The sequence below is a fragment of the Streptomyces sp. NPDC007863 genome (assembly GCF_040633895.1).
Lineage (GTDB): Bacteria > Actinomycetota > Actinomycetes > Streptomycetales > Streptomycetaceae > Streptomyces.
The window spans coordinates 1-57671 of sequence record NZ_JBEYEI010000004.1 but is presented as its reverse complement, the minus strand read 5'-3'; the positions used below and the strand labels follow the sequence as shown (position 1 = coordinate 57671).

Annotated in this window: 49 protein-coding genes (1 of these 49 running past the window's edge); 34 read left to right on the top strand and 15 right to left on the bottom strand. The window is 72.9% G+C overall.

Annotated elements, in window-relative coordinates:
- The 4 genes from ABZ621_RS07525 to ABZ621_RS07510 form a co-directional block, all read right to left on the bottom strand.
- On the bottom strand, positions 1-889 hold the 5' portion of the coding sequence (locus tag ABZ621_RS07525) for a hypothetical protein (RefSeq protein ID WP_360601703.1). It extends 260 nt beyond the left edge of the window; only the first 889 of its 1149 coding nucleotides appear in the window; the start codon lies at positions 887-889; its stop codon lies off the left edge, out of view.
- Positions 871-1599, bottom strand: a complete 729-nt coding sequence (locus ABZ621_RS07520; protein WP_360601701.1) for an ATP-binding cassette domain-containing protein — start codon at positions 1597-1599, stop codon at positions 871-873. Before ABZ621_RS07520 ends, ABZ621_RS07525 begins: the two co-directional genes overlap by 19 nt.
- 202 nt (positions 1600-1801) lie before the next feature.
- Positions 1802-3190: an aspartate aminotransferase family protein gene (locus tag ABZ621_RS07515; protein WP_360601699.1), complete on the bottom strand. Its 1389-nt coding sequence runs from the start codon at positions 3188-3190 to the stop codon at positions 1802-1804.
- Positions 3175-3666 carry an Lrp/AsnC family transcriptional regulator gene (locus ABZ621_RS07510; RefSeq protein WP_229851417.1) on the bottom strand — a complete coding sequence of 164 codons (492 nt, stop codon included), beginning with the start codon at positions 3664-3666 and terminating at the stop codon, positions 3175-3177. Before ABZ621_RS07510 ends, ABZ621_RS07515 begins: the two co-directional genes overlap by 16 nt.
- A gap of 204 nt (positions 3667-3870) precedes the next feature.
- Here ABZ621_RS07510 and ABZ621_RS07505 point away from each other — a divergent pair, with 204 nt between their 5' ends.
- The 3 genes from ABZ621_RS07505 to ABZ621_RS07495 all read left to right on the top strand — a co-directional run bounded on the left by ABZ621_RS07505 (position 3871) and on the right by ABZ621_RS07495 (position 7250).
- On the top strand, positions 3871-5307 hold the full coding sequence (locus tag ABZ621_RS07505; RefSeq protein ID WP_360601696.1) for a gamma-aminobutyraldehyde dehydrogenase: 1437 nt from the start codon (positions 3871-3873) through the stop codon (positions 5305-5307).
- Between the two features lie 154 nt (positions 5308-5461).
- Positions 5462-6625: a spermidine/putrescine ABC transporter substrate-binding protein gene (locus ABZ621_RS07500; RefSeq protein ID WP_360601694.1), complete on the top strand. Its 1164-nt coding sequence runs from the start codon at positions 5462-5464 to the stop codon at positions 6623-6625.
- Positions 6626-6704: 79 nt separating this feature from the next.
- Positions 6705-7250, top strand: a complete 546-nt coding sequence (locus ABZ621_RS07495) for a hypothetical protein (protein ID WP_360601692.1) — start codon at positions 6705-6707, stop codon at positions 7248-7250.
- Here ABZ621_RS07495 and ABZ621_RS07490 read toward each other — a convergent pair whose 3' ends face one another.
- Genes ABZ621_RS07490 through ABZ621_RS07480 form a run of 3 tightly spaced genes read right to left on the bottom strand, consistent with a single transcriptional unit; the run spans position 7251 to position 9766 of the window.
- Positions 7251-8027 carry an SAM-dependent methyltransferase gene (locus tag ABZ621_RS07490; RefSeq protein WP_360601690.1) on the bottom strand — a complete coding sequence of 259 codons (777 nt, stop codon included), beginning with the start codon at positions 8025-8027 and terminating at the stop codon, positions 7251-7253. It lies immediately after the preceding gene.
- Positions 8027-8713 carry a glycerophosphodiester phosphodiesterase gene (locus ABZ621_RS07485; protein ID WP_360601688.1) on the bottom strand — a complete coding sequence of 229 codons (687 nt, stop codon included), beginning with the start codon at positions 8711-8713 and terminating at the stop codon, positions 8027-8029. The genes ABZ621_RS07490 and ABZ621_RS07485 overlap by 1 nt, the downstream gene beginning before the upstream one ends.
- A 21-nt stretch (positions 8714-8734) precedes the next feature.
- Positions 8735-9766, bottom strand: a complete 1032-nt coding sequence (locus ABZ621_RS07480) for an adenosine deaminase (protein WP_360601686.1) — start codon at positions 9764-9766, stop codon at positions 8735-8737.
- Between the two features lie 74 nt (positions 9767-9840).
- On the opposite strand from ABZ621_RS07480, the gene ABZ621_RS07475 reads away from it, so the two are divergent.
- Positions 9841-10515, top strand: coding sequence for a DUF4190 domain-containing protein (locus tag ABZ621_RS07475; RefSeq protein ID WP_360601684.1), 675 nt, complete (start codon positions 9841-9843; stop codon positions 10513-10515).
- Positions 10516-10524: 9 nt separating this feature from the next.
- On the opposite strand, the gene ABZ621_RS07470 is transcribed toward ABZ621_RS07475, so the two are convergent.
- On the bottom strand, positions 10525-11073 hold the full coding sequence (locus ABZ621_RS07470; RefSeq protein WP_360601682.1) for an NADAR family protein: 549 nt from the start codon (positions 11071-11073) through the stop codon (positions 10525-10527).
- A 175-nt stretch (positions 11074-11248) separates the two neighbouring features.
- Between ABZ621_RS07470 and ABZ621_RS07465 the strand changes: the two genes are divergently transcribed.
- The 8 genes from ABZ621_RS07465 to ABZ621_RS07430 all read left to right on the top strand — a co-directional run bounded on the left by ABZ621_RS07465 (position 11249) and on the right by ABZ621_RS07430 (position 20976).
- Positions 11249-12763 (top strand): gamma-aminobutyraldehyde dehydrogenase, encoded by a 1515-nt coding sequence (locus ABZ621_RS07465; RefSeq protein ID WP_360601680.1) that lies wholly within the window; start codon positions 11249-11251, stop codon positions 12761-12763.
- 49 nt (positions 12764-12812) lie between these two features.
- On the top strand, positions 12813-14060 hold the full coding sequence (locus ABZ621_RS07460; RefSeq protein WP_360601678.1) for a spermidine/putrescine ABC transporter substrate-binding protein: 1248 nt from the start codon (positions 12813-12815) through the stop codon (positions 14058-14060).
- Positions 14061-14116: 56 nt separating this feature from the next.
- The gene (locus tag ABZ621_RS07455) at positions 14117-15265 is read left to right on the top strand and encodes an ABC transporter ATP-binding protein (RefSeq protein WP_360601676.1); all 1149 of its coding nucleotides are present in this window, start codon (positions 14117-14119) and stop codon (positions 15263-15265) included.
- Positions 15262-16191, top strand: a complete 930-nt coding sequence (locus ABZ621_RS07450; protein WP_360601674.1) for an ABC transporter permease — start codon at positions 15262-15264, stop codon at positions 16189-16191. The genes ABZ621_RS07455 and ABZ621_RS07450 overlap by 4 nt, the downstream gene beginning before the upstream one ends.
- Positions 16191-16985: an ABC transporter permease gene (locus tag ABZ621_RS07445; RefSeq protein WP_360601672.1), complete on the top strand. Its 795-nt coding sequence runs from the start codon at positions 16191-16193 to the stop codon at positions 16983-16985. The genes ABZ621_RS07450 and ABZ621_RS07445 overlap by 1 nt, the downstream gene beginning before the upstream one ends.
- A 38-nt stretch (positions 16986-17023) precedes the next feature.
- Positions 17024-18442, top strand: coding sequence for an FAD-binding oxidoreductase (locus ABZ621_RS07440; RefSeq protein WP_360601670.1), 1419 nt, complete (start codon positions 17024-17026; stop codon positions 18440-18442).
- 131 nt (positions 18443-18573) lie between these two features.
- The gene (locus ABZ621_RS07435) at positions 18574-19056 is read left to right on the top strand and encodes a hypothetical protein (protein WP_360601668.1); all 483 of its coding nucleotides are present in this window, start codon (positions 18574-18576) and stop codon (positions 19054-19056) included.
- Between the two features lie 168 nt (positions 19057-19224).
- Entirely contained in the window at positions 19225-20976 is a 1752-nt protein-coding gene (locus ABZ621_RS07430) for a glycosyl hydrolase family 18 protein (RefSeq protein WP_360602261.1), read from the top strand.
- Here ABZ621_RS07430 and ABZ621_RS07425 read toward each other — a convergent pair.
- Positions 20945-21475: a phosphatase PAP2 family protein gene (locus tag ABZ621_RS07425; protein WP_360601666.1), complete on the bottom strand. Its 531-nt coding sequence runs from the start codon at positions 21473-21475 to the stop codon at positions 20945-20947. The two genes, ABZ621_RS07430 and ABZ621_RS07425, sit on opposite strands and share 32 nt — an antisense overlap.
- Positions 21476-21810: 335 nt before the next feature.
- Positions 21811-23145, bottom strand: coding sequence for a 4-aminobutyrate--2-oxoglutarate transaminase (gabT, locus tag ABZ621_RS07420; protein WP_360601664.1), 1335 nt, complete (start codon positions 23143-23145; stop codon positions 21811-21813).
- 247 nt (positions 23146-23392) lie between these two features.
- Between gabT and ABZ621_RS07415 the strand changes: the two genes are divergently transcribed.
- The 12 genes from ABZ621_RS07415 (at position 23393) to ABZ621_RS07360 (ending at position 40390) form a co-directional block, all read left to right on the top strand.
- Positions 23393-25786 (top strand): ATP/GTP-binding protein, encoded by a 2394-nt coding sequence (locus ABZ621_RS07415; RefSeq protein ID WP_360601662.1) that lies wholly within the window; start codon positions 23393-23395, stop codon positions 25784-25786.
- A 126-nt stretch (positions 25787-25912) separates the two neighbouring features.
- On the top strand, positions 25913-27466 hold the full coding sequence (locus ABZ621_RS07410) for a PucR family transcriptional regulator (protein ID WP_360601660.1): 1554 nt from the start codon (positions 25913-25915) through the stop codon (positions 27464-27466).
- Between the two features lie 149 nt (positions 27467-27615).
- Positions 27616-28587, top strand: coding sequence for an EamA family transporter (locus ABZ621_RS07405; protein WP_360601658.1), 972 nt, complete (start codon positions 27616-27618; stop codon positions 28585-28587).
- Between the two features lie 78 nt (positions 28588-28665).
- The gene (locus tag ABZ621_RS07400; protein ID WP_360601656.1) at positions 28666-30165 is read left to right on the top strand and encodes a PQQ-binding-like beta-propeller repeat protein; all 1500 of its coding nucleotides are present in this window, start codon (positions 28666-28668) and stop codon (positions 30163-30165) included.
- A gap of 184 nt (positions 30166-30349) precedes the next feature.
- Complete coding sequence (locus ABZ621_RS07395; RefSeq protein WP_360601654.1) at positions 30350-31795, top strand: aldehyde dehydrogenase family protein; 1446 nt, start codon at positions 30350-30352, stop codon at positions 31793-31795.
- A 168-nt stretch (positions 31796-31963) separates the two neighbouring features.
- Positions 31964-33211: a 3-phosphoshikimate 1-carboxyvinyltransferase gene (aroA, locus tag ABZ621_RS07390; RefSeq protein WP_360601652.1), complete on the top strand. Its 1248-nt coding sequence runs from the start codon at positions 31964-31966 to the stop codon at positions 33209-33211.
- 34 nt (positions 33212-33245) lie between these two features.
- Positions 33246-34496 (top strand): 1-deoxy-D-xylulose-5-phosphate reductoisomerase, encoded by a 1251-nt coding sequence (gene dxr / locus ABZ621_RS07385; RefSeq protein ID WP_360601650.1) that lies wholly within the window; start codon positions 33246-33248, stop codon positions 34494-34496.
- Positions 34493-35800 (top strand): site-2 protease family protein, encoded by a 1308-nt coding sequence (locus tag ABZ621_RS07380; RefSeq protein WP_360601648.1) that lies wholly within the window; start codon positions 34493-34495, stop codon positions 35798-35800. Before dxr ends, ABZ621_RS07380 begins: the two co-directional genes overlap by 4 nt.
- Before the next feature lie 104 nt (positions 35801-35904).
- Complete coding sequence (gene ispG / locus ABZ621_RS07375) at positions 35905-37062, top strand: flavodoxin-dependent (E)-4-hydroxy-3-methylbut-2-enyl-diphosphate synthase (RefSeq protein ID WP_360601646.1); 1158 nt, start codon at positions 35905-35907, stop codon at positions 37060-37062.
- A 133-nt stretch (positions 37063-37195) separates the two neighbouring features.
- Entirely contained in the window at positions 37196-38041 is an 846-nt protein-coding gene (locus tag ABZ621_RS07370) for a GNAT family N-acetyltransferase (RefSeq protein ID WP_360601644.1), read from the top strand.
- A gap of 28 nt (positions 38042-38069) precedes the next feature.
- Positions 38070-38615: a GNAT family N-acetyltransferase gene (locus ABZ621_RS07365; protein ID WP_360601642.1), complete on the top strand. Its 546-nt coding sequence runs from the start codon at positions 38070-38072 to the stop codon at positions 38613-38615.
- 71 nt (positions 38616-38686) lie between these two features.
- On the top strand, positions 38687-40390 hold the full coding sequence (locus ABZ621_RS07360; RefSeq protein WP_360601640.1) for a proline--tRNA ligase: 1704 nt from the start codon (positions 38687-38689) through the stop codon (positions 40388-40390).
- 27 nt (positions 40391-40417) lie between these two features.
- Here ABZ621_RS07360 and ABZ621_RS07355 read toward each other — a convergent pair whose 3' ends face one another.
- The 4 genes from ABZ621_RS07355 to ABZ621_RS07340 all read right to left on the bottom strand — a co-directional run bounded on the left by ABZ621_RS07355 (position 40418) and on the right by ABZ621_RS07340 (position 43344).
- Complete coding sequence (locus ABZ621_RS07355; protein WP_360601638.1) at positions 40418-41305, bottom strand: slipin family protein; 888 nt, start codon at positions 41303-41305, stop codon at positions 40418-40420.
- 78 nt (positions 41306-41383) lie between these two features.
- Entirely contained in the window at positions 41384-42283 is a 900-nt protein-coding gene (locus tag ABZ621_RS07350) for an aminoglycoside phosphotransferase family protein (RefSeq protein WP_360601636.1), read from the bottom strand.
- A gap of 57 nt (positions 42284-42340) precedes the next feature.
- Positions 42341-42760, bottom strand: a complete 420-nt coding sequence (locus ABZ621_RS07345; RefSeq protein ID WP_360601634.1) for a ferritin-like domain-containing protein — start codon at positions 42758-42760, stop codon at positions 42341-42343.
- Complete coding sequence (locus ABZ621_RS07340; RefSeq protein ID WP_360601632.1) at positions 42757-43344, bottom strand: hypothetical protein; 588 nt, start codon at positions 43342-43344, stop codon at positions 42757-42759. Before ABZ621_RS07340 ends, ABZ621_RS07345 begins: the two co-directional genes overlap by 4 nt.
- 191 nt (positions 43345-43535) lie before the next feature.
- On the opposite strand from ABZ621_RS07340, the gene rimP reads away from it, so the two are divergent.
- From rimP to ABZ621_RS07295, 9 genes are all read left to right on the top strand, one after another.
- Entirely contained in the window at positions 43536-44033 is a 498-nt protein-coding gene (gene rimP / locus ABZ621_RS07335) for a ribosome maturation factor RimP (RefSeq protein ID WP_360601630.1), read from the top strand.
- Between the two features lie 2 nt (positions 44034-44035).
- A complete protein-coding gene (gene nusA / locus ABZ621_RS07330; protein ID WP_360601628.1) occupies positions 44036-45031 on the top strand; it encodes a transcription termination factor NusA in 996 nt (331 codons plus the stop codon).
- Positions 45032-45125: 94 nt separating this feature from the next.
- On the top strand, positions 45126-45416 hold the full coding sequence (locus tag ABZ621_RS07325; RefSeq protein ID WP_360601626.1) for a YlxR family protein: 291 nt from the start codon (positions 45126-45128) through the stop codon (positions 45414-45416).
- Between the two features lie 149 nt (positions 45417-45565).
- A complete protein-coding gene (gene infB / locus ABZ621_RS07320; protein WP_360601624.1) occupies positions 45566-48661 on the top strand; it encodes a translation initiation factor IF-2 in 3096 nt (1031 codons plus the stop codon).
- A gap of 138 nt (positions 48662-48799) precedes the next feature.
- On the top strand, positions 48800-49093 hold the full coding sequence (locus ABZ621_RS07315; RefSeq protein WP_031008504.1) for a DUF503 domain-containing protein: 294 nt from the start codon (positions 48800-48802) through the stop codon (positions 49091-49093).
- 29 nt (positions 49094-49122) lie between these two features.
- The gene (rbfA, locus tag ABZ621_RS07310; RefSeq protein WP_043230195.1) at positions 49123-49563 is read left to right on the top strand and encodes a 30S ribosome-binding factor RbfA; all 441 of its coding nucleotides are present in this window, start codon (positions 49123-49125) and stop codon (positions 49561-49563) included.
- Positions 49560-50459, top strand: a complete 900-nt coding sequence (gene truB, locus ABZ621_RS07305) for a tRNA pseudouridine(55) synthase TruB (protein ID WP_360601622.1) — start codon at positions 49560-49562, stop codon at positions 50457-50459. The genes rbfA and truB overlap by 4 nt, the downstream gene beginning before the upstream one ends.
- 155 nt (positions 50460-50614) lie before the next feature.
- Entirely contained in the window at positions 50615-53977 is a 3363-nt protein-coding gene (locus ABZ621_RS07300) for a serine protease (RefSeq protein ID WP_360601620.1), read from the top strand.
- A 40-nt stretch (positions 53978-54017) separates the two neighbouring features.
- Positions 54018-54977, top strand: coding sequence for a bifunctional riboflavin kinase/FAD synthetase (locus tag ABZ621_RS07295; protein ID WP_360601618.1), 960 nt, complete (start codon positions 54018-54020; stop codon positions 54975-54977).
- A gap of 36 nt (positions 54978-55013) precedes the next feature.
- On the opposite strand, the gene ABZ621_RS07290 is transcribed toward ABZ621_RS07295, so the two are convergent.
- The gene (locus ABZ621_RS07290; RefSeq protein ID WP_360601616.1) at positions 55014-56183 is read right to left on the bottom strand and encodes a cytochrome P450; all 1170 of its coding nucleotides are present in this window, start codon (positions 56181-56183) and stop codon (positions 55014-55016) included.
- A gap of 302 nt (positions 56184-56485) precedes the next feature.
- Here ABZ621_RS07290 and ABZ621_RS07285 point away from each other — a divergent pair.
- A partial coding sequence (locus ABZ621_RS07285; RefSeq protein WP_360601614.1) for a type III polyketide synthase occupies positions 56486-57671 on the top strand: 1186 nt, incomplete at its 3' end.

Sequence of the window (57671 nt, the reverse complement as noted above, 5' to 3'; positions counted from 1 at the left end):
CGGCGGCGTACACGGTGGCGGCGGCGAGGGTGCCGGAGAGGACCGCGCAGACCACGCCGAGGGGGCGGCCGATGCGGGTGGCCTCGTCCATGAGGACCCGTCCGGCGAGGAGGCGTACGGCTCCGGGGCGGGCGGTCTGCAGGAGCCGGCCGCACAGGTGGGTGAGGCCGGGCCCGGCGAGCGCGAGCCCGGCGGCGGTGAGGATCCAGCCGGCGAGGACACCGGTGGGGGAGCCGTCGAAGCGGCCGGGCAGGGCGACGCCGCTGTCGCCGCCGCGGCCCGCGTACGTCTCCACGGCGAGGCCGACGGCGACGAGCGCGACGCCCCACGGCAGGCCGTTCGGCACCGGCCGGGCGGCGCCCTCCGGTGCGGGGGTACCGGTGCGGGGGCGCAGGGCGAGGCCGGCGGCGACGGCGCCGGCGACCGGGACGATCGCGAGCAGGGTGAGGGCGGCGGCCAGCGGCAGCGGCTGGTCGGCGGCGAGCAGTCCGGCCGCGGCGCCGTCGAAGGGGAGGCCGGTGATGTCGCCGCGCAGGTGGAGGTAGACGAGGAGGGCGACCATCGAGCCGAGGGTGCAGGCGACGGCGGTCGAGGTGGCGGCGATGGCGGTGAGCCGGGCCGGGCCGAGACCGATGGAGGAGAGTCCGGGGCGGGGCCGGGTGGCGGGGTCGGTGCGGGCGACGGCGACGGCGAACTGGACGGTGGCGGCGATCGGCAGCGCGCACCAGAGCAGCCGGAGCGCGGAGGCGGCGGAGTGTTCGGGGTGGCCGACGGCGTAGCCGAGGGTGCAGAGCAGCAGGAAGCCCACGCCCGCGGCGGCCGCGGCGACGAGGAGCCGCCGCAGCTGGACCAGCGGGTGGGAGCCGCGGACTAGACGGAGAGCGAGCACGCGGCGACGCCCTCCGCCCCCGTGGCGGGCGGCACGCTGCCGGCCCGGCGTCCGTCGAGGAGGGTGACCGTGCGGTCGGCGAGCGCCGCGACCTCCGGGTCGTGGGTGGCGAGGAGCACGGTGATGCCGTGCGAGCGGGCGGCGGCGGTGAGGGTGCGGAGCACCTGCGCGCCGTCGGCCCGGTGCAGGGCGGCGGTGGGTTCGTCGGCGAAGAGGACCGAGGGGGCGGCGGCGAGCGCGCGGGCGATGGCGGTGCGCTGGCGCTGGGAGCGGGTGAGCGCGTGCGGGCGGACGCGGGCGCAGGCGCCGGCGTCGAGGCGGTCGAGCCATTCGCAGGCGGCGGTCCGGGCGGCCCGGTGGGGGACCCCGCGCAGCAGCAGCGGCAGGGCGGTGTTCTCCCAGGCGGTGAGTTCGGGGACGAGGCCGTCGTCGGGGCCGATCCAGCCGAAGCGTTCGCGGCGGAGCCGTTCGCGGCCGGCCGGGGGGAGGGTGTGGACGGGGGAGCTGTTGAACCAGACCTCGCCCTTCTGGGCGGCGAGCTCGCCGGAGAGGCAGCGCAGGAGGGTGGTCTTGCCGCTGCCGCGGGGGCCGGTCACGGCGAGGATCTCGCCCTCGCGGACGCCGACGGAGACGCCGCTGAGGGCCTCCGTGCCGCCCAGGGAGCAGTGCAGGGAACGCGCCCAGAGCACGTCGTTGTCCGGTGGGGCCATCGCGTACACCTCGATGTCGGATCCGATTCTTGCCGTTCCCCCGTCCGGGGGAACGAGGACCGGGCCTGTCGGTCACTGGGCACCGTAAGTATTCGGATCCGTTTGTACGGACAGCACGCGGCCCGGGCCGCCGCCATCCACTCGGATGGCGGCATGCCCGGGCCGGGAGGTCACGCCGTGAGGGCGGCGTGGCGCAGGGGGCCTACAGCTTGGTCCACGCCTCGGTGAGCACGCTCCGCAGGATGCCCTCGATCTCGTCGAAGGTGCCCTGGTCGGCGATGAGCGGCGGGGCCAGCTGGATGACCGGGTCGCCGCGGTCGTCGGCGCGGCAGTACAGGCCGGCGTCGTACAGCGCCTTGGAGAGGAAGCCGTACAGGACGCGCTCCACCTCCTCGTCGTTGAAGGACTCCTTGGTGGCCTTGTCCTTGACGAGCTCGATGCCGTAGAAGTACCCGTTGCCGCGGACGTCGCCGACGATCGGGAGGTCGTGCAGCTTCGACAGCGTCGAGTAGAAGGCGCCCTCGTTGTCCAGCACGTGCTGGTTGAGGCCTTCCTTGTCGAAGATGTCGAGGTTGGCGATGGCGACCGCCGAGGACACCGGGTGGCCACCGAAGGTGTAGCCGTGCAGGAAGGTGTTGTCGCCCTTGTAGAACGGCTCGGCGATGCGGTCCGAGACGATGCAGGCGCCGATCGGGGAGTAGCCCGAGGTCATGCCCTTGGCGCAGGTGATCATGTCCGGCACGTAGCCGAACTTGTCACAGGCGAACATCGTGCCGAGGCGGCCGAAGGCGCAGATCGTCTCGTCGGAGACGAGCAGCACGTCGTACTGGTCGCAGATCTCGCGGACGCGCTGGAAGTAGCCGGGCGGCGGCGGGAAGCAGCCGCCGGCGTTCTGTACCGGCTCCAGGAAGACGGCCGCGACGGTGTCGGGGCCCTCGAAGAGGATCTGCTGCTCGATCTGGTCGGCGGCCCAGCGGCCGAAGGCCTCGGGGTCGTCGCCGTGGATCGGGGCGCGGTAGATGTTGGTGTTCGGCACCTTGTGCGCGCCGGGGACCAGCGGCTCGAAGGGGGCCTTCAGGGCCGGCAGGCCGGTGATCGACAGGGCGCCCTGCGGGGTGCCGTGGTAGGCGACCGCACGCGAGATGACCTTGTACTTGGTGTGCTTGCCCTGGAGCTTGAAGTACTGCTTGGCGAGCTTCCACGCGGTCTCGACGGCCTCGCCGCCACCGGTGGTGAAGAAGACCTTGTTGAGGTCGCCCGGGGCGTAGTCGGCGAGGCGCTCGGCGAGCTCGACGGCCTTGGGGTGGGCGTACGACCACACCGGGAAGAAGGCGAGCTCCTGGGCCTGCTTGTATGCGACCTCGGCCAGCTCCTGGCGGCCGTGACCGGCGTTGACCACGAAGAGGCCCGCGAGACCGTCGAGGTAGCGCTTGCCCTTGTCGTCGAAGATGTAGGTGCCCTCACCTCGGACGATGGTGGGGACGGGGCTGTTCTCGTACGACGACATGCGGGTGAAGTGCATCCACAGGTGGTCGTAGGCGGACTTGCTCAGGTCGCTGCGGGACTGGGTCACGGTTATCGGGTTCCCCACATATAGGTCTGCTTCTTGAGCTTCAGGTAAACGAAGCTCTCGGTGGAGCGCACGCCGGGGAGCGTGCGGATCCTTTTGTTGATCACGTCCAGAAGGTGGTCGTCGTCCTCGCAGACGATCTCCACCATCAGGTCGAACGAGCCCGCGGTCATCACCACGTACTCGCACTCGGGCATGTCGGTCAGCGCCTCCGCTACCGGATCCAGGTCGCCCTCGACGTGGATGCCGACCATCGCCTGGCGCCGGAGGCCCACGGTGAGCGGGTCGGTGACGGCGACGATCTGCATGACGCCCTGGTCGAGGAGCTTCTGGACGCGCTGCCGCACGGCCGCTTCGGAGAGGCCGACGGCCTTGCCGATGGCGGCGTAGGGGCGGCGGCCGTCCTCCTGGAGCTGCTCGATGATCGCCAGGGAGACGGCATCGACCGTAGGGGACGAACCGGTTCCGGTTCTGGAGTCTGTGCTTCGACTGGCCACGCCTTCACTGTGCACCGAGATGCGCAGTCGCGCAACCCCGAAGCGATGAAATTCGTTGCGAAGGGCCCTCGAAGTCACTGAATCCGAAGTCGAGGGGGCTCGGGGCTGTTGAAAGCGTCAGCCGAACCAGTAGGCTGAGGTGTCTCACCCATCGGGACGCCCGCACAAGGCCGTGCGGAACAAACGTGACAGGAGGGGTGGCAAGTGACCACCGAGCTGCGCCGGCTGCGCAACTACATCGACGGGGAGTTCCGCGACGCGGCCGACGGCCGCACCATCGAGGTGATCAACCCGGCCACCGGCGAGGTGTACGCGACCTCCCCGCTCTCCGGCCAGGCCGACGTCGACGCCGCCATGGAGGCCGCCGCGGCCGCCTTCCCCGCCTGGCGCGACACCACGCCGTCCGAGCGCCAGAAGGTGCTCCTCAAGATCGCGGACGCGTTCGAGGAGCGCGCCGAGGAGCTCATCGCCGCCGAGGTCCTGAACACCGGCAAGCCGACCGCCCTCGTCGCGAGCGAGGAGGTCCCGCCGATGGTGGACCAGATCCGCTTCTTCGCGGGTGCCGCCCGACTCCTCGAAGGCCGCTCGGCCGGCGAGTACATGGAGGGCATGACCTCGATCATCCGCCGCGAGCCGGTCGGCGTCTGCGCGCAGGTCGCGCCGTGGAACTACCCGATGATGATGGCCGTGTGGAAGTTCGCCCCGGCCCTCGCCGCGGGCAACACGGTCGTCCTCAAGCCCTCGGACACCACCCCCGCGTCCACGGTCCTGATCGCCGAGATCATCGGTTCGATCGTCCCCAAGGGCGTCTTCAACGTCATCTGCGGCGACCGCGAGACCGGCCGCGCGATGGTCGAGCACCCGACCCCGGCGATGGCCTCCATCACCGGCTCCGTCCGGGCCGGCATGCAGGTCGCCGAGTCGGCGTCCAAGGACGTCAAGCGCGTCCACCTGGAGCTGGGCGGCAAGGCCCCGGTCGTCGTCTTCGAGGACACCGACATCGAGAAGGCCGTCGAGGACATCTCCGTCGCCGGCTTCTTCAACGCCGGCCAGGACTGCACCGCCGCCACCCGCGTGCTCGTCCACGAGTCCATCCACGACGAGTTCGTCGCCGCCCTCGCCAAGGCCGCCGCCGAGACGAAGACCGGTCAGCCGGACGACGAGGACGTGCTCTACGGCCCGCTCAACAACGCCAACCAGCTGAAGCAGGTCGCCGGCTTCATCGACCGCCTCCCGGCCCACGCCAAGGTCGAGGCCGGCGGCCACCGCGTCGGCGACAAGGGCTACTTCTACGCCCCGACCGTCGTCTCCGGCCTCCGGCAGGACGACGAGATCATCCAGAACGAGGTCTTCGGCCCGGTCATCACCGTCCAGTCCTTCACGGACGAGGCGCAGGCCCTGGAGTTCGCCAACGGCGTCGAGTTCGCCCTGGCCTCCTCCGTCTGGACCAAGGACCACCAGCGCGCCATGCGCATGTCCCGCTCGCTCGACTTCGGCTGTGTGTGGATCAACACCCACATCCCGCTGGTCGCCGAGATGCCGCACGGCGGCTTCAAGAAGTCCGGCTACGGCAAGGACCTCTCCGCGTACGGCTTCGAGGACTACACGCGCATCAAGCACGTGATGACCTCGCTGGGCTGAACCGCCCGGTAGTACCGCGTACGGCCCCGGCACCGGTCGATCCGATGATCGACAAGGTGTCGGGGCCGTGCCGTGCCGCTCGACGGACCGTCCATTGCGACGGCTCGGAGCCCGGCGGGATGCTCGGCGGGTGAGAGCGACAGCCAGGAAACCCATGACCCGCCGGTCCGTCCTGACGGGCCTCGGCGCCGCCGGAGCCGGCGGCCTCCTCGCCGCGTGCGGCGTGAAGCCCGCGTACGTCCCCGAGGGCCGGCGCGCCGCACGGGACCTGTCGGGCCGCGAGCGGAGCCTCACCTTCGCCAACTGGCCGCTCTACATCGACACCGACGACGACGATCCGCGCAAGCGGCCCAGTCTCGACGCCTTCCGGGAGCGGACCGGGATCTCCGTCCACTACACGGAGGAGATCAACGACAACGACGAGTTCTTCGGGAAGATCGGCCCGGCCCTGATGAACGGGCAGCCCGTCGACCGCGACCTCGTCGTCGTCAGCGACTGGATGGCGGCCCGCTTCGTCCGCCTCGGCTGGGTCCAGAAGATGGACCGCGCCGCCCAGACGAACGTCGCCGGCCACCTCGACCCCCAGCTCCTCCGCCCCGCCTTCGACCCCGGCCGGCTCCACTCCGTGCCCTGGCAGTCCGGCATCACCGGCATCGCCTACAACCGCCGCAGGCTCGGCCGAGAACTGCGCTCCACCCGCCAGCTCTGGGACGCCGACCTGCGCGGCAAGGTCACCCTCCTCTCCGGCCTGGACGAGGCGATCCCGCTGCTCATGCAGGGCGACGGCGCGGACGTCACCCGCTGGACCCAGGACGACTTCCACGCCGTCTGCGACCGGATCGAGGGCCTGGTCCGCACGAAGCACATCCGCCGCTTCACCGGCAACGACTACATCAAGGACCTGGCCGCCGGCGACGTCCTGGCCTGCCAGGCGTACTCCGGCGACGTCATCCAGCTCCAGGCCGACGACCCCGACATCGAGTTCGTCGTCCCCGAGGAGGGCGGCGAACTGTGGGCCGAGTCGCTCCTGATCCCCAACCTCGCGCGCCACAAGACCAACGCCGAGAAGCTGGTGGACTACTACTACGAGCCCGAGGTCGCCGCCGAGCTGGCCGCCTGGGTCAACTACGTCTGCCCCGTCCCGGCCGCCCGGACCGTCCTCGCCGACTCCGGAGACGAGGAACTGGCCGCCCTCGCCGAGGACCCGCTCGTCTTCCCGGACAAGGAGATGCGCGCCCGCCTCGCCACCGCCCGCGACATCACCTCCGCCGAACGCAAGGCCATGGCCAAGCGCTGGAACGGGATCGTCGGCCTGTGAGTCGATCAGGTCATGACCGCGACGACCGCGCCTCGCCCCCGAATCTGAACATGTTCAAGTGGGGGCGTACGCTACCCCCATGAGCGACTCGAACGGGCCGAGAGCCCTTCTCGCGCGCATTCGCGCCTGGCTGATCCTCTTCGTCGTCTGCCTCGTCCTGAGCGGGGCCACCGCCTTCCCGCTCGTCACCGAACTCCGCTGGCTCGACTCCTCGTTGACCGGCTGGGCCGCGCCCGTCGCCGAGGCCCTGCCCGGGCTCGCCGAATGGATCCACAAGGTGGCCGGCGGCGTCGAGGCGGCCGGAGCCGACGCCCCGTACCTCCTCTACGGCACCGACTGGCTCGCCTTCGCCCACCTCGTCATCGCCGTCGCCTTCTACGGGCCCTACCGCGACCCGGTCCGCAACATCTGGGTCGTCGAGTTCGGCATGATCGCCTGCGTCGGCATCATCCCCCTCGCCCTGATCTGCGGACCGATCCGCGACATCCCCTTCTGGTGGTCGGTGATCGACATGTCCTTCGGCGTCTTCGGCATCCTGCCGCTGCTCCACGTCCGCCGGCTCATCAAGCGGCTGGAGGCCGCCCAGGGCGTCACTCCGACGGCGGTCCGCACGGCCTCGGCCTGATCACGGCTTGCGGCCCACCGCGCCGAACTGGGCCACCGCGGCGGCGTCCGGCGCGCCCCAGCGGGAGCAGGAGACGATGCCCGGCGCGAGGAGGTCCAGGCCGTCGAAGAAGGACGTGAACTCCTCGCGGGTGCGGGCGGTGATGGGCGGGGTGGCGTTCTCGTTCCAGAAGGCCATCGCCGCCTTGTTGCCCTCGCCGCCCAGCTCCGGTTCGAGGGTCGGGTGGGTGAGGACGAGGTGGCTGCCGGACGGCACGGCCGCCATCAGGGTGCGGACGATCTCGCGGGCCTCGCCGGTGTCCAGGACGAAGTTGAGGATGCCGAGCATCAGGACCGCCACCGGGCGCTCCAGGTCGAGCACCTCGCCGGCCGCCGCCAGGATCTTCTCCGGGTCGTGGGCGTCCGCGTCGACGTACTCGGTGACGCCCTCGGGGGAGCTGGTCAGCAGGGCGCGGGCGTGGGTGAGGACGATCGGGTCGTTGTCGACGTAGACGATCCTGGCGTCCGGCGCGACCCGCTGCGCCACCTCGTGGGTGTTGTCGGCGGTCGGCAGCCCGGTCCCGATGTCGAGGAACTGGCGCGTCCCCTCCCCGGCCAGCCGGGTCACCACCCGGCCGAGGAACGCCCGGTCGGCGCGGGCGACTTCGCCGATGCCCGGGTGGAAGCCGGTGACCTGGTCGCCGACGGCGCGGTCCACCGGGTAGTTGTCCTTGCCGCCCAGCCAGTAGTTCCACACCCGGGCGTTGTGGGCGATGTCGGTCCGGATCCGGTCGTTCATCAGGGAGCCTTTCGCAGGACGGCGGCGAGGACGTCGACCCGGTTCGTGGTGATCGAGTCGACCCCGTTCGCGATCAGCCTACGCATGCTCCTGCGGGTGTCCGGCGTCCAGGTCGACACCAGCAGGCCGTCCCGGTGCACCCGTTCGGCCAGTTCCCGACCGACCAGGCCCCAGCGGTAGTTGAGCCACTTCGGGCGGACCCGGTCGAGCAGCACCGGGCGCGGCGGGGCGAGCGAGGTCCAGGTGAGGGCGATCTCCGCGTGCGGGTCGGCGGCGCGGACCCGGAGCATCGCGACCGCGCCGGCGCAGTAGTAGACCCGCTCGCCCGCGCCCGCCTCGCGGACCGTGCCGACGATCCGCCGCACCGACTCCTCGTTCCCGCCGGGCAGGTCGAGCATCAGCCGGTGCGTCCCGGCCGCGAGCAGCGCCTCGCGGAGCGTCGGCACCCCGCCGGAGGTCAGCTCGCGCAGCTGCTCGTGGGTGAGCGAGGAGAGCGGGCGGTCGTGGCCCCAGAGCCGTTTCAGGGTGTCGTCGTGGAGGAGGACGGGCACGCCGTCCTTGGTGAGGCGGACGTCGACCTCGACCGCGTCCGCCCCCCGCTCGAAGGCGGAGCCGATCGAGGGGAGGGTGTTCTCACGGGCGCGGTACGGGTCGCCGCGGTGGCCTACGACAGTGACGGATCGCATGGGGCCATTCTTCGCCGCGGCTCAGCGCGCCAGCCACTCCTCGGTGTACGTGTCGATCTCGGCGGCGAGCCGCCGCTTGCCGTCCGCGTCGAGGAAGGACGCCTCCACGGCGTTCTTCGCCAGGGCGGCCAGACCGCGCTCGTCGAGGCCGAGGAGCCGGGCGGCGACCGCGTACTCGTTGTTGAGGTCGCTGCCGAACATCGGCGGGTCGTCGCTGTTGACGGTGACGAGGACCCCGGCGTCGGCCATGGCCCGGATCGGGTGCTCGTCGAGGGTGGCCACCGCGCGGGTCGCGATGTTGGAGGTCGGGCAGACCTCCAGGGCGATCCGGTGCTCCGCCAGGTACGCGAGCAGCTCCGGGTCGCGGACCGAGCTGGTGCCGTGGCCGATGCGCTCGGCGCCCAGGTCGCGGATCGCGTCCCAGACGGTCTCGGGTCCGGTGGTCTCGCCGGCGTGCGGCACCGAGTGGAGCCCGGCCGCCCTGGCCCGGTCGAAGTACGGCTTGAACTGCGGGCGCGGCACCCCGATCTCCGGGCCGCCGAGACCGAAGGAGACCAGGCCCTCGGGACGGATGCCGTCGGTGGTGGCGAGCCGCGCGGTCTCCGCGGCGGACTCCAGGCCGGCCTCGCCGGGGATGTCGAAGCACCAGCGCAGCACGGTGCCGAACTCGGCCTCCGCCGCCTTGCGGGCGTCCTCGATCGCCGCCATGAAGGCGCGCTCGTCGATGCCGCGGCGGGTCGAGGAGTACGGGGTGATGGTCAGCTCGGCGTAGCGGATGTTCTGCCGGGCCATGTCACGGGCGACCTCGAAGGTCAGCAGCCGGACGTCCTCCGGGGTGCGGACCAGGTCCACGACCGAGAGGTACACCTCGATGAAGTGCGCGAAGTCGGTGAACGTGAAGTAGTCGGCGAGCGCCTCCGGGTCCGTGGGGACCTTGGAGTCCGGGTGCCGGGCGGCCAGCTCGGAGACGATCCGCGGGGAGGCGGAGCCCACGTGGTGGACGTGCAGCTCGGCCTTGGGAAGGCCCGCGATGAAGGGGTGGAGGTCGGTCATCGGATCATCGTAGGCCGGTCGGGGTCGGGCGTCCGTGACGCCGTAGCATGACGGGACCACGAGGGGAGCCCAGATTGTCCGAGAACGCAGAGCCGCGCCCGGGGGACCGGGAGACCACCGATCCGTGGGCCCCGCCGGAGCGGCCGGCCGAACCGGCCGGGCCGGTGGACCTCGGCAAGCGGCCGGCCGCCGGCACCCCGGTCCACGAGCAGCTGACGGTCACCTCGATACCCACCGGCCCGGCCGACGGAGAGCTGCCGCCGCCGCCCGTCGCCCCCGGCGGCCCGGCCGCCTACGGCGCGCCGGCGTCCCCGACCGCCTACGGCCACCCGGCCGCCCCGCCGGCCGGTTACGGCTATCCGCCGCCCGGCCCGACCGCGTACGGCTATCCGCCGGTCCACCCGGCGGCGTACGGGCCGATGCCCGGCCAGTACAACGGCATGGGCACGGCCGGCATGGTGCTCGGCATCATCGGCACCTGCCTCTTCTGGTTCTACGGCGTCCCGTCGATCATCCTCGGGATCCTCGCGCTGATCTTCGGCATCGTCGGCCGCAAGCGCGCCCACCGCGGCGAGGCGACCAACGGCGGCGCCGCCACCGCGGGCATCGTCCTCGGCATCGTCTCCATGGTCCTCGGCGCGGCGCTGATCGCCTTCATCGTCTGGGCCGTCACCAGCGTCGACGAGTACGAGGACGGCGACGTGCAGGAGTCGACCCCGGCGGTCCTCGTGGTCGACGACCGCCGCTGACCGGCGGGGTCAGGACGTACGGAGCCGCTCCCGGGCCTCCATCAGCGCGAAGCCCAGGAGGTTGAGCCCGCGCCAGCGGGCCGGGTCGTGGGCGCCGGGGTCACCGGCGGCCAGGCCGATGCCCCAGACCCGGTCCAGCGGGCTCGCCTCCACGAGCACCCGGGAGCCGGTCCCGAGCAGGAAGCCCCGCAGGCCCTCGTCCGAGGCGAACTTGTGGACGCTGCCGGCCACCACGATCGCGGCGCGCTCCCGCGCCCACACGGTCTCGTCGAAGCCGCGGACCAGCCGGCCGGCGTTCTTCGCCTCCGCCGGGGTCCGGGCGGCGAGCGCCGTCCGCTCCGCCTCTGCGTCACCGAAGAGGCGCGCCTTCCCGGCCATCATCCAGTGCTCGGCCGTCGCGTACCGCACGCCGTCGACCTCGAAGGGCGACGGCCACCACTGGCTCAGACAGCTCTGCGTGAGCCGTCCGTCCGGGGCCGGCCGGTGGCCCCAGAAGTGCAGCCACTTCACCTTCTCACCCCTGCTGACCTGCTGTGTCAGCGCTTCGACGGTCATCATGCACGCGAGTCTGGCATCCGCGAGCGACAGACCGTACGAAGATTTTCCCGCGACCTCGACACTTGGTCGACCGATTCCGTCGAGTAACCAAAAGGCAACAACGGAATCACTTGTTCGGGCCGTATCCCTCTGTCAGGATCGGCACTCAATTCGAGCTGGGACAACGGAGAGCGTCATGGGCAACCGCTTCCAGGTGACGGACCGCTTCGCGGACGGCGCGCAGTACATCGGCGGAAAGCTCCGCGCCGGAACCTCGGGACGGACGCACAGCGTCGTCGACCCGGCCACCGGCGAGAGCGTGTACACCTACGAACTCGCCTCCACCGCGGACGTCGACGAGGCGGTGGCCGCCGCCAAGGCGGCCTTCCCCGGCTGGGCGGGCGCCACCCCCGGCGAGCGCTCCGACGCCCTGCACCGCCTGGCGGGGATCCTCGCCGAGCGGGCCGAGGACTTCGCCCGGGCCGAGTCCCTCCAGTGCGGCAAGCCGATCCGGCTCACCACCGAGTTCGACGTGCCCGGCACGATCGACAACACCGCCTTCTTCGCCGGCGCGGCCCGCCACCTCCAGGGCCAGTCCGCCGCCGAGTACTCCGGCAACCACACCTCGTACGTCCGGCGCGAGCCGATCGGCGTGGTCGGCTCCATCGCCCCCTGGAACTACCCCCTCCAGATGGCCGCCTGGAAGATCCTCCCGGCGATCGCCGCCGGCAACACCATCGTCCTGAAGCCGGCCGAGCTGACCCCGCTCACCTCGCTGATGTTCGCCCAGGCGGCCAAGGACGCCGGCATCCCCGACGGCGTGATCAACGTCGTCACCGGCAGCGGGCGCGAGGCCGGCGAGCACCTGGTCGGCCACCCCGACGTCGTCATGACCTCCTTCACCGGCTCCACCGCGGTCGGCAAGCGGGTCGCCGAGGTCGCCACCGCCACCGTGAAGCGGCTCCACCTGGAGCTCGGCGGCAAGGCCCCCTTCGTCGTCTTCGACGACGCCGACCTGGAGGCCGCCGCCCACGGCGCCGTCGCCGCCTCGCTCATCAACACCGGCCAGGACTGCACCGCCGCCACCCGCGCCTACGTCCAGCGGCCCCTCTTCGACGCCTTCGTCGCCCGGGTCGCGGAGCTCATGGAGACGGTCCGGCTCGGCGACCCGGCCGACCCGGCCACCGACCTCGGCCCGCTGGTCTCCCACGTCCACCGCGACCGGATCGCCGGCTTCGTCGAGCGGGCCCGCGGCTACGCGACCGTCGTCACCGGAGGCGAAGCCCCTGGTGGAGAGCTCGGGAACGGCGCATACTATCGGCCCACCCTGATCACCGGCGCCGCGCAGGACAGCGAGGTCGTGCAGTCGGAGATCTTCGGACCCGTCCTGGTGGCCCTGCCCTTCGACTCCGACGACGAGGGCATCCGGCTCGCCAACGACACCCCGTACGGCCTCGCCGCCTCCGCCTGGAGCCGTGACGTCTACCGGGCGAACCGGGCCACCCGCGAGATCAAGGCCGGCTGCGTCTGGGTGAACGACCACATCCCGATCATCAGCGAGATGCCGCACGGCGGCTCCAAGGCCTCCGGCTACGGAAAGGACATGTCGGCCTACTCCTTCGAGGAGTACACGCAGGTCAAGCACGTGATGTTCGACAACACGGCGGTGGCGGCCAAGGACTGGCACCGCACGATCTTCGGGGACCGATAGCCAACAGCCGCCCGACCAGCGGCGCAACCATCCCGAAAGGGCACAGCGCATGGAGCAGTACGAGCCCGACCGCCTCTCCGCCGCCCAGCTCGCGGCGATCCGGCGCAGCATGACGAGCGGCCGTGGCGCCCTCAGCCGCCGCTCGCTGCTGCGGGCCGGTGGCGTGGGCGCGCTGACGGTCGGCGGTCTCGCCGGCCTCACGGCCTGCGGCATCCCGCCGGCCAAGCGGGAGGGACAGGGCCCCGCGTCCACCGACCGGTCCGCCAAGGAGAAGACCGTCAGCTTCTCCAACTGGACCGAGTACATGGACGTCAGCGAGGACGAGAAGTCCCGCCCCACCCTGGAGGCGTTCACCCAGCGCACCGGGATCAAGGTCAAGTACACCGAGGACATCAACGACAACGTCGAGTTCTTCGGCAAGATCAAACCGCAGCTCGCGGCCGGCCAGGACACCGGCCGCGACCTGATCTGCGTCACCGACTGGCTGGCCGCCCGCATCATCCGCCTGGGCTGGGCCCAGAAGCTCGACCCGGCGAACCTCCCCAACGCGTACGCCAACCTCTCCGCGCAGTTCCGCCGCCCCGACTGGGACCCGGGCCGCTCCTACTCGTACCCCTGGACCGGCATCTCCACCGTCATCGCCTACAACGTGAAGGCGACCGGCGGGAAGAAGGTCGACTCGGTCAGCCAGCTCCTCGACGACCCCGCGCTCAAGGGCCGGGTCGGCTTCCTCACCGAGATGCGCGACACCGTCGGCATGACCCTGCTCGACATGGGCAAGGACCCGGGCACCTTCACCGACGCCGACTACGACGCGGCCATCGGCCGCCTCCAGAAGGCCGTCGACAAGAAGCAGATCCGCCGCTTCACCGGCAACGACTACACCTCCGACCTGGACAAGGGCGACCTCGCCGCCTGTCTCGCGTGGGCCGGCGACGTCATCCAGCTCCAGGCGGACAACCCGGACATCCAGTACGCCATCCCCAACGCCGGGTACATCACGTCCACGGACAACCTGCTGGTCCCCACCCAGGCCGGCCACAAGGCCAACGCCGAGAAGCTCATCGACTACTACTACGAGCTCCCGGTGGCCGCCCAGCTCGCCGCCTACATCAACTACGTGTGCCCCGTCGACGGGGTCAAGGACGAACTGGCGAAGATCGATCCCGAGCTCGCCGCCAACACGCTGATCCTCCCGGACAAGGCCATGGCGAAGAAGTCGCGCGCCTTCCGCTCGCTGACCGGCGAGGAGGAGACGGCGTACGAGGAGAAGTTCGCCAAGCTCATCGGCGCCTGAGCCGTCGTCCACCGTCACCAGGCCACGAAGCCACGAAGATCCGGGACCGCAAACCCATGACTGAGAACACCACCGGCGGCGACGTCCGACTCACCGGGATCAGCAAGACCTACGGCTCCTTCACCGCCGTCCACCCGCTCGACCTCACCGTCCCCCAGGGCTCCTTCTTCGCCCTGCTCGGCGCCTCCGGCTGCGGCAAGACCACCACCCTGCGCATGATCGCCGGCCTGGAGGACCCCTCCACCGGCACGGTCTTCCTCGGCGACAAGGACGTCACCGACCTCCCGCCCTACAAGCGTCCGGTCAACACCGTCTTCCAGTCCTACGCGCTCTTCCCGCACATGGACATCTCCGAGAACATCGCCTTCGGTCTGCGCCGGCGCGGCATCAAATCGGTGAAGAAGCAGGTCGACGAGATGCTGGAGCTCGTCCAGCTCGGCGACAAGGCGAAGCACAAGCCGCACCAGCTCTCCGGCGGCCAGCAGCAGCGCGTCGCCGTCGCCCGCGCCCTCATCAACCACCCGCAGGTGCTCCTCCTCGACGAGCCGCTCGGCGCCCTCGACCTCAAGCTGCGCCGCCAGATGCAGCTGGAGCTCAAGCGGATCCAGACCGAGGTCGGCATCACCTTCGTGCACGTCACCCACGACCAGGAGGAGGCCATGACCATGGCCGACCAGGTCGCGGTGATGAACGGCGGCCGGGTCGAGCAGCTCGGCGCCCCCGCCGACCTGTACGAGAACCCGAAGACGACCTTCGTCGCCAACTTCCTCGGCACCTCCAACCTCATCGAGGCCGAGGTCGTCGAGACCGGCTCCGACGTCGTCGTCACCGCCGGCGGCGGCAAGCTCAGGGTCCCCGGCGACCGCTGTACGGACGCCGTCCGCCAGGGCGGCAAGCTGCTCGTCGGCGTCCGCCCGGAGAAGATCTCGCTCGCGCACGCCGACGACGCGGGCTCGATCGCCGACGGCCGCAACCGGGTCACCGGCCGGATCGTCGACTCCTCCTTCATCGGCGTCTCCACCCAGTACGTGGTGAACTCGCCGGCCGGTGCCGAGCTCCAGGTGTACGAGCAGAACATCGAGCGCGATACCCGGCTCGTCCCCGGCGCCGAGGTCGTCCTGCACTGGAACCCGGCCCACACCTTCGGCCTCGACGCCACGCAGGACATCGACGCGGGCGTGGAGACGGTGGAGGACGCCTCGTGACCACCACCCTCGCCAAGGAGGCCCCGGGACCGGTCGAGGAACCGGTTCTGCGCAAGCCTCCGACCCGCAAGCGGCTCGTCCCGTACTGGCTGCTGCTCCCCGGCATCCTCTGGCTGCTCGTCTTCTTCGCCCTGCCGCTCGTCTACCAGGCCTCCACCTCGGTCCAGACCGGCTCCCTCGAAGAGGGCTTCCAGGTCACCTGGCACTTCCGGACGTACGTCGACGCCTTCACCGAGTACTGGCCGCAGCTGCTGCGCTCCCTGCTGTACGCGGGCACCGCGACCGCGCTCTGCCTGCTGCTCGGCTACCCGCTCGCGTACCTCATCGCCTTCAAGGCCGGCCGCTGGCGCAACCTGCTGCTCGTCCTGGTCATCGCGCCCTTCTTCACCAGCTTCCTCATCCGGACGCTGGCGTGGAAGACGATCCTCGCCGACGACAGCCTCGTCGTGGACGTGCTCAACGCGCTGCACGTCCTCGACGTGACCAGCTGGCTCGGCTTCACCGAGGGCGAGCGGGTGCTCGCCACGCCGATGGCGGTCGTCTGCGGCCTCACGTACAACTTCCTGCCGTTCATGATCCTGCCGCTCTACACCTCCCTGGAGCGGATCGACGGCCGGCTGCACGAGGCCGCGCAGGACCTCTACGCCTCCCCGGCGACCACCTTCCGCAAGGTGACCTTCCCGCTGTCGATGCCCGGCGTCGTCTCCGGCACCCTGCTCACCTTCATCCCGGCGAGCGGCGACTACGTCAACGCCGAGCTCCTCGGCTCCACCGACACCAAGATGATCGGCAACGTCATCCAGTCGCAGTTCCTCCGCGTCCTCGACTACCCGACGGCCGCCGCCCTGTCCTTCATCCTCATGGCGATCGTGCTCCTCATGGTCACCGTCTACATCCGCAAGGCGGGAACGGAGGACCTCGTCTGATGAGCTGGATCCGCAAGAACCTGGTCGTCATCGCCGGCCTGCTGACGCTGGCGTACATGATCCTGCCGAACGTCGTCGTCATGGTGTTCTCGTTCAACAAGCCGAACGGGCGCTTCAACTACTCCTGGCAGCAGTTCTCCCTCGACGCCTGGAAGGACCCCTGCGGCGTCGCCGACATGTGCGAGTCGCTCACGCTCTCGCTCCAGCTCGCCGCCTGGGCCACCGTCGGCGCCGTCGTCCTCGGCACCATGATCGCCTTCGCGCTGGTCCGCTACCGCTTCCGGGCACGCGGCGCGATCAACTCGCTGATCTTCCTGCCGATGGCGATGCCCGAGGTCGTCATGGCCGCCTCGCTGCTCACCCTCTTCCTCAACATGGGGATCGAGCTGGGCTTCTGGACGGTCCTCATCGCCCACATCATGTTCTGCCTGTCGTTCGTCGTCACGGCGGTCAAGGCCCGGGTCATGTCCATGGACCCGCGCCTGGAAGAGGCCGCGCGCGACCTCTACGCGGGGCCCGCGCAGACCTTCCTGCGGGTCACCCTGCCGATCGCGGCGCCCGGCATCGCCGCCGGCGCGCTGCTCGCCTTCGCGCTCTCGTTCGACGACTTCATCATCACCAACTTCAACGCGGGCTCCACCGTGACCTTCCCCATGTTCGTCTGGGGCTCGGCACAGCGCGGAACCCCCGTTCAGATCAACGTGATCGGTACCGCGATGTTCGTCCTCGCGGTAGTGATCGTCGTGGCCGGGCAAATCATTACGAACCGGCGCAAGAAAACAGCAACAGCCTGAGCGTAGGAAGCCCTCAGGCACCGAAGGAGTTGGAAACCATGGCCCCAGTCGCCATGCGTCTCGCTGCACAATCTCTCTCCGACGCCCAGCCCGTCCCCTTCTGGCTGGAAGACCCCGGCAAGCCCGGCGCCCTGCCCGCCCTCACCGGTACCGAGAAGTGCGATCTCCTCGTGATCGGCGGCGGATACAGCGGACTGTGGACCGCGCTCCTCGCCAAGGAGCGCGATCCCTCCCAGGACGTCGTGCTGATCGAAGGCCACGAGGTGGGCTGGGCCGCCTCGGGCCGCAACGGCGGCTTCTGCGCCGCCTCCCTCACCCACGGCTTCGGCAACGGCCTCTCCCGCTGGCCGGGGGAGCTGCCGAAGCTGGAGCGGCTCGGCGCGGCCAACCTCGACGCCATCGAGGAGGCCGTCGCCCGCTACTCCCTGGACTGCGAGTTCGAGCGCACCGGCGAGATCGACGTGGCCACCGAGGCCTACCAGGTCGACGAGCTCCACGAGTGGTACGAGGAGGCCGACCGGCTCGGCCTCGCCGAGGGCCTCACCCTCCTCGACGGGGACGCCATGCGCGGCGAGGTGAACTCGCCGACCTTCCTGGGCGGCCTCTGGGACCGCGAGGGCGTCGCCATGCTCCACCCGGCGAAGCTCGCCTGGGGCCTCAAGCGGGCCTGCCTCGACCTCGGCGTGCGCATCTTCGAGAACACCCCGGGCCTCGACCTGGTCTCGGCCGGCGCCGGCATGGCCGTCCGCACCCCCTACGGCCGGGTCGCCGCCCGCCGGGTCGCCCTCGGCACCAACGTCTTCCCGTCGCTGGTCAAGCGGCTGCGCCACTACACCGTCCCGGTGTACGACTACGCGCTGGTCACCGAGCCGCTGAGCGAGGAGCAGCTCGCCGCGGTCGGCTGGAAGGGCCGGCAGGGCCTCGGCGACTCCGCCAACCAGTTCCACTACTTCCGGATCACGGCCGACAACCGGATCCTGTGGGGCGGTTACGACGCCGTCTACCGCTTCGGCGGCAAGGTGCAGGCGGAGATGGACCACCGCCCGGAGACCTACCTCAAGCTGGCCGAGCACTTCTTCACCTGCTTCCCGCAGCTGGAGGGGCTCCGCTTCAGCCACGCCTGGGGCGGCGCGATCGACACCTGCTCGCGCTTCTCGGCCTTCTTCGGCACCGCCCACCAGGGGAAGGTGGCGTACGCGGCGGGCTACACCGGCCTCGGCGTCGGCGCCACCCGCTTCGGCGCCGACGTGATGCTGGACCTGCTCTCCGGGCAGCGCACCGAGCGCACCTCCCTGGACATGGTCCGCTCCAAGCCGCTGCCCTTCCCGCCGGAGCCGATCGCCTGGGCCGGCATCGGGATCACCAAGTGGTCGCTGGCCCGCGCGGACGCCAACGGCGGCCGGCGGAACCTCTGGCTGAAGACGATGGACAAGCTGGGCCTCGGCTTCGACAGCTGACACCCCGCCCCATGGGGTGTGATGTAGGTCACACCTCGTGGAGGGGAAACCCGCGTAAGAGTGGGGACCCCCCGCGCTCTCTCCGTGTGGACGCGCACCTCCGCGCGTCCCCACGGAGAGGAGTTCGCACGATGACATCTACGGGGGCCTCCGGCGTCAAGGCCGCGGTGGAGTGGCTGGCCGCGGTCGCACCGGATCCCGACGCCTGCCGCTGGGAGTGGGAGCGCAACCCGCACGGGGTCGCCCTGCTGCCCGCCGGCCGGCGCTGGGACGTACTGATCCTGCCGGGCGAGCTCGGCCACGCCACCCTCGGCGTCCTGAACCGGCTCGTCGACCGGCCGGGACCCGTCCTCGCCGACTTCGGCGACGCCCGGATCGGCTTCTTCGTCCCGCCCGGCACCGCCGCCCGCTGGCTCGGCACCGGGGTCCGCGGCGCCGGACCCGGCACCTGGATCGTCGTCCCGTACCCGGGCCGCGCCACCGGCGCGGCGCGCTGGCTGGTGGCGCCCGACGGACTCGGCACCCTCACCGACGCCTCGCTGCTCGAACTGGCCATGCACGAGGCGGCGGGCGCGCTCGCCGGGGAGCAGGGTCAGCGGGGGAGTACCTCCTGAGCCCGCCCCCGTGCGCGTACCCCTCCCAAGTCCTTCCCCGTACAGAGGTCTTGACCACTCGATTGGTCTGGACCATGCTGTGGCGCGCTCCACTCCGATCCCCCACCCCCGGAGGCAGTCGTGGACCGCACCAGACCCCTGACCCTGCTCCTGGCGGGCGCGCTCGCCATGGGCGGGCTCGCCGCCCTCTCGCCGGCCGCCCAGGCCGCCGACTCCGAACTCGCCCGCAACGGCGGCTTCGAGGCCGGCCTGGACGGCTGGAGCTGTACGGCGGGCAGCGGCGCCGTCGTTTCCTCACCCGTGCACGGCGGGACGAAGGCCCTCCAGGCCACCCCCGCCGGCAGCGACAACGCCAAGTGCTCCCAGACCATCACCGTGCAGCCCAACTCGGCGTACACGCTGAGCGGCTGGGTCCGCGGCAGCTACGTCTACCTGGGCGTCACCGGCACCGGCACCACCGACGGGTACACCTGGACCCAGTCGGCCCCGGACTGGCAGAAGCTCAGTACCTCCTTCACCACCGGCGCCGGCACCACCTCGGTCACGGTCTACACCCACGGCTGGTACGGCACCCCCGCCTACCAGGCCGACGACCTCTCCCTGTACGGCCCCGGCGGCGCCCCGGTGGAGATACCCGCCGCCCCCACGGGCCTCACCGCCGGCAGCCCGACCTCCACCTCGGTGCCGCTGAGCTGGCCCGCGGTCGCCGGAGCCACCTCGTACAAGGTCTACCGCGGCGGTACCGCCGTCGGCACCGCCACCGGCACCTCGTACACCGCCACCGGCCTCACCCCGAGCACCGCGTACAGCTTCCAGGTCTCGGCCGCGAACAGCGCCGGCGAGTCCGCCCGCTCCACGGCCGTCACCGCCACCACGACCTCCGGAGGCGGCGGCGGAGGCGGCGAGCTGCCCGCCCGCGCCCTCGTCGGCTACCTCCACGCCAGCTTCGCCAACGGCTCCGGCTACACCCGCATGGCCGACGTGCCCGACTCCTGGGACGTCATCAACCTCGCCTTCGGCGAACCGACCTCGGTCACCTCCGGCGACATCCGCTTCAGCCTCTGCCCGGCGACGGAGTGCCCGAACGTCGAGTCCCCCGCGGACTTCAAGGCGGCGATCAAGGCCAAGCAGGCCGCCGGCAAGAAGGTCCTCATCTCCATCGGCGGCCAGAACGGCCAGGTCCAGCTCGCCACCACCGCCGCCCGCGACACCTTTGTCTCCTCCGTCTCGAAGATCATCGACGAGTACGGCCTCGACGGCCTCGACATCGACTTCGAGGGCCACTCGCTCTCGCTCCAGACCGGCGACACCGACTTCCGCAACCCGACCTCGCCGGTGATCGTCAACCTGATCCAGGCGGTCAAGACCCTCAAGGCCAAGTACGGCGCGAAGTTCGTCCTGACGATGGCCCCCGAGACCTTCTTCGTCCAGCTCGGCTACCAGTACTACGGCTCCGGCCCCTGGGGCGGCCAGGACCCGCGCGCCGGCGCGTACCTCCCGGTCATCCACGCCCTGCGCGACGACCTCACCCTGCTGCACGTCCAGGACTACAACTCGGGCTCCATCATGGGCCTGGACAACCAGTACCACTCCATGGGCGGCGCCGACTTCCACATCGCCATGACCGACATGCTGCTCACCGGCTTCCCGGTCGCCGGCAACGGCGAGCGCTTCTTCCCGGGCCTGCGCCCCGAGCAGGTCGCCATCGGCCTCCCGGCCTCCACCCAGGCGGGCAACGGCCACACCAGCCCCGCCGAGGTGAACAAGGCCCTCGACTGCCTCACGAAGAAGCAGAACTGCGGCACCTACCAGACCCACGGCACCTGGTCGTCGCTGCGCGGCCTGATGACCTGGTCGATCAACTGGGACCGCTTCAACCAGTGGGAGTTCAGCCGGAACTTCGACGCGTATTTCGGATAGAACGCAGCCAACTGGAACTGACGCCCAGGATCAGGAAGCCGAGGCAGACACTGGCCGCCACGTCCAGCGGCCAGTGGAAGCCCCGGAGCACCAGCCCCGTCCCCGTCACCGCCGTCAGCACGGCGGCGACGGGGACGAGCCGTCGCGAGACCAGACAGGCGGCCCCGAAGTACGCCACCATCGCCGTGGCGGTATGGCCGGAGGGGTAGTAGCCGTGGGCCCAGGGTTCGAGGGGGCCGGGGCGGGCCGTCCACTCCTTCAGGGGGACGACCAGGAGCGGTACGGCGGCCATGGCGAGACCGGCGAAGAGGGCCTGGCGCCGGCGGCCGCGGAAGGCGGCGTACGCCATCGCGGCGGCGAGCACGGGGAGGGCGACCGTCAGATTGCCGAGGTCGGAGGCGAGTTCGCTCAGCCACCGGGGGACGGTGTCCACGAGGGCCCGGGACACCCGCTCGTCGAGCCTGGTCAAGGGGCCGTGGACGAGCACCTGCCAGGTCACGACGGCGAGGGCGACGAGCGCCGAGAAGAGAGCCGGCCGCCCTGGAACAGGGGGGGTGGTTCCGGGGCGGCCGGGAGGATCGGGCTGCCGCGCGCCCCGGGGGGTGTGGGGCGGGCGGCCATCCGATCGGTGAGGAATCCCGGAGCACGAGGCTCCGGTGGTGTGCGCTTCGGCACGGTCCGGGCGGGGCTGGGGATGCTCCGCCCCGGGTGTTTCTCTCATCTGGGAACGACCGTACGGCACGCGACGGGGGACCGACAGCGGGAAACGCGTCCCGCCATCGGCCCCCCACAGAGTCTTCACTCTTTGCGCCGAAGCGTCGGCCGGAGCGTCCGTCAGAGGGCGGCGAGCGCCGCCTCGATGACGTCCAGACCCTCGTTGAGCAGGTCCTCGCCGATGACCAGCGGCGGAAGGAAGCGCAGCACGTTGCCGTAGGTGCCGCAAGTGAGGACGAGCACGCCCTCGTTGTGGCAGTACTTGGCGAGCGAGGCGGCGGCCTCGGCGGCCGGCTCCTTCGTCTCCGGGTCCTTGACGAGCTCGATGGCGATCATGGCGCCGCGGCCGCGGATGTCGCCGATGACCGGGAACTTCTCCTGCATCGCGGAGAGGCGGGCCTTCATGACCTCCTCGATGCGCTTGGCTTTCCCGTTGAGGTCCAGCTCCTTCATCGTCTCGATGGCGCCGAGCGCACCGGCGCAGGCCACCGGGTTGCCGCCGTAGGTGCCGCCGAGGCCGCCGCCGTGGACGGAGTCCATGATCTCGGCGCGGCCGGTGACGGCGGCGAGCGGCAGACCGCCCGCGATGCCCTTGGCGGTGGTGATGAGGTCCGGGACGATGCCCTCGTCCTCGCAGGCGAACCACTGGCCGGTGCGGCAGAAGCCGGCCTGGATCTCGTCGGCGACGAAGACGATGCCGTTGTCGTTGGCGAACTTCACGATCGCCGGCAGGAAGCCCTTGGCCGGCTCGATGAAGCCGCCCTCGCCGAGGACCGGCTCGATGACGATCGCGGCGACGTTCTCGGCGCCGATCTGCTTGGTGATGTTGTCGATCGCCTGCGCGGCGGCCTCGGGGCCGGCGTTCTCGGCGCCGGTGGGCCAGCGGTAGCCGTAGGCGACCGGCACGCGGTAGACCTCGGGCGCGAACGGACCGAAGCCCTGCTTGTACGGCATGTTCTTCGCCGTCATGCCCATGGTGAGGTTCGTGCGGCCGTGGTAGCCGTGGTCGAAGACGACGACGGCCTGGCGCTTGGTGTACGAACGGGCGATCTTGACGGCGTTCTCGACGGCCTCGGCGCCCGAGTTGAACAGCGCGGACTTCTTGGCGTGGTCGCCCGGGGTCAGCTCGGCCAGCGCCTCGCAGACCTCCACGTAGCCCTCGTACGGCGTCACCATGAAACAGGTGTGGGTGAAGTCCTGCAGCTGCGCGGAGGCGCGGCGCACGACGGCCTCGGCGGAGGCGCCCACGGACGTCACGGCGATGCCGGACCCGAAGTCGATCAGCAGGTTGCCGTCGACGTCCTCGATGATCCCGCCGCCCGCGCGCTTGGTGAACACGGGCAGCGTGGAGCCCACGCCCCCGGCGACCGTCTCCAGCCGACGAGCCTGAAGCTCCTGCGACTTCGGACCGGGAATGGCGGTGACGACGCGCCGCTCCTGCGGGACAGCGTTCATGCGGGGCTCCTGGGGTGTTCTGGACGCTCTTGCGGGTTTCCTCCGCAGGCTAGGCGCGGCCGCATGCCCGGCGCATGCTACGGATGGGAGTGGTCCCGGCGTGTCCTTGTCCGGATCGGCCATACGCGCACTTGTCCGGGCCCACTCCGTGCCATCGCCCTGATCCGGGGCATGATCCGGGACCGAGGCTCTAGATTGGGCCCGGACGACAGCGCCGCGGAGTCGAAGGGCCAGGGGGCAGGGGAACATGGAGTTCGAGGGCACGCACGGCTCGCGGAGCACGCACGACGGGCGGCCGCACGCGGACATCCCCCGCCCGGCGGGCCCGCCCCCCGGCACCCCTCCGCTGCCGGGCACCACACCGTCCGCCGCGGCGCACCCCGCCCCGCCCAGGCCCACCGCCGCGCCCAGCGCGCGAGCCGCGTCCACGCTCGTCGACTGGCTGCGTACACCGCGTCCCAAGGCGGCGCCCGGCATCTGGCGGTACGGACACGTGCCACGGCCCGAGCGGGAACCGGACGAGACGCCGCTGCGGACCGTGCTCGCCGGCGCGACGATCTCCTTCCTCGTCGCCGTCCTGCTCTGGTCGCTGCTCCGCAACGGCTACATCCCCTACTGGAGCGTCCCGATCCGGCTCTTCACCCCCGCCGACTGGTGGCGCCCGCTCGGCGGCGCGCCCGTGCCCGGCACCGGGGGCCCGATCGCCCTCGCCGTCTACCGCTTCGTCCTCTTCGCCGGCGTCTTCGGCGGCATCGGCCGCTTCGGCCGCTGGCCGTACGCCTGGAGCCGGCTCGTCCGGGAGTACGGACGCCGGGCGCAGTTCGCCCTCGCCGTCGTCCTGGGCCTGATCACCATCGCCCTGGTCCGCGGCGACTGGCTGCCGCTGCGCCCCCTCGTCCTCTCGATGCTGCCGTACGACCTCACGAGTCCCGCCGCGATCTACGCCAATCTGGAGATGGAGGACACGGCCACCCTCCTGCTCACCGTCGCCACCGCCCTCCCCTTCGTCTGGCTCGCCGTGCGGCGCACGGCCCCGCGTCCCGGGACGTCCGCGGCCCCGACGGCCCCCGTCACCGGGGGCGCGGACCCCGCCTCCTGGCCCGAGCTGCGGGCCGCCGGGTTCGGGCAGGCGGCCGATCGGCTCGCCGCGGAGGCGGCCGACGGGGGCATGAACGACGTCGACTACGCCCGGATCCAGGCCGCCTGGAAGGCGGCCGGCCAGGCGCCCGCGAAGCAGACGGCCTTCCTCCACGAGGTTCTCGCCCGGGGCGCCGCGGCCTTCCTGCACCCCTCCGGCGCCCGCTTCCTCGTCGGCCGGAGCGCCACGCACGACCTCGCCCTCCGCCAGGTCCGCCTCGGCACCGTCGCCGACACCGCCCGCAACCCCTACGCGCGCCGCACCACCGGCCTCGCCCTCGACCCGGACGTCCTCGGCACCGGCATGCTCGTCGTCGGCCCCTCGGGCAGCGGCAAGACGACCCGCCTCGTCCGCCCGCTCGTCGAGTCCCTCTCCCTCCAGGCGCTCGCCGGTCAGGCCGCCGTCGTCGTGGTCGGCTCCGACACGGCGCCCCTCGGCCCGGACGAGGCCTACGACGTCGTTATTCGCGTCGGCGACCCCGCCTCGCCGCACGACCTCGACCTGTACGGCGGCACCTCCGACCCGGACCGCGCGGCCACCCTGCTCGCCGACGTCCTGGCCGGCGACACCGCCGACACCCGTCCGGCCACCACCGCGCTCGCCCAGCTTCTCGGCCCCTTCCACGCCGTCCACGACCGCTTCCCCTCGGTCCCCGAGCTCCGCGAACTCCTCGACGGCGACCCCACCCGGCTCGCGGCCCTGCGCACCTCCCTCGAAGCAGCCGGCCAGGCCTCCCTCGTCCGTGAACTCGACGCCCGGGCCCGGCAGCAGGGCGCCGCCGGCGACCCGGCCGGCCGGCTCGCCGACCGGATCGCCCTCCTCGACCGCCCCGCCTTCGCCGGCTTCTTCGACACGTCCGGGGCGACCACGCCGTTCACCATGCGGGCCCTGGACCACCCCGTCCGCGTCCGGATCGACCTGCCGGAATCCGGGCACGCCGAGGCGTCCCGGCTCCTCACCCGGCTCGTGCTCGCCCAGTTCCTCGGCCGGGCCGTGGAGCGGACCGACCGCTCCCGCTTCGCCTGCCTCGTCCTCGACGACGCCGCGCACACCCTGACCGCCGCGACCGTGCGCGGTCTCCAGCGGCTGCGCTCCGCCCACGCGGGCGTCGTCCTCGGGCTCCGTACCGTCGAGGACGTCCCCGAGCACCTGCGGACCCCGCTCTTCGGGGCGGTCGGCTGCCGGTTCGCCCTCGCCGGGGTCACCACCTGGGACGGCAAGCGGTTCGCGGAGACCTGGGGCACCGCATGGGTGGAGACCCGGGACGTCACCAGCCGCACCGTCCGCTCCGACGAACCCCTCACGCGGGTGGCGCACGCCGTGCGCAAGCTCGTCACCGGCCGGGCCGTCACCACCGACGCGGTGACCGTCCGCGAGGTCGAGCGGGAGCGGTGGTCGGCCTCCGACCTGGCCCACGGCGTGCCGCCCGGCCACGCGGTCCTCTCCCTCACCGACGTGCGGGGCGAGCACACGCCACCCCTCCTCGTCGACCTCCGCGCCTGAGCACGGCCCCGCGCGGCGGGGCGGGGGGCCTGGCACAATCGGGTGGGCCGCGCTCCCCAGCGGCGCTCCATCGCCGGGCGCGGGTCTCGCGCCCCGGCCTCCGCTCGTAAGGTCCGCCGGTTCCCGATGCCGCCCACCCTCGCCTCGCTCGTCCACAACTCCGCGCTCCGGCTCCTGGCCCGGGCGGGGGAGGACCGTCTCGACACGCCCGTCCGGTGGGCGCACGTCAGCGAGCTGGCCGACCCCGTGCCGTACATGGAGGGCGGCGAGCTGCTGCTCACCACCGCCCTGACGCTCGACGCCGAGGACCCGGAGGCGATGCGGCGGTACGTGCGGCGGCTGCTCGGCGCCGGGGTCGTGGGGCTCGGGTTCGCCGTGGGGGTGAACTACGAGGAGATCCCGGACGCGCTCCTCGACGCCGCCCGCGCCGAGCACCTGCCGCTCCTCGAAGTCCCGCGCCGCACCCCCTTCCTCGCCATCAGCAAGGCCGTCTCCGCCGCCATCGCCGCCGACCAGTACCGCGCCGTGACCGCCGGCTTCGAGGCGCAGCGCGAGCTCACCCGGGCCGCCCTCGCCGAGGGCCCGGACGCGGTCGTCGCCCGGCTCGCCGCGCACGTCGACGGCTGGGCCGCGCTCTACGACGCCTCCGGGTCCGTCGTCGCCGTCTCGCCCGAGTGGGCGGCCCGCCGCGCCGCACGGCTGACCCCGGACGTCGAGCGGCTGCGCGAACGCCCCGCCCCCGCCAGCGCCGTCGTCGGCGGCACGGACGACCGGGTGGAGCTGCAGTCCCTGGGGACCGGCCGCCGGGTCCGCGGCGCCCTCGCCGTCGGCACCGCCGCCCCCCTCGGCACCGCCGAGCGGTACGCCGTCCACTCCGCGATCGCCCTGCTCACCCTCACCACCGAACGCTCCCGCTCCCTCCAGGCCGCCGAGCACCGCCTCGGCGCCGCCGTGCTGCGCCTGATGCTCGCCGGGCAGTCGGACCACGCCCGTACCGTCGCCGGCGACGTCTACGGCGGCCTCCTCGACGCCCCCTTCCGCGTCCTCGTCGCCGAACCCGCCACGGCCGGCGCCTCGCCCGAACCCCCGCTCCCGGTCCTCGCCGAGGCCCTGGAGGCCGCCGCCGCCCGGGCCGGCGAGGCGGTGCTCACCGTGCCCGAGGGCGAGGAGCGGCTCGTCGTCCTCGCCGGCGACGACGGCGCGGTCGTCGCCGCCTGCGCCGGGTACGCCGAACGCGAGGCGGAGGAGGCGGGTGTCGTCGTGGGGCTCTCCGCCCCCGCCGGCCCCGGCACCGCGGCCGCCGCGCACCGGCAGGCCGAGCAGGCCCTCTCGGTGGCCCGCCGCCGCGGCCGCGCCCTCGTCGAGCACGAGGACCTGGCGGCCGGCTCCGTCCTGCCGCTCCTCGCCGACGACGCCGTACGCGCCTTCGCCGACGGCATGCTGCGGGCGCTGCGCGAACACGACGCCACCGGCCGCGGCGATCTGGTGGCCAGCCTGCGCGCCTGGCTCTCCCGGCACGGGCAGTGGGACGCCGCGGCCGCCGATCTCGGCGTGCACCGGCACACCCTGCGCTACCGGATGCGGCGCGTCGAGGAGATCCTCGGGCGTTCGCTGGACGACCCGGACGTCCGCATGGAGCTGTGGCTGGCCCTCAAGGCGACGGGGGAGGGGGAGCAGTAACCCCCAGGGCGGCGAGGCGTCCCGGGTCGCCTCTCCGGGGTGGTCTTCCCCCTCGGGCGACCGCCAGGGCCTCTTCGATTCCCCTCCCCCTGCCCGGTCCCGGGCAGAATTCCTGGTGGGAAGCCGGGTGATTCCCTAATCTCCTGCTCATGACAAGCCCTGCCGTCGATCCTGCCTCCGCGCCCCCGGCCGGCGGCACCAAGCCCCTCCCCGTCGTCGCCGCCCCGCCGGGCCGCCGCATCGGCGGTGCCGTGTGGGTCGCCCTCGCCATCGTCTACGTCGTCTGGGGCTCCACCTACCTCGGCATACGCTTCGTCGTCGAGACCATCCCGCCCTTCCTCGCCTCCGGCTCCCGCTTCATCGTCGCCGGGCTCCTCCTCGCCGCGATCGTCGCCTGGCGCCAGGGGCCCGCCGCCCTCAAGGTGGACCGCCGCCGGCTCGGCTCCGCCGCCCTCGTCGGCGTCCTCCTCATCCTCGGCGGCAACGGCCTCGTCAACCTCGCCGAGACCACCGTCCCCTCCGGCCTCGCCGCCCTCCTCGTCGCCGCCGTCCCCGTCTTCGTCGTCCTGCTGCGCACCGCCGCCGGCGAGCGCCCCGGGCTCGGCGCGTACGGCGGCGTCCTGATCGGCCTCGGCGGCCTCGCCGTCCTCACCGTCCCCGGGCTCAGCGGCGAGATCGGCATCGGCGGCGTCCTCCTCGTCCTCCTCGCCGCCCTGCTCTGGTCGGCCGGCACCGTCTCCTCCGCCCGCCTCCCGATGCCCGCCAACCCCTTCACCGCCAGCGTGTACGAGATGCTCGCCGGCGGCATCGGCGGCGTCGTCGTGGGCCTGCTCCGGGGCGAGCACCGAGGCTTCGACCCGGGCGCCGTCGCCACCGGCTCCTGGGTGGCCCTCGGCTACCTGGTCGTCTTCGGCTCGCTGATCGCCTTCACCGCGTACGCCTGGCTGATCCAGTCCGCCCCGGTCTCGCTCGCCGCCACCTACGCCTACGTCAATCCGGTCGTCGCCGTACTGCTCGGCACGCTGATCCTGAACGAGGCGCTGACCTGGCCGATCGTCCTCGGCGGCGCGATCGTCGTGGCCGCCGTCTGTCTGATCGTCTCCACCGAACGGAGGGGGTGAAGGATTCAGGCCGTCCTGGCCCTAATCTGATCCCTCGTATCCGGTGGATGTGAGCATGACGACGGGGGTGGGGTCCGGATGGCCACGGCGACGAAGGCGGGCGGCCGAGCGGGCGGCGACGGCGCGAGGAACGGCAAGGCGGGCGGCGGAGCCGGGAACGGCAAGGCGAACGGCGGCACCCGCAACGGCGGCACCCGCAACGGCGGCACCCGCAACGGCGGCACCCGCAACGGCGGCACGCCGCCGCCCGCCTCGCGGGCCGTCCGGTACACCGTCGTCGGCGGCCTCCTCCTCGCCCTCCTCGCCGGCGTCGGCGGCATCACCGTCGGCATCCTCGCCGACCAGGGCTACCTCCCCGGCGACTCGATGCGCGAGGTCTGGAACACCCCGTACGACGACCACGGCTCCTCGGAGTCCGGCAACGCCTCCTGGGCCTCCGGCGACACCCTCGCCGCCGCCCGCGCCGACGGCGTCACCGGCTACGACGCCCGCACCGTCGCCCGGCGCTGGCGCCACGAGCCGGGCGACGGCGCGACCGTCTGCTCCGTCAGCCGCACCGCCGCCGACGGCGTCGTCCTGATCGCCCAGGGCACCCCCAGCGCCCCGGGCGAGCCCGCGAAGGGCGCGGGCTGCGCCACCGTCACCGCCCTCGACCTCGCGCAGGGCCGCGAGCTGTGGCGCACCACCCGCGTCGCGGCCACCGACCGGATCCAGGACGAGCGGGACCTCGTCGCCGTCGGCGGCGGCCTCGCCGTCGTCCGCGACGAGGACCCCGACTGGCCGTACTCCTGGGCCGGCGAGCGCCCCGGCTCCGTCCGCCCGGACCGCGCCCTGCGCGCCCTCGACCTGCGCACCGGCAAGCCCCGCTGGACGGCCCGTACGCCGAAGGGGTGCGTGCCGTACCGCGTCGCCGCCGCCGAGCGCCAGGTCCTCGCGCTGCTCGTCTGCGACCGCGTGGACATCCGGCTGGCCGCCTTCGACCCGGCGAACGGCAAGCACCGCTGGACCACCCCGCTCGACGAGCGGCGGCGCGTCGAGCCGATCCCCCACGCCCCCGAGTTCCTCTCCGCCGACCCGGTGGTGGTGCGCGTCGACAGCCTCGACGAGAGCGGCTCCGACACGTTCCTCTCCTTCTCCGCCGACGGGCGCCCCCAGGGCCGTATCGCCTCCGGAGGGATCAACGACGACTTCGAGGGCGACCGGCCGGCCGTGGCCAAGGTCGCCTACGGCCGCCTGTACCTCATCGGCTCCGTCTTCCAGGACACCGTCACCGCCTTCGACCTGCGCAGCGGCGAGCGCCTGTGGCGGGCCCGGCTGGAGCTGCGCGAGGACGCCCTCGGCCTGGGGATCGCCGGGGGCCGGGTCACCGTGCCGGTCGACCTGTACGGCTCGTCCGCCGAGGACGGGCTCGTGGTCCTCGACGCCGACACCGGCGACGAGCGCGACCTGCGCACCTTCCCCGACTCGGTCGCCTCCTCCACCGGCGACCTCCAGGACGTCCTCTTCCACGAGGGGCGGCTGATCCTCGCCCGGACCGCGGGGTACGACCGGCCGTTCACGGCGTACGAGGAGCGCTGACCGGCGGCGGACCGCCGGCCGCTCCGCCGCCGCGCCCCCACCGCTCGCCCGCCTCTTCGGCCGAAGCGGACAGGCCGGCACCGCCACCACTCCACCACGGACAAACGTCACCCGCGCGTCCCGGCCCTAACGTGGGGACAGAGCAACCGCTCGCACCCCGAAACGGAAAGGGCCGGGACGCGTAATGACGACCACCCACGCCTTCTGGGTCGCCGGCCGCGAGGCCACCGGCGACACCACCTTCGACGTCACGAACTCGTACGACGGACGTCTGGTCGGCAAGGTCGCCGTGCCCACCGAGGCCCAGGTCGAGGAGGCCGTCGCCGCCGCCCACGCGGTCGTCGACGAGTTCGCCGCCACCCCGGCGCACGTCCGCGCCGCCGCCCTCGACCACGTGTCGAAGCGGCTCGCCGAGCGCACCGAGGAGATCGCCCAGGTCATCTCCGCCGAGAACGGCAAGCCCATCAAGTGGGCCCGCGGCGAGGTCGGCCGCGCCGTCTCCGTCTTCCGTTTCGCCGCCGAGGAGGCCCGCCGCTGGAACGCCGGCGAGGCCCAGCGCCTGGACACCGAGGCCGGCGGCGCGGGCCGCCTCGCCCTCACCCGCCGCGTGCCCAAGGGCGTCGTCCTCGGCATCGCGCCCTTCAACTTCCCGCTGAACCTCAGCGCCCACAAGGTCGCCCCGGCCATCGCCGTCGGCGCCCCGATCATCCTCAAGCCGGCCCCGGCCACCCCGATCTCCTCCCTCATCCTGGGCGAGATCCTGGCCGAGACCGACCTGCCGGCCGGCTCCTGGTCGATCCTCACCGTGCCGAACGACCGGATGCCCGCCCTCGTCCAGGACGAGCGCCTCCCGGTCATCTCCTTCACCGGCTCGGACAAGGTCGGCTACGCCATCCAGGCCTCCGTGCCGCACAAGCACTGCACCCTGGAGCTCGGCGGCAACGCCGCCGCCGTCGTCCTCGCCGACTGGTCCTCCGAGGCCGACCTGGACTGGGCCGCGACCCGCATCGCGACCTTCTCCAACTACCAGGGCGGCCAGTCCTGCATCTCCGTGCAGCGCGTGATCGCCGACGCCTCCGTCTACGACCGCCTGCTCCCGAAGATCGTCGCGGCCGTCGAGGCCCAGGTCACCGGCGACCCGGCGGACGACGCCACCGACGTCGGCCCGCTCGTCGACGAGGCCGCCGCCCAGCGCGTCGAGTCCTGGGTCGACGAGGCCGTCGCGGCCGGCGCCAAGCTCCTCGCCGGCGGCAAGCGCGAGGGCGCGAGCTACGCCCCGACCGTCCTCACCGAGCTCCCGGCGGACGTCACCCTGGCCCGTGCCGAGGTCTTCGGCCCGGTCCTCACGGTCGCCAAGGTCGACGGCGAGGCCGAGGCCTTCGCCGCCGTCAACGACTCGGACTTCGGCCTCCAGGCCGGCGTCTTCACCCACGACCTGCAGACCGCCTTCCGCGCCCACCGCGCCCTGGAGGTCGGCGGCGTGATCGTCGGCGACGTCCCCTCGTACCGCGCCGACCAGATGCCGTACGGCGGCGCCAAGCGCTCCGGCACCGGCCGCGAGGGCGTCGCGTACGCCATGGACGACTACACCTACGAGCGCGTGCTGGTCCTCACCGGCCTCGCCCTGTAGGACCCGCGTCCCACGAGACCAGGCGGTCCGAGCCCACTGTGCGGGGGCTCGGGCCGCCTCTCGTGCGTGCCCCCCCCCCGCGGCCGTACGCCTCCGCTCGCGCCCCCGCCCGTCCACGGAGCGGACCGCGCCGACGGGCACCCCGCCCCGCGCGGCAGGATGACCGGCGTGACCGTCATCGACATCCCCGGCTCCAAGTCCGTCACCGCCCGCGCGCTCTTCCTCGCCGCCGCCGCGGAGGGCACCACCACCCTCCTGCGCCCGCTCGTCTCCGACGACACCGAGGGCTTCGCCGAAGGCCTCGGCGCCCTCGGCTACACCGTCCGGAAGGAGCCCGGCGCCTGGCACATCGAGGGCCGCCCGGCCGGACCGGGGACCGCGGACGCCGACGTGTACTGCCGCGACGGCGCCACCACCGCCCGCTTCCTGCCCACCCTCGCCGCCGCCGGCCACGGCACCTTCCGCTTCGACGCCTCCGCGCAGATGCGCCGCCGCCCGCTCGGCCCGCTCTCCACCGCCCTGCGCGAGCTCGGCGTGGACCTGCGGCACGGCGGGAAGGACGGCCACCACCCGCTCGCCGTGCACGCCGCCGGCGTGAAGGGCGGCGCGCTCACCCTCGACGCCGGCCAGTCCTCCCAGTACCTGACGGCCCTGCTGATGCTCGGCCCGCTCACCGCCGAGGGCCTCGCCGTCACCGTCACCGACCTGGTCTCGGAGCCGTACGTCGAGATCACCCTCGCGATGATGCGGTCCTTCGGCGCCGAGGTCACCCGCGAGGACGACGAGCGGGGCCGTACCTACCGGGTCGCCCCCACCGGCTACCGCGCCCGGACGTACGCGATCGAGCCCGACGCCTCCACCGCCGGCTACTTCTTCGCCGCGGCCGCCCTCCGGCCGGGCGGCGAGGTCACCGTCCCCGGCCTCGGCACCGGCGCCCTCCAGGGCGACCTCGGCTTCGTCGACGTGCTGCGCCGCATGGGCGCCGACGTCGAGGTGACCGCCGGCTCCACCACCGTCCGCTCCACCGGCACCCTGCGCGGACTCACCGTGAACATGCGGGACATCTCCGACACCATGCCGACCCTCGCCGCGATCGCCCCCTTCGCCGACGGGCCGGTCCGCATCGAGGACGTCGCCAACACCCGGGTCAAGGAGTGCGACCGGCTCGACGCCTGCGCCGAGAACCTCCGCCGCCTCGGCGTCACCGTCACCACCGGCCCCGACTGGATCCAGATCGAGCCCGGCACGCCGGCGGGACCCGCCGAGATCGCCACCCACGGCGACCACCGGATCGTCATGTCCTTCGCCGTCACCGCCCTGCGCACGCCCGGCATCACCTTCGACGACCCCGGCTGCGTCAAGAAGACCTTCCCCGACTTCCACCACGAGTTCGGCGCGTTCGCCCGGACCCCGTGAAGAGCCCACAGCGTTTCGGGCAAGAATGGGGGGCATGAGCGACCGCCCCTCTCCTCTCGCCGACCCGCACCTCGCCTTCGACCCCGCCGAAGGCCGCCGGGACATCGTCGTCCTCGGCTCGACGGGATCCATCGGCACCCAGGCCATCGACCTGGTGCTGCGCCACCCCGACCGCTTCCGGGTCACCGCCCTGGCCGCCTCCGGCAGCCGGATCGGGCTGCTCGCCGAGCAGGCCCACCGGCTCCGGGTCGCCCAGGTCGCCGTCGCGCGCGAGGAGACCGTGGCGGAGCTGCGTACGGCCCTGGAGGCGCTGTACGGCTCCGAGCCGCTGCCCGAGCTCCTCACCGGCCCCGACGCCGCGACCCAGCTCGCCGCCTCCCCGTGCCACACCGTGCTCAACGGCATCACCGGCTCCATCGGCCTCGCGCCCACCCTCGCCGCCCTGGAGGCCGGCCGCACCCTCGCCCTCGCCAACAAGGAGTCGCTGATCGTCGGCGGCCCGCTGGTGAAGGCGCTCGCCAAGCCCGGCCAGATCATCCCGGTCGACTCCGAGCACGCCGCGCTCTTCCAGGCGCTCGCCGCCGGCACCCGCGCCGACGTCCGCAAGCTCGTCGTCACCGCCTCCGGCGGCCCCTTCCGCGGCCGCACCCGGGCCGACCTGGAGCACGTGACCCGCGAGGACGCGCTCGCCCACCCGACCTGGGCGATGGGCCCGGTCATCACGGTCAACAGCGCGACCCTGGTCAACAAGGGCCTGGAGGTCATCGAGGCGCACCTCCTCTACGACATCCCCTTCGACCGCATCGAGGTCGTCGTCCACCCCCAGTCGTACGTGCACTCGATGGTCGAGTTCACCGACGGCTCCACCCTCGCCCAGGCCACCCCGCCGGACATGCGCGGCCCCATCGCCATCGGCATCGGCTGGCCCGAGCGGGTCCCCGACGCGGCCCCCGCCTTCGACTGGACCAAGGCCTCCACCTGGGAGTTCTTCCCGCTCGACGACGAGGCCTTCCCGTCGGTGAACCTCGCCCGGCACGTCGGCGAGCTCGGCGGCACCGCCCCCGCCGTCTTCAACGCCGCCAACGAGGAGTGCGTCGAGGCGTTCCTCGCCGGCCGGCTCCCCTTCAACGGCATCATGGACACCGTCACGGCGGTCGTCACCGAACACGGTCGGCCCACCGGGGGAACCTCCCTGACGGTGCCGGACGTCCTGGAAGCGGAGACCTGGGCACGGGCCCGGGCCCGAGAGCTCGCAGCGAAGGCAACCGCGGAGGCACGCGCATGACGGAAGCGCTCCTGTACGTCCTGGGCATCGTCCTGTTCGCCCTGGGACTGCTCGTCTCCATCGCCTGGCACGAGCTCGGCCACCTCTCCACGGCCAAGCTCTTCGGCATCCGCGTGCCCCAGTACATGGTCGGCTTCGGCCCCACCATCTGGTCGAAGAAGCGCGGCGAGACCGAGTACGGCATCAAGGCCATCCCGGCCGGCGGCTACATCCGCATGATCGGCATGTTCCCGCCCGGCGAGGACGGCAAGATCGAGGCCCGCTCCACCTCGCCCTGGCGCTCCATGATCGAGGACGCCCGCGAGGCCTCGTACGAGGAGCTGCAGCCCGGCGACGAGACCCGGCTCTTCTACACGCGCAAGCCGTGGAAGCGCGTGATCGTCATGTTCGCCGGACCGTTCATGAACCTGGTCCTCGCCCTCGGCCTCTTCTACGGCTCGCTGATGACCCTCGGCATCGAGCAGCAGACCACCAAGGTCGCCGGCGTCCAGAAGTGCGTCATCAAGCAGGACGCCGGCCGCGAGGCCTGCGCGACGGGCGACCCGGTCTCCCCGGCGTTCAAGGCCGGCCTGCGGGAGGGCGACACCATCGTCGCCTTCAACGGCACCCCCGTCTCCGACTGGGACACCCTCTCGGACCGCATCCGGGACACCATCGGCCCCGCCACGATCACCGTGGAGCGGGCCGGGCAGCGCCTCGACCTGCACCCGACCCTGGTCTCCAACCAGGTCCTGAAGAAGGACGAGGACGGCCAGATCGTCCGGCCCGTCGCGTACGTCCCCGCCGGCTACCTCGGCTTCCAGGCGAGCAGCGAGGTCGCGCCGCTCTCCTTCGGCGACACCACCGGGCGCATGGGCGACCTGCTGGAGAACGGCGTCGAGTCGGTCATCGCCCTCCCCGGCAAGATCCCCGGCCTGTGGGACGCCACCTTCGGCGACGGCGAGCGCGCCGAGGACTCCCCGGTCGGCGTCGTCGGCGCCGCCCGCATCACCGGTGAGCTCATGACCGTGGACGCCCCGCCGGAGCGGATCCTCGTCATGTTCATGAACCTGCTGGTGTACTTCAACGTCTCGCTGTTCCTGTTCAACATGCTCCCGCTGCTGCCGCTCGACGGCGGCCACATCGCGGGCGCCCTGTGGGAGTCGGTCCGCCGGCACACCGCCCGGCTCTTCAAGCGGGCCGACCCCGGCCCGTTCGACGTGGCCAAGCTGATGCCCGCCGCCTACGTGGTCGCCGGCGTCTTCGTCTGTTTCACGCTGCTCGTGCTCGCCGCCGACCTCGTCAACCCGGTGAAGCTGACGTAGCCCTCAGGGGGGCCGTCCACCGCCGTGTCCGGCCCCCCGTCCCCGGGGCGGTAACCTCGGAAGCCCGAGCCCGCCGACGCACGACCTTGAGGTTGCACAAACTCATGACCGCGATTTCTCTCGGTATCCCCTCTGTCCCGACCCGGCTCGCCGAGCGCCGCAAGAGCCGGCAGATCCAGGTCGGCAGCGTGGCCGTCGGCGGTGACGCACCCGTCTCGGTGCAGTCGATGACGACGACCCGTACGTCCGACATCGGCGCCACCCTCCAGCAGATCGCCGAGCTGACCGCCTCCGGCTGCCAGATCGTCCGGGTGGCCTGCCCGACCCAGGACGACGCCGACGCGCTCGCCACCATCGCCCGGAAGTCCTCGATCCCCGTGATCGCCGACATCCACTTCCAGCCGAAGTACGTCTTCGCCGCGATCGACGCGGGCTGCGCGGCGGTCCGCGTCAACCCCGGCAACATCAAGCAGTTCGACGACAAGGTCAAGGAGATCGCCCGGGCCGCGAAGGACGCGGGCACCCCGATCCGCATCGGCGTCAACGCCGGCTCCCTCGACGCCCGCCTCCTGAAGAAGTACGGCAAGGCCACCCCCGAGGCGCTCGTCGAGTCCGCCCTCTGGGAGGCGTCCCTCTTCGAGGAGCACGACTTCCGCGACATCAAGATCTCGGTCAAGCACAACGACCCGGTCGTCATGGTCGAGGCCTACCGCCAGCTCGCCGCCCAGTGCGACTACCCGCTGCACCTCGGCGTCACCGAGGCCGGCCCCGCCTTCCAGGGCACCATCAAGTCGGCCGTCGCCTTCGGCGCCCTGCTCTCCCAGGGCATCGGCGACACCATCCGGGTCTCCCTCTCCGCCCCGCCGGCCGAGGAGATCAAGGTCGGCATGCAGATCCTGGAGTCGCTCAACCTCCGCCAGCGCCGCCTGGAGATCGTCTCCTGCCCGTCCTGCGGCCGCGCCCAGGTCGACGTCTACAAGCTCGCCGAGGAGGTCACCGCCGGCCTCGACGGCATGACCGTCCCGCTCCGCGTCGCCGTCATGGGCTGCGTCGTCAACGGCCCGGGCGAGGCCCGCGAGGCCGACCTCGGCGTCGCCTCCGGCAACGGCAAGGGCCAGATCTTCGTCAAGGGCGAGGTCATCAAGACCGTCCCCGAGTCGAAGATCGTCGAGACCCTCATCGAGGAAGCCCTCAAGATCGCCGAGCAGATGGAGAAGGACGGCGTCGCCAGCGGCGAACCGACCGTCGCCATCGCCGGCTGAGGCACGCGACCACCCGGAACCCCGCCGCCCCCTCCGCAGGGGGACGGCGGGGTTTCGCCATGAGCGGGAGCCCTTCCCAGATCCTGGGGGTAAGGTGCCAGGACCAGCAGAACCCGCACGGTGAGGCCCCCTCGTGTTGACACAGACCACCACCCGGGTCCTCGAACCCGCCGACCTCGGCGCCGCACTCGCCGTCCTGGAGAGCGCCCCCGTCGAGAACGCCTTCGTGACCGCCCGCGTCCGCGTCGCCGGGCTCGATCCGTGGCGGCTGGGCGGCGAGATGTGGGGCTGGTACACCGAGGGCCGGCTCACCTCGCTCTGCTACTCCGGCGCCAACCTCGTGCCGATCTGCGCCACCCCCGAGGCCGTCCGCGCCTTCGCCGAGCGGGCCCGCCGGATCGGCCGCCGCTGCTCCTCGATCGTCGGCCCGGCCGCCCCCACCGCCGAGCTGTGGCGGCTCCTCGAACCCTCCTGGGGCCCCGCCCGCGACGTCCGCGCCCACCAGCCCCTCATGATCGCCGAGGAGCCGTCCGCGACGGTCGCCCCCGACCCGCTCGTCCGCCGGGTCCGCAAGGACGAGATGGACGTGATCATGCCCGCCTGCGTCGCCATGTTCACCGAGGAGGTCGGCGTCTCCCCGATGGCCGGCGACGGCGGGCTGCTCTACCAGGCCCGGGTCGCCGAGCTCGTCTCCGCCGGCCGCTCCTTCGCCCGCATCGACGACGGCAAGGTCGTCTTCAAGGCCGAGATCGGCGCCGCCACCCGCCAGGCCTGCCAGATCCAGGGCGTCTGGGTCGCCCCCGAGCACCGGGGGAGGGGCCTCTCCGAGACCGGCATGGCCGCCGTCCTCCAGTACGCCCTCGCCGACGTCGCCCCCGTCGTCAGCCTGTACGTCAACGACTACAACGCCCCCGCCCGCGCCGCCTACCGCCGGGTCGGGTTCCGCGAGACCGGCGCCTTCATGAGCGTGCTGTTCTGAACCGGCGGCCGCTTGTAGGGTGCGCCGCATGGACGCCGCCCTCGCCGTGATCGGACCCGTCAACCTCGCCGCCCGGGTGGACGAGGCGCTCGCCGTACAGGCGGTCGCCTTCGGCCTCGACGCCGAGGAGGTCGCCGTACGCCGCCACATCGTGCTGCGGCACCTGATGAACCCCGGCGCCCGCGCCTACGGGGCCACGACCCCCGACGGGCGGCTCGTCGGCTTCGTGTACGGGATGCCCAACGACCGCACCCACTGGTGGTCCACCGTCGTGGAGCCGTACCTGCGCGCCACCGGCACCGCCGACTGGCTCGACGCCTCCTTCGTCATCACCGAGCTCCACGTCCACCCCGACTTCCAGGGCCTCGGCCTCGGCCGCGGACTGATCACCACCATCACCGACACCGCCGACGAGAAGCGCTCCATCCTCTCGGCCATCGACACCGAGTCCCCGGCCCGCGGCCTCTACCGCTCCCTCGGCTACACCGACCTCGCCCGCCAGGTCCACTTCCCGAGCGCGGCCCGCCCGTACGCGGTGATGGGCGCGCCGCTCCCGCTCCCGCGCCGGAACTGATTTCTCGCGGACGGCGACGCCCGGCTAACCTCCTAGCCATCATCTTCAGTCCCGGCAGGAGTACGAGAACCATGGCCAACGCACCGGTCCAGCGCATGTCCCAGTTGATGGCGAAGACGCTGCGCGACGACCCGGCGGACGCCGAGGTCCTCTCCCACAAGCTCCTCGTCCGCGCCGGCTACGTCCGCCGCACCGCCGCCGGCATCTGGAGCTGGCTGCCGCTCGGCAAGAAGGTCCTCTCCAACGTGGAGCGGATCGTCCGCGAGGAGATGGACGCCGTCGGCGCCCAGGAGGTCTCCCTCCCCGCGCTGCTGCCCCGCGAGCCCTACGAGGCCACCGGCCGCTGGGACGAGTACGGCGCCGAGCTCTTCCGCCTCCAGGACCGCAAGGGCGGCGACTACCTCCTCGGCCCCACCCACGAGGAGATCTTCACCCTCCTGGTCAAGGACCAGTGCTCGTCCTACAAGGACCTGCCGGTCATCCTGTACCAGATCCAGACCAAGTTCCGTGACGAGGCCCGCCCCCGCGCCGGCATCCTGCGCGGCCGCGAGTTCCTCATGAAGGACTCCTACTCCTTCGACACCGAGGACGAGGGCCTGGCGCGGTCCTACGGCCTGCACCGCCAGGCCTACCAGCGGATCTTCGAGCGCCTCGGCCTCGACTACCGCATCTGCGCCGCCACCGCCGGCGCCATGGGCGGCTCCAAGTCCGAGGAGTTCCTCGCCCCGGCCGAGGCCGGCGAGGACACCTTCGCCGACTGCCCCAACTGCGACTTCGCGGCCAACACGGAGGCGGTCCACCAGGAGGTCAAGGCGGTCGACGGCTCCGCCGTCCCCGCCGCCGAGGAGATCCCCACCCCGGACACCCCCACCATCGAGACCCTCGCCGCCTCCCTCGGCGTCCCGGCCTCCGCCACCCTCAAGAACCTCCTGGTGAAGGTCGACGGCGAGATCGTCGCGATCGGCGTGCCCGGCGACCGCGAGGTCGACATGGACAAGGTCGAGGAGCACTTCGGCCCCACGGCCACGGTCGAGCTGGTGACGGAGGAGGACTTCGCGGTCCGCCCCGACCTGGTGCGCGGCTACGTCGGCCCCCAGGGCCTGGAGAAGGTCACCTACCTCGCCGACCCGCGCGTGGCCCCCGGCACCTCCTGGATCACCGGCGCCAACAAGGAGGGCATGCACGCGAAGAACGTCGTCGCGGGCCGTGACTTCGAGGTGTCCGAGTACGTCGACGTGGTCGTCGTCCAGGAGGGCGACCCGTGCCCCCGCTGCGGCACCGGCCTCAAGCTGGACCGCGCGATCGAGATCGGCCACATCTTCCAGCTCGGCCGCAAGTACGCCGACGCGCTGAAGCTCGACGTCCTCGGCCAGAACGGCAAGCCCGTCCGCGTCACCATGGGCTCGTACGGCATCGGCGTCTCCCGCGCCGTCGCCGCGCTCGCCGAGCAGACCGCCGACGACAAGGGCCTGTGCTGGCCGGCCGAGGTCGCCCCCGCCGACGTCCACGTCGTCGCCGCCGGCAAGGCGCTCCAGACCGAGCTGGCCCTGGAGGTCTCCGACAAGCTCGCGGCCGCGGGCCTGCGCGTCCTGGTCGACGACCGCGCGGGCGTCTCCCCGGGCGTCAAGTTCACCGACGCGGAGCTGATGGGCGTCCCGAAGATCCTCGTCGCCGGCCGCCGCGCCGCCGAGGGCGTCCTGGAGCTGAAGGACCGCCGCACCGGCGAGCGCGAGGAGCTCACGGTCGAGGCGGCCCTGGCGGCGCTCACCGCCTGATCCCCGGGCCGCGCGCCCCGCAGGCCGTCACGCCGCCATGTCGCCGGGCGTCGTGCGGGGCGCCGGGTCCACGGACGGGCCCGTGAGGTCCTCGACGGGAGGCAGCGGCGCCGGCGGCGGCATCGGCGGCGCCGGCGGCGCGGCCGCCGGCGGTTCCGGAGTCGCCCGTTCCAGGAAGCGGAGCAGCTCCACCGGGATCGGGAGGACCAGGGTCGAGTTCTTCTCGGCCGCCACCGCCATGACCGTCTGGAGGAGGCGGAGCTGGAGGGCCGACGGGGCCTCCGCCATCTGGTGCGCCGCCTCCGCCAGCTTCTTCGAGGCCTGGAGTTCCGCGTCCGCGTTGATCAGACGGGCGCGGCGCTCCCGGTCCGCCTCCGCCTGGCGGGCCATGGAGCGCTTCATGGTCTCCGGCAGGGAGACGTCCTTGATCTCGACGCGGTCGATCTGCACGCCCCACCCGATCGCGGGGGAGTCGAGCATCAGCTCAAGTCCCTGGTTGAGCTTCTCGCGGTTGGACAGCAGGTCGTCGAGGTCGCTCTTGCCGATGATCGACCGCAGCGAGGTCTGCGCCATCTGCGAGACCGCGAATTTGTAGTCCTCGACCCTGACCAGGGCCTCCGCCGCGTCGACCACCCGGAAGTAGACGACCGCGTCGACGCGCACCGTCACGTTGTCCCGGGTGATGCCCTCCTGCGCGGGCACCGGCATCGTGACGATCTGCATGTTCACCTTGTGGAGCCGGTCCATCGCCGGGACGATCATCGTGAAGCCGGGCGCCCGCACCTGGCCGCGCAGCCGGCCGAAACGGAAGACGACGCCCCGCTCGTACTGCTTCACCACGCGGGCCGCCGCACCGACGTACGCGACGGCGGCCACCCCCGTCGCCGCTGCGGCCATCAGGAGTTCTTCGAGCATCACGGCCCCCTGAGAAAGGGATACAAAAAGGGTATTCCCCTTCTCGGGGCCCGCGAACTCGCGGCCGGCCCGGGAAGCTCAGAGCCAGCCGGCGAACTCCAGGAGCCATTCGGCCTCCTGCCGCCGCCCGGCGGCCAGCGCCCGCGTGCCGGACTCGACGGCCCGGAAGAGCGTCCAGCCGCGCAGCCGCTCCCGGTCCACTTCGAGCGAGTCGGCCAGCTTGTTCACCCGCCGCCGCGCGGCCGGCGCGCCGGCCGAGGCCGCCACCAGGTCCTCGACCCGGTCGCGGACCAGCCGGGCCAGGTCGTAGGCGCGCTCGCCGACGAGCGGGTCGGGGCCGACGGCCAGCCAGGGCGCCCGGTCGCCGGCGAGGACCTTGCCCTGCCGGAAGTCCCCGTGCAGCAGCACCTCCTCGGCGGTCCCCGCGAGCAGCTCCTCGCGGGCCTCAAGGGCCGAGGCGACGAGCCCGCCGGCGACGGCGTCGGAGGCGTACGGCCGCATCGGCCCGGCCTGCCGGGCGGTCCGCTCGGCCAGCGACTCGAAGCCGTGCCCGGCCGGCGGCTCGACCCACAGCTTCCGTACGGTCCCGGCGGCCTCCAGGAGCGCCTTGGCCTCCGGCAGCGAGCGCAGCGACACCTCGGGGTGCAGCCGTTCGAGGACGAGGGCGTCCTCCGGCGCCTCGGCGCGGAGCTGGACGGCGCCCCAGCCGTTCCAGTGCGCGAGGGCGTCCCGCTCCAGGGCCGGCCGGGTGAACGGCGGCGCGATCTTCAGCGCGGCGGGCGTGCCGTCGGCCTCGCGGACGAGCAGCACCAGGCTGGCGCGGCCGCCGGGGGCGACCACCCGCTCGACGGTCACTCCGGCTTCCTCGGGGAGCCGCTCGGCGAGGCCGGGGAGCCGCCCGAGCCACTCGGCCGCGGCGGTCTCGCCGTACCGCTCGTGGAGCGCCGTGACCAGTCGCCGGGGCGCTTCGAAACCCATGTGCGTGCCTTGTTCCTTCTCCTTGGGCGGGGCGATCAGAGCTGGTGGGGGCCGGACTCACACCCGCTCGGCGAGCCCAGGAAAGGTTACGTCGCTGCCGCGCCACCGCACCGCGCGCACGGCCGCCTCCCGGAGCGCGGCGGCGGCCTCGCGCCGTACGGCGCCGTCGCCCGCCCGCACCAGGTCGGAGTAGACCCCGGCCACCCGGTCCTCCAGGACGGCCGCGAGCCGCTCCGCGCCGGCCGGGTCGGCGACCCGGAACGGCAGCTCGTACGCGGCGGCCGCGGCGACCGGCGTGCCGCCGAGGTCGCGGACGGTGCGGCGCAGCGCGTCCCTGCGGGCCCGGTGCGCCTCGTAGCAGGCGGTCGCCTCGGCCCGGCGCTCCTCGGCGACCCGGGCGCCGACGACCCCGTAGCCGTACACGGCGGCGTGCTCGGCGGCGAGGGCGGCCTGGGCCGCCCGGAAGACGGCGCTCATGCGCGGGCTCCTTCGGTGAGGAGGTAGGCGTGGGCGGCGCCGGCGGCGGCCACGGAGGCGAGCAGCCGGGCGTACTCGGGCGGCGCCGCGAGCAGCTCGGCGGTGTGCGCGTCGGAGGCGGCCCGCGCGGCGGCGGCCAGCTCCCGCAGCGCGGCCTTCGGATCGGCGGGCACGGCCGGGCCGGCGGAGGCCGTGCCGGTGCCCGGGGTCCCGGAGGAAGGGCCCGGGGTCCCGGAGGAGGCGTCCGGGGTCCCGGAGGAGGCGTCCGGGGTCGGGCGGTCGCCCTCGCCGAGGGCGCTCGCGTGGGCCGCGGCGGAGGCGCGCAGCGGGGCCACGCGCGCGTGGAGCGCGGGATGGGCGGCGAGGGCGGCGTCGTAGCGCGCGAGGAGGGTCCGCGAGGCGGTCACCGCGCGGCGGCGCAGGGCCGCCTCGGCGCGGGCCACCCGTTCGGCCTCGCGGGCCGCCGCCTCCTCCGCCGCGCCGGGCCGGCGCGGCCCCGCGTCCTCGGAGGTGCATCCGGTCAGGGCCGCCGCGGCGGCCGAGGCCCCCGCCACGAGCAGGGCGCGTCTGCCCGTCGTCGTCACGCTCTCTCCCTCAGCATTCCGGACCCCTCCCGGCCGCCCGTCGAAGATCACCGCAGGCGAGCGTACCCGCGGGGCCCCGTGCGGTGGACGGCAACACCCTCCGGGACCGGATACCCTTGATCCGACACGCAGCGAGAAGCAGCGACGAGCGACGCACCCACAACAGCACACGCGGCCGAGGAGTCACCCGGATGAGCACCACCCAGAGCGACAGGCTGCGCGGACTCATTGAGCCGCTCGTCCACGCGGAGCACCTGGATCTGGAGGAGATCGAGGTCTCCCGGGCCGGCCGCCGCGGACTGCTGAGGATCGTCGTCGACTCGGAAGAGGGCGTCGAGCTGGACGCCTGCGCGGAACTGAGCCGCGCCATCTCCGCGAAGCTGGACGAGACCGACGCCATGGGCGACGGCGAGTACGTCCTGGAGGTCAGCTCCCCGGGTGCCGACCGTCCGCTCTCCGAGCACCGCCACTACGTCCGGGCCACCGGCCGCCTCGTGAAGCTCCAGCTCACCGAGGGCGGCGACCTGGTGACCCGGATCGTGGCCGTGGACGAGGACGGCATCGACACCGAGGTCCCGGGCGTGAAGGGCCGCAAGGCCACCGCCCGCCGCGTGGAGTTCGCCGAGATCGCCAAGGCGCGTGTCGAGATCGAGTTCAACCGCAAGGACAAGAAGGAAGAGGAGGCGTAGCCGTGGACATCGACGTGAAGCTCCTGAAGGGCTTGGCACAGGAGAAGGAAATCTCCTTCGAGATGCTGGTCGAGGCGATCGAGTCGGCCCTCCTCATCGCGTACCACCGCACCCCGTCCGCCCGCCGCCACGCGCGCGTGGAGCTGGACCGGCACACCGGTCACGTGACGGTGTGGGCCGAGGAGGACCCGGCCGATCTGGAGGAGGGGCAGGAGCCCAAGGAGTTCGACGACACCCCGTCGGACTTCGGCCGCATCGCGGCGAGCACCGCCCGCCAGGTCATCCAGCAGCGGCTGCGCGACGCCGAGAACGACGTCACCTTCGGCGAGTACGCCCGCCGTGAGGGCGATGTCGTCGCCGGTGTGGTGCAGCAGGGCAAGGACCCGAAGAACGTCCTCGTCAAGCTGGACGACAAGCTGGAGGCCATCCTCCCGGTGCAGGAGCAGGTGCCGGGCGAGGACTACACGCACGGCCTGCGTCTGCGCACGTACGTCGTCCGGGTCGCCAAGGGCGTCCGCGGTCCGTCCGTCACGCTCTCGCGCACCCACCCCAATCTGGTGAAGAAGCTCTTCGCCCTGGAGGTGCCGGAGATCGCCGACGGTTCCGTCGAGATCTCCGCCATCGCGCGTGAGGCGGGTCACCGCACCAAGATCGCGGTCCGGTCCACCCGTTCGGGCCTGAACGCCAAGGGAGCCTGCATCGGCCCCATGGGCAGCCGGGTGCGGAACGTGATGGCCGAGCTGCTCGGCGAGAAGATCGACATCGTCGACTGGTCGGACGACCCGGCCGAGATGGTGGCGAACGCCCTCTCCCCGGCCCGCGTCTCCAAGGTCGAGGTCGTCGACGCCGCCGCCCGGTCCGCCCGGGTGACGGTCCCCGACTACCAGCTCTCCCTGGCCATCGGCAAGGAGGGGCAGAACGCCCGCCTCGCCGCGCGCCTCACCGGCTGGCGGATCGACATCCGCCCGGACACCGAGGTCCAGGGCGAGGAGGGCTGAGCGGCCCGCCGCACGTCCAGGGTCGTTTTTGGCCAACAGGTGTTCGATTTTTGCCCCAAACGGGTGAGGTCGGTACGGGGAGGTAGACTTAATCGTGTCTGGCCGGACGCATGCCCGCGCGTGCCCTGAGCGAACCTGTGTGGGATGCCGGGAGCGAGCGGCCAAGAGCGAACTGCTGCGGACCGTGATGGATAAGGGCGAGTGCGTCCCCGATCATCGCGGTACGCTGCCCGGCCGGGGTGCGTACGTGCACCCCGTCTTGCACTGTCTCGACCTCGCGGTCCGCCGCCGGGCGTTCCCGAGGACCTTCAAGGTCCCGGGTCCGCTCGACACGACGGCCCTGCGGGAGCACATCGAGCAGGCCGCGCAGGCGGCACCGCAGTGAACAAGAAGTACGGCACGGAACACCGTGCGGTCAGGTACCTCGCGAGTCGGAAGTAGGTCGAGATTGCGATGAGCACTCGATGAGTACGCGATGAGTACGCCCATGAAGTAGCGACGGTCCGGCGGTAACCGGACCTATAAAGGAGCGAAGTGGCTAAGGTCCGGGTATACGAACTCGCCAAGGAGTTCGGTGTGGAGAGCAAGGTCGTGATGGCCAAGCTCCAGGAACTCGGTGAATTCGTCCGTTCGGCGTCCTCGACGATCGAGGCGCCGGTCGTGCGCAAGTTGACTGACGCTTTGCAGGGTCCCGGCGGTTCCGCCGGCAAGACCGCTGCCAAGCCCGGAGCGCCCCGCAAGGCGGCGCCCGCCCCCAAGCCGGCCGCGCCGGCGCCTTCGGCGCCCGCAGCCGCACGTCCCGCTGCCCCGAAGCCTGGCGCGCCCACCCCGGCGCCCAAGCCCGCGGCGGCAGAGAAGCCCGTGACGCCGGCCGCCTCCGGCCCGCGTCCGACCCCGGGTCCGAAGCCCGCGGCTCCCGCGCCCAAGCCGGCGCCCGCCGCCCCGGCTCCGACCAACCCGGAGTTCACCGCGCCTCCGGCGGCCCCGGCCGCTCCGGCGGCTCCGGCCGCTGGTGGTCAGCGTCCCGGTGGTGCCCCCTCCGGCCAGCGTCCGTCCGGTGCCCGTCCGGGCCAGGGCGCGCCGCGTCCGGGTGGTCAGCAGGCCCCCCGTCCCGGCCAGCAGGCCCCGCGTCCGGGCGCCCCGCGTCCGGCCGGCCCGCGTCCGGGCAACAACCCCTTCACCTCCGGCGGCTCCACCGGCATGGCGCGTCCGCAGACGCCCCGTCCCGGTGGCGGTGCTCCGCGTCCCGGCGGCCCCGGTGCCGTTCCGGGTGCCCCGCGTCCGCAGGGCGGCCCCGGTGGCGCCCCGCGCCCGCAGGGCCAGGGCGGCGCGCGTCCCACCCCCGGTGGCATGCCGCGTCCGCAGGCTCCCCGTCCGGGCGGCGCGCCCGGCGGTAACCGTCCGAACCCGGGCATGATGCCGCAGCGTCCCGCTGCCGGCCCGCGCCCCGGTCCTGGCGGTCGTGGTCCCGGTGGCCCCGGCGGCCGTCCGGGTGGTCCCGGCGGTGGCGGCGGCGGTCGTCCCGGCTTCGCCGGTCGTCCGGCCGGTCCCGGCGGTGGCGGCGGCGGCTTCGCCGGCCGTCCCGGTGGTCCCGGTGGTGGCGGCGGCGGTCGTCCGGGTGGTCCCGGCGGCGGTGGCGGCGGCTTCGGCGGTCGTCCCGGCGGCTTCGGCGGCCGTCCCGGCGGCCCGGGTGGCCGTGGTGGCACGCAGGGCGCCTTCGGTCGTCCCGGCGGTCCCGCGCGTCGCGGTCGCAAGTCGAAGCGTCAGAGGCGCCAGGAGTACGAGGCCATGCAGGCCCCGTCCGTGGGCGGCGTGATGCTGCCTCGCGGCAACGGCGACACCATTCGCCTGTCGCGCGGTGCGTCCCTCACCGACTTCGCCGAGAAGATCGGCGCCAACCCGGCGTCGCTCGTCGCGGTGATGATGAACCTCGGTGAGATGGTCACGGCCACGCAGTCCGTCTCCGACGACACGCTGACGATGCTCGGCGAGGAGATGAACTACACCGTCCAGATCGTCTCGCCGGAGGAGGAGGACCGCGAGCTCCTCGAGTCCTTCGACATCGAGTTCGGCGAGGACGAGGGCGGCGAAGAGGCCCTGGTCTCCCGTCCGCCGGTCGTCACCGTCATGGGTCACGTCGACCACGGTAAGACCCGACTCCTCGACGCGATCCGCAAGACGAACGTCGTCGCGGGCGAGGCCGGTGGCATCACCCAGCACATCGGTGCCTACCAGGTCGGCACCGAGGTCAACGGCGAAGACCGTCGCATCACCTTCATCGACACCCCGGGTCACGAGGCGTTCACCGCCATGCGTGCCCGTGGTGCGAAGTCGACCGACATCGCGATCCTCGTGGTCGCGGCCAACGACGGCGTCATGCCGCAGACGATCGAGGCGCTCAACCACGCCAAGGCCGCCGGCGTCCCGATCGTCGTCGCGGTCAACAAGATCGACGTCGAGGGCGCGGACCCGGTCAAGGTCCGCGGTCAGCTGACCGAGTTCGGTCTGGTGGCCGAGGAGTACGGCGGCGACACGATGTTCGTCGACATCTCCGCCAAGCAGGGTCTGCACATCGACTCCCTGCTCGAGGCCGTGATCCTCACGGCCGACGCCTCGCTCGACCTGCGGGCCAACCCGAACCAGGACGCGCAGGGCATCGCGATCGAGTCGCACCTCGACCGTGGTCGCGGCGCCGTCTCGACGGTCCTGGTCCAGCGCGGAACGCTGCGCATCGGCGACACCGTGGTGGTCGGCGACGCGTACGGCCGCGTCCGGGCGATGCTCGACGACAAGGGCAACAACGTCGAGGAGGCGGCCCCGTCGACTCCCGTCCTGGTGCTCGGTCTCACCAACGTGCCGGGTGCCGGCGACAACCTCCTGGTCGTCGACGAGGACCGTACGGCGCGTCAGATCGCCGAGAAGCGCGCCGCGCGTGAGCGCAACGCCGCCTTCGCCAAGCGCGTCCGCCGGGTGTCCCTCGAGGACCTCGACAAGGTGCTCAAGGCCGGTCTCGTCCAGGAACTCAACCTCATCATCAAGGGCGACGCGTCCGGTGCGGTCGAGGCCCTCGAAGCCTCGCTGCTCCAGCTCGACGTCGGCGAAGAGGTCGACATCCGCGTCCTGCACCGCGGTGTGGGTGCGGTGACCGAGTCGGACATCGACCTGGCCATGGGCTCCGACGCCATCGTCATCGGCTACAACGTCCGTGCGGCCGGCCGTGCCGCGCAGATGGCGGAGCGCGAGGGCGTCGACGTCCGGTACTACTCGGTCATCTACCAGGCGATCGAGGAGATCGAGGCGGCGCTCAAGGGCCTCCTCAAGCCGGAGTACGAAGAGGTCGAGCTCGGCACGGCGGAGATCCGCGAGGTCTTCCGCTCGTCCAAGCTGGGCAACATCGCCGGTGTCCTCATCCGCTCGGGCGAGGTCAAGCGCAACACCAAGGCGCGACTCCTCCGCGACGGCAAGGTCATCGCCGAGGACCTCACCATCCACGGTCTGCGCCGCTTCAAGGACGACGTCACCGAGATTCGTGAAGGCTTCGAGGGCGGTATCAACCTCGGAAACTACAACGACATCAAGATCGACGACGTCATCGCGACGTACGAGATGCGCGAGAAGCCGCGCGCGTAACACGCGGTGAAGTGCCGGGGCCGGTCGGCGGAGGATATTCCGTCGATCGGCCCCGGCCGTTCCGTGTACGGTTTCGGTGTTCCCGTCCAGCGGTGGGCGGGGCCACTGACCCCGAACCGGCGGGACATCCGGACACACATGTATGTGGGGACTCTGTCCTTCGACCTGCTCCTCGGCGACGTCCATTCGCTCAAGGAGAAACGCTCCCTCGTGAAGCCGATCGTCGCCGAACTCCAGCGGAAGTTCTCGGTGAGCGTGGCGGAGGTGAGCGGCCAGAACCTCCACCGGCGGGCCGAGATCGGCGTCGCGATGGTGTCGGGGGACCTCGGACACCTCAACGGCGTCCTGGACCGCTGCGAGCGGCTGGTGGCCGCCCGGCCCGAGGTGGAGCTGCTGTCGGTGCGCCGAAGGCTCCACACTGATGAAGACTGAATGAGCAAGGCAAAGAAGGAGACGGACCAGTGGCCGACAACGCGCGGGCGAAGAAGCTGGCGGACCTCATCCGGGAGGTGGTCGCCGAGAAGCTGCAGCGCGGCATCAAGGACCCGCGCCTGGGTACGCACGTGACCATCACGGACACCCGCGTCACCGGTGACCTGCGGGAGGCGACGGTCTTCTACACGGTCTACGGCGACGACGAGGACCGGGCGAGCGCCGCGGCCGGCCTGGAGAGCGCCAAGGGCATCCTCCGTTCGGCCGTGGGCCGGGCGGCGGGGACCAAGTTCACCCCCACCCTGGCCTTCGTGGCCGACGCCCTCCCGGAGAACGCCCGGACCATCGAGGACCTCCTCGACAAGGCGCGGGCCTCCGACGCCCAGGTGCGGGAGGCGTCCTCGGGCGCCGCCTTCGCGGGCGAAGCGGACCCCTACAAGAAGCCGGGCGAGGACGACACCGCCGAATGAGCGACAAGATCCAGACGCCCGACGGCCTCGTCATCGTGGACAAGCCGTCGGGCTTCACCTCGCACGACGTCGTCGCCAAGATGCGCGGGATCGCCAGGACCCGTCGCGTCGGCCACGCCGGCACGCTCGACCCCATGGCCACGGGCGTCCTCGTCCTCGGCGTGGAGCGGGCCACGAAGCTGCTCGGTCACCTCGCGCTGACCGAGAAGGAGTACCTGGGCACCATCCGCCTGGGCCAGACCACGATCACCGACGACGCCGAGGGCGAGATCACGGCGTCGGTCGACGCGTCGAAGGTCACCCGCGAGCAGATCGACGCGGGCGTCGCGGAGCTGACCGGCGCCATCATGCAGGTGCCGTCGAAGGTCTCCGCGATCAAGATCGACGGAAAGCGGTCCTACGCGCGCGTGCGCGGCGGCGAGGAGTTCGAGATCCCGGCCCGGCCGGTCACCGTCTCCTCCTTCCGGGTGTACGACGTGCGCGAGGCGACGGCCGAGGACGGCACCCCCGTCGTCGACCTGGTCGTCTCGGTGGTCTGCTCCTCCGGTACGTACATCCGGGCGCTGGCCCGGGACCTCGGCGCCGGACTCGGCGTCGGTGGGCACCTCACCGCGCTGCGGCGCACCCGGGTCGGCCCGTACAAGCTGGACAGCGCCCGCACCCTCGACCAGCTCCAGGAGGAGCTGACCGTGATGCCGGTCGCCGACGCGGCCGCGGCGGCGTTCCCGCGCTGGGACGTCGACGAGAAGCGGGCCCGGCTGCTGCTCAACGGGGTGCGCCTGGAGATGCCCGACTACCCCAAGGGCGCCGTGGCGGTCTTCGGGCCGGACGGGAAGCTGCTCGCCCTGGTGGAGGACCAGCGGGGCAAGGCGAAGAGCCTGGCCGTCTTCGGCTGATCTTCCGGAAGGGAGGGCGGGTGCGCGCTGCGCGCCCGCCCTTTCGCGTTTCTTCACCCCATCGGGGAAGCGCTCGGAGTGAACCGGGGAGTGCGAGGGGGCGCCTTCGCCGCTCGGCGCCCTGCGGCGGCCGTCGCCGACCTACCCTCCACACCATGGGACGCGGGGACCTGGCGGAGCCGGTGGGGCTGGTGCGCATCTGCGATCTGGCGGGCCGGCCGCGCGGCACCGGATTCCTCGCCGACCACGAGGGCACCCTCGTCACCAGTCACGAAGCCGTCGACGGGCTGACGCGCGTCGTGCTGCACGCGCCGGGGGAGATGACCCGGCTCGCCGAGGCCGACGCGATCACCCCCTTCCCCGAGCAGGGACTGGCCCTGATCCGCACCGAGGGCCTGGGCGTGCCCCCGCTGCCGCTCGCCACCCGCGCGGCCGTCGAACCCGGCACGTACGTCAGGATCGCCGCGCACGGCTGGCGGGAGGCCCGCGTGCTCGGCCCCGCCGCCGTCACCTACACCGCCACCGACCGCCTCCACGTCCTGCCCGACGCCCTCGAACTCGCCATCGGCACCCAGGGCGCCGAGGCGCTGCGGCTCGGCGGTCCGGCCGCGGGCGGACCCGTCGTCGACAGCGCCACCGGCACCGTCCTCGGCGTCGTCGGCACCGCCCTCCAGGGCGACCCGCGCGCCGCCGGACACGCCGTCCCGATCCGCCCCGACGGCCCCCTCGGCGCGCTGGTGCGCCGCAACTCCGCCACGATCCCCGCCTACGGCCCCGACCTGAACCTCGCCGCCCTCCTGGAGCTCACCGCCGCCACGGCGCTCCCGCCCGCGGAGCCCGCCCCCTGGCCGGCCCCGGCCGCCCGCCCCACCGCCCTGCGCGCCGTCACCGGCTTCGCCCGCGGGGCGGCACCCTCCGGTGACGTCCCCGTGCTCACCGTCGTCGGCGAGCCCGGGTGCGGGCGCACCACCCTGCTCGCCGCGGCCTGCGAGGCGCGGACCCGGGGCGTCGCGCCCGCGCCGACCGTGCGGCTGCGCGGCGCCGACCTGCGCGAGGACGACGGCTCGCTCGCCGAGGCCGTCGGGCGGGTCCTCGACCGGGCCGCCCGGATCGCCGCCGCCTCGGGGGCCGACGGCGACCCCGTCACCGCCGAGCGGGCGGCCGCCCTCGCCCGGGAGGCCGGACGGCCCCTCCTCGTCGTCCTCGACGGCCCCGAGGAGATGCCGCCGCCCCTCGCCCACCGGCTCGCCGACTGGACCGCCGCCACCGAGCGCTGGCTGCGCGCCCACGGCGTCCGGCTCGCCCTCGCCTGCCGCCCCGAGCACGCCGAGCAGGCCGCCCCGCTGTGGAGCGCCGCGCCGGCCCTGCTGCCGCTCGGCGACCTCACGGAGGCCGAGGCCAGGGCCGTACGCCAGGGGTACGGGATCGGGGACGAGGACCTCGACGCCGCGGACGCCCGGCACCCGCTCGCCCTGCGGCTGCTCGCCGAGGTGCGGGCCGCGCTCCCCGGCGAGGTGCCGGGACGGCCGGGCCGGGCCGAGATCTTCACCGCGCACCTGGACCTGATGTGCCTGCGGATCGCGGTCAGGATCGCCGCCGACACCCGCCCCCGGCCCGGCGGCCGGGCCGTCCGCCGGCTCGCCGCGCGCGTCACCGGCCAGGTCCACGAGGCCGCCCGGCGCTGCCTCGGCCCCGGCCACGGCCTCCTCGACCGCGCCTCCTTCGAGGCGCTGTTCCCCTGGCGCGACGGCTGGGCGCCCGCCGTCCTCACCGAGGGCCTCCTCGTCCCCGCCGGCACCGGCTACCGCTTCGCCCACGAGGAGCTCTCCGACTGGCTGCAGGCCGCCCATCTCGACCTTGACACGGCCCTCGACACCCTGGTCCACGGCACCCCGGGCCACGGCACCCCGGAGACGGAGCCCGAGGCGGAGGCCGAGGCAGACACCGGGCGGCCGGCCGTGCCCCGGCACCGGGCCGGGACCGTCCTCCAGGCGCTGCTGCTCGTGCACCGCGAGGGCGGGCCCGCCGCGCTGGCCCCTGCGCTCGACCGGATCGTCGGCGCCCTCGCCGGATTCCCGGAGGAGGCGCCCGAGGAGGCCGTCTGGTGGGCGCGCACGCTGCTCGCGCGGACCCTCGACCGGGTCGGCGACCTGCGCCCCTACCTGCCCGTGCTGCGGCGGCTCGCCGACCGGATGGGGGAGGGCGCGGGCCGCGCCGGTGCCTTCGACGGCTTCGGGCCCGCGTGGTGGGGACGGCTCGCCGTCGGCGAGGACGAGCGGCTCGACCTGCTGCGCCGGACCGTCACCGCCGACCCGGCGCCCTGCCTCGCCCTCGTCGAGGAGCTCCTCGTCGCCCGCACCCGGGAGGTCCAGCCGCTGCTCTGCCGCTGGTTCACCGACGGCCGGGGCCTGCCCGGACGGCCGTACGTCACCGTGGGCAGCGTCGCGCAGGAGCTGCTGCACACCCATCGGGGGCTCGCCGCCGACGACCTCTGCGAGGCCCTCGTCGGCACCGCGCACCCGCTCGCCGAAGGGCTGCTCACGGCGCTCGTCGACGACGAGCCGGCCGCGCTCTGCCGGGCCGTGGACCGGTGGGCGCACGACGACGGCCGGCCGGAGCGGCGGCTCGCCGCCGCCGTCCACGGCACCCTGCTCGCCGCGCGCGGGCAGGACGGGCAGGAGCGGGAGCTGCTGCGGTACGCGGCGGGCGCGCTGCTCGGCCGGGCCGCCGACCGGGGGCTGCACGGGGCCGCCCTCGGCATCCTCGTCCGCGACCCGGACACCCGCGACGCCTACCTCGCGCGCGCCCTCGCCGACGCCCGGGTGCCCGCCGACGCGCTCGTCGGGGCGCTGGCCGAGCACCCCGAGGCGGTGCTCGACGCCTTCCGGGACCGGCTCGACCAGGGGCGGGACCCGGGCGGCGCACTGCGCGCCCTCGCCGCCGTCGACGCGCCCGGCCTCACCCGGCGGATCGCCGGCCTCGTCCGGGAGTACGCGCACCGCCACCCCGAGGGCGCCGACCACGCCGCGGGCTACGTCGACCTGCGGTTCGAGGAGGGGCCGACCGCGCGGGCCGTGCTCTTCCCGCTGGTCGTCGGACTCGTCCACGGCCCGCCCGCCGCCGTCCGGCGCGCCCTCGCGCCCGTGCTCGCCGCCCCCGGCACCGGCGCCTCCCGCCATCTGCGGGCCGAACTCCTCGACGTCCTCCTCGACCACGAGACGTACGCGACCGGGCCCGGCGACCTCGCCGTGGCGGACGCGCTGCTGACCGCCGCCGCCGAGGGCGCCGCCCGCCGCTCGCTCCCGCGCAACCGCGCCCTCCTCGCCCGTACCGCCGCCCTCTACGCCCGAGATCCGGGCGGAGCGGCCCACCGGGACCGGCTGCTCGCGACGCTCGCCGCCGACCATCCGGCCTTCGCCGCACTGCTCGCACAGGCCCTGCCGGCGCCCCGAACACCCGGCACTTCCATGCCGATGCGGACCGACGGGCGTGGGCATGGCAGTCTTAGACCTGCGTAATGGGCGTACAGGGCGAACAGGCGGACGAGGAGCGGTCACAGTGCAGCGCTGGCGTGGCTTGGAGGACATCCCCCAGGACTGGGGGCGCAGCGTCGTCACCATCGGCTCCTACGACGGTGTGCACCGCGGGCACCAGCTGATCATCGGGCGGGCCGTGGAGCGCGCCCGCGAGCTCGGCGTCCCCGCCGTCGTCGTCACCTTCGACCCGCACCCCTCCGAGGTGGTGCGCCCCGGCAGCCACCCGCCGCTGCTCGCCCCGCACCACCGGCGCGCCGAGCTGATGGCCGAACTGGGCGTGGACGCCGTCCTCGTGCTGCCGTTCACGGCGGAGTTCTCGCAGCTGTCGCCGGCCGACTTCATCGTCAAGGTGATCGTCGACAAGCTGCACGCCCGGGCCGTCATCGAGGGCCCCAACTTCCGCTTCGGCCACCGCGCCGCGGGCACCGTGGAGTACCTCACCGAGCTGGGTCCCACCTACGACTACGAGGTCGAGGTCATCGACCTGTACGTGAGCGGCTCCGCCGGCGGCGGGCAGCCCTTCTCCTCCACCCTCACCCGGCGGCTCGTCGCCGAGGGCGACATGACGGGCGCCGCCGAGATCCTCGGCCGCCCGCACCGCGTCGAGGGCATCGTCGTGCGCGGCGCCCAGCGCGGCCGCGAACTGGGCTTCCCCACGGCCAACGTGGAGACCCTGCCGCACACCGCGATCCCCGCCGACGGCGTCTACGCCGGCTGGCTGACCGCGAACGGCGAGCGGATGCCGGCGGCGATCTCCGTCGGTACCAACCCGCAGTTCGACGGCAAGGAGCGGACGGTGGAGGCGTACGCGATCGACCGCGAGGGCCTCGACCTGTACGGGCTCCACGTGACCGTCGACTTCCTCGCCTACGTGCGCGGCATGCTCAAGTTCGACACCCTCGACGACCTGCTCGTCGCCATGGCCGGGGACGTCGCCACGTGCCGGACCCTGACGGCCGAGTACGACGCCGCGGGGGAGTGACCCCCTCCCGGGCCCGGCAGCGGGTGACCGGGCCCGTCACCAGGTGACGTACAGCTCCCTCGGGCCGCGGATCAGGACCTGGGACTGGAACGGCACGGACTCGGGCGGGCCCGCGAGCCGCAGCTCCGGGTAGCGGGCGAGCAGGGTGGCGAGCATCACCTCGGACTCCATCCGGGTCAGCATCGCGCCCATGCAGTGGTGCGGCCCGTGCCCGAAGGAGAGATGGCCGGTGCCCGCGCGGTCGAAGTCGAGGGCCTCCGGGTCCGCGAAGACCTCCGGGTCCCGGTTGGCCGCCAGGTAGGAGGCGTACACCGCCTCGCCCGCCCGGATCACCACCCCGCCGACCTCGACGTCCTCCGTCGCGATCCGGGGCAGCCCCACGCCGTTGCGGTGCGGGATCCAGCGCAGCAGCTCGTCCACGGCCTGCGGCAGCAGCTCCGGTTCCGCCCGCAGCCGGGCGAGCAGTTCCGGACGCGTGAGCAGCACGTAGACCATGTTGGCGCTGTTGTTGCGGACCGCGTGGGCGCCGCTGATCAGCACCGCCATCGCCAGCGACACGGCCTCGTCGGCGCCGATCCGGCCCTCCGCCAGCGCCTCGGCCAGCTCACCCGCCAGGTCCTCCCGGGGCTCCGCCATCCGGTGGTCGAGCAGCCGGGTGACATAGCCGTGGATCTGCGCCTTGGCGGCGCGGCTGCTCTCCGGGCCGGGCCCCGAGGACAGGATCAGGTCCGGCCAGGACGCCAGCTCGGCCCGGTCCTCCTCGGGGATGCCGAGCAGGTCGCAGACGACGGCCATCGGCAGCGGCCCGTGCAGACGGGCCATCAGGTCGGCCGGCCGTCCCGCCGCCTCCATGGCGTCCAGGAGCCGGTCGCAGGACGCCTGGGCGAGGGGCCGCAGCCGCTGGACGCCCCGGCCCGTGAAGGTCTTGGTCACCGCCTTGCGCAGCTGGGTGTGGTACGGCGGATCGGCGTAGTTCAGGGCCGCCTTCGAGGCCACCATGTGGCCGGTCATCGTGGTGACCTGGCGGTCGAGCAGGGCCGTCCGGCTGAACCGCGGGTCGGAGGTCACGGCCCGTACGTCCGCGTACCGGGTGACCAGCCAGGCCTCGTTCTCGGCGGCGAACGGCAGACTGATCCGGGAGACCGGCTCCTTGGCGAGCAGCTCCGCGAGGAGCGGGTCGAAGTCCAGGGCGGGCAGGTCGTCCACGGGCCACACGCGGGCCGGACGGGCTGCGGCGGGGCAGCCGGGAGGGGCGGCGCCGGGCGCGGGGCGTCCGGGCGGTGACGGTTCGGACGCCGACGGCTGCGACGTCAGTGGTTCGGAGGTCATGCCGTGCCTGTTCCCGGCGGCGGACGCACGCGACACGCCGAAGGCCGCACAGCCCCCCGTACGGCCGATCCCCCCGCTCACCCTCCGTGACGGGGCGGACGCGCTCGCGGTTGCGGGCTCGGGAGCACGGGGCGAGTGTGGGCGGCAGTTCGCCCGATCGACAAGAAGGAGCGAGTGCCGTGGTGACCTTGTGCAAACCCGCGGTGGCCGTGCCGGAGCACGTGATCACGATGGAGGAGACCCTCGACCTCGCCCGAGCGCGTCACGCCGACCATCCCCAACTCCCCCTGGCGCTGCGCCTGATCGGCAACACCGGGGTCTCCAAGCGGCACATCGTGCAGCCCATCGAACGGACCCTGGAGCACCCCGGCTTCCAGGAACGCAACGAGCTCTACGAGGCCGAGGCCAAGGCGAGGGTGCCCGCCGTCGTCGAGGAGGCCCTCGGCAACGCGGGACTCCGCCCGGCGGACATCGACATGATCGTCTACGTGTCGTGCACGGGCTTCATGATGCCCTCGCTCACCGCCTGGATGATCAACACCATGGGCTTCCCCAGCCACACCAGGCAGGTGCCCATCGCCCAGCTCGGCTGCGCCGCCGGCGGGGCCGCGATCAACCGGGCGCACGACTTCTGCACCGCCTACCCGGACGCCAACGTCCTCATCGTGGCCTGCGAGTTCTGCTCGCTCTGCTACCAGCCGACCGACCTCGGCGTCGGCTCGCTGCTCTCCAACGGCCTCTTCGGCGACGCCGTCGCCGCCGCCGTGGTGCGCGGCCGGGGCGGCTCCGGCATCGCCCTGGAGCGCAACGACTCCCACCTGGTGCCCGACACCGAGGAGTGGATCGCCTACAGCGTCCGCGAGACCGGCTTCCACTTCCTGCTCGACAAGCGGGTGCCCAAGACGATGGAGCCGCTCGCCCCCGCGCTCCGCGAGATCGCCGGCGCGCACGGCTGGGACGCGGGCAACCTCGACTTCTACATCATCCACGCGGGCGGGCCGAGGATCCTCGACGACCTCAGCCTCTTCCTCGAAGTGCCGCCGGACGCCTTCCGGTTCAGCCGGGCGACCCTCACGGAGTACGGGAACATCGCCAGCGCCGTCGTCCTCGACGCGGTCCGGCGGCTCTTCGAGGAGGGCGGGCAGCCGGAGGGCGCCCGTGGCATCCTCGCGGGCTTCGGTCCCGGGATCACCGCCGAGATGTGCCTGGGGCGCTGGACCACCGCCGCCCATCCGGCCGAACCGCCGCTGACCGCCCGCCGGATCGTCGGGACACGCCAGTGGTCAGCGAACGTGGTCGCGGACTACAGCCTCGAACCAGGGGACACCGTCGACCTCGCGTTCATGGGCGTCACCGATCTCCAAA

What these genes read in the sequence shown, in the direction of transcription:
- ABZ621_RS07520 (WP_360601701.1), bottom strand. Translation starts at nt 1,599, where the DNA reads ATGGCCCCACCGGACAACGACGTGCTCTGGGCGCGTTCCCTGCACTGC.
- ABZ621_RS07500 (WP_360601694.1), top strand. Translation starts at nt 5,462, where the DNA reads ATGACCCGCCGGTCCGTCCTGACGGGCCTCGGCGCCGCCGGAGCCGGC.
- ABZ621_RS07495 (WP_360601692.1), top strand. Translation starts at nt 6,705, where the DNA reads ATGAGCGACTCGAACGGGCCGAGAGCCCTTCTCGCGCGCATTCGCGCC.
- ABZ621_RS07490 (WP_360601690.1), bottom strand. Translation starts at nt 8,027, where the DNA reads ATGAACGACCGGATCCGGACCGACATCGCCCACAACGCCCGGGTGTGG.
- ABZ621_RS07485 (WP_360601688.1), bottom strand. Translation starts at nt 8,713, where the DNA reads ATGCGATCCGTCACTGTCGTAGGCCACCGCGGCGACCCGTACCGCGCC.
- ABZ621_RS07480 (WP_360601686.1), bottom strand. Translation starts at nt 9,766, where the DNA reads ATGACCGACCTCCACCCCTTCATCGCGGGCCTTCCCAAGGCCGAGCTG.
- ABZ621_RS07470 (WP_360601682.1), bottom strand. Translation starts at nt 11,073, where the DNA reads ATGATGACCGTCGAAGCGCTGACACAGCAGGTCAGCAGGGGTGAGAAG.
- ABZ621_RS07465 (WP_360601680.1), top strand. Translation starts at nt 11,249, where the DNA reads ATGGGCAACCGCTTCCAGGTGACGGACCGCTTCGCGGACGGCGCGCAG.
- ABZ621_RS07460 (WP_360601678.1), top strand. Translation starts at nt 12,813, where the DNA reads ATGGAGCAGTACGAGCCCGACCGCCTCTCCGCCGCCCAGCTCGCGGCG.
- ABZ621_RS07455 (WP_360601676.1), top strand. Translation starts at nt 14,117, where the DNA reads ATGACTGAGAACACCACCGGCGGCGACGTCCGACTCACCGGGATCAGC.
- ABZ621_RS07445 (WP_360601672.1), top strand. Translation starts at nt 16,191, where the DNA reads ATGAGCTGGATCCGCAAGAACCTGGTCGTCATCGCCGGCCTGCTGACG.
- ABZ621_RS07440 (WP_360601670.1), top strand. Translation starts at nt 17,024, where the DNA reads ATGGCCCCAGTCGCCATGCGTCTCGCTGCACAATCTCTCTCCGACGCC.
- ABZ621_RS07435 (WP_360601668.1), top strand. Translation starts at nt 18,574, where the DNA reads ATGACATCTACGGGGGCCTCCGGCGTCAAGGCCGCGGTGGAGTGGCTG.
- ABZ621_RS07430 (WP_360602261.1), top strand. Translation starts at nt 19,225, where the DNA reads ATGGGCGGGCTCGCCGCCCTCTCGCCGGCCGCCCAGGCCGCCGACTCC.
- gabT (WP_360601664.1), bottom strand. Translation starts at nt 23,145, where the DNA reads ATGAACGCTGTCCCGCAGGAGCGGCGCGTCGTCACCGCCATTCCCGGT.
- ABZ621_RS07415 (WP_360601662.1), top strand. Translation starts at nt 23,393, where the DNA reads ATGGAGTTCGAGGGCACGCACGGCTCGCGGAGCACGCACGACGGGCGG.
- ABZ621_RS07410 (WP_360601660.1), top strand. Translation starts at nt 25,913, where the DNA reads ATGCCGCCCACCCTCGCCTCGCTCGTCCACAACTCCGCGCTCCGGCTC.
- ABZ621_RS07405 (WP_360601658.1), top strand. Translation starts at nt 27,616, where the DNA reads ATGACAAGCCCTGCCGTCGATCCTGCCTCCGCGCCCCCGGCCGGCGGC.
- ABZ621_RS07400 (WP_360601656.1), top strand. Translation starts at nt 28,666, where the DNA reads ATGGCCACGGCGACGAAGGCGGGCGGCCGAGCGGGCGGCGACGGCGCG.
- ABZ621_RS07395 (WP_360601654.1), top strand. Translation starts at nt 30,350, where the DNA reads ATGACGACCACCCACGCCTTCTGGGTCGCCGGCCGCGAGGCCACCGGC.
- dxr (WP_360601650.1), top strand. Translation starts at nt 33,246, where the DNA reads ATGAGCGACCGCCCCTCTCCTCTCGCCGACCCGCACCTCGCCTTCGAC.
- ABZ621_RS07380 (WP_360601648.1), top strand. Translation starts at nt 34,493, where the DNA reads ATGACGGAAGCGCTCCTGTACGTCCTGGGCATCGTCCTGTTCGCCCTG.
- ispG (WP_360601646.1), top strand. Translation starts at nt 35,905, where the DNA reads ATGACCGCGATTTCTCTCGGTATCCCCTCTGTCCCGACCCGGCTCGCC.
- ABZ621_RS07365 (WP_360601642.1), top strand. Translation starts at nt 38,070, where the DNA reads ATGGACGCCGCCCTCGCCGTGATCGGACCCGTCAACCTCGCCGCCCGG.
- ABZ621_RS07360 (WP_360601640.1), top strand. Translation starts at nt 38,687, where the DNA reads ATGGCCAACGCACCGGTCCAGCGCATGTCCCAGTTGATGGCGAAGACG.
- ABZ621_RS07355 (WP_360601638.1), bottom strand. Translation starts at nt 41,305, where the DNA reads ATGCTCGAAGAACTCCTGATGGCCGCAGCGGCGACGGGGGTGGCCGCC.
- ABZ621_RS07350 (WP_360601636.1), bottom strand. Translation starts at nt 42,283, where the DNA reads ATGGGTTTCGAAGCGCCCCGGCGACTGGTCACGGCGCTCCACGAGCGG.
- ABZ621_RS07345 (WP_360601634.1), bottom strand. Translation starts at nt 42,760, where the DNA reads ATGAGCGCCGTCTTCCGGGCGGCCCAGGCCGCCCTCGCCGCCGAGCAC.
- rimP (WP_360601630.1), top strand. Translation starts at nt 43,536, where the DNA reads ATGAGCACCACCCAGAGCGACAGGCTGCGCGGACTCATTGAGCCGCTC.
- ABZ621_RS07315 (WP_031008504.1), top strand. Translation starts at nt 48,800, where the DNA reads ATGTATGTGGGGACTCTGTCCTTCGACCTGCTCCTCGGCGACGTCCAT.
- truB (WP_360601622.1), top strand. Translation starts at nt 49,560, where the DNA reads ATGAGCGACAAGATCCAGACGCCCGACGGCCTCGTCATCGTGGACAAG.
- ABZ621_RS07300 (WP_360601620.1), top strand. Translation starts at nt 50,615, where the DNA reads ATGGGACGCGGGGACCTGGCGGAGCCGGTGGGGCTGGTGCGCATCTGC.